Origin of the sequence: Actinoplanes octamycinicus, assembly GCF_014205225.1 — a bacterium.
GTDB lineage: Bacteria > Actinomycetota > Actinomycetes > Mycobacteriales > Micromonosporaceae > Actinoplanes > Actinoplanes octamycinicus.
On record NZ_JACHNB010000001.1, the window covers coordinates 3,717,305 to 3,774,975 of the forward strand.

Here is a 57,671-nt window from a genome sequence, read left to right on the forward strand (position 1 = left end):
GATCTCGGCATAGCTCTTGCCGGCCAGCGGACCGCCGGCGGCCCACGCCACGATCGCCTCCTCGTCCAGCGCGATCAGCATGGTGACGAAGTTGCGGGACTGGCCGATAACGATCGCCTGCGAGGTGTAGGGGCACACCGCCTTGAACGCGCCCTCGATCGCGCTCGGCGCGATGAACTTGCCGCCGGACGTCTTGACCAGGTCCTTCTTGCGGTCGGTGATCTTCAGGAAGCCCTCGGCGTCGAGCTCGCCGATGTCGCCGGTGCGCAGGAAGCCGTCCTCGGTGAACGCTTCCTTGGTGGCCTCCGGCAGGTTGTGGTAGCCGCGCATCACCGGGGCGCCGCGCAGCAGCACCTCGCCGTCGGTGTCGAGGCGGACCTCCAGGTCGCCGATCGCCTCGCCGACCGTGCCGATCTTGAGACGGCCGCGGCGGTTCACGAAGTTCGCCGCGGAGGCCTCGGTCATGCCGTAGCCCTCCAGGATCGGCAGGTTGGCCGCGGCGAAGAACTCGGCGATGTCCCGGCTGAGCGCGGCCGAACCGCTGACCAGCACCCGCAGGTTGCCGCCCAGCTTGGCCTGCAGCTTGCTGAAGACCAGTTTCTCGGCGATCGCGTACTGCGCCTTGAGGCCGGCCGGGACCGGCTGGCCGGCCTGCTCCAGCGCGACCTTCTTCTTGCCGGTGGCGACTGCCCAGGAGAAGATCTTCGGCTTCAGGCCGGAGCCGGCCAGGCCGCTGGTGACGGTCTTGTTGTAGACCTTCTCGAAGATCCGGGGCGGAGCGCACATCAGCGTCGGCCGGATCACCGCGAGCTTGTCGATCAGCTTGTCCACCCGGCCGTCGACGTAGGTCGGGACGCCGACGTGCAGGATGCCGCAGAGCAGCGTCTTGCCGAACGCGTGCGACATCGGCAGCCAGAGGTAGTGCAGGTCCTGCGGGGAGAACAGGCCCAGGTCGTTCTGCGCGACGCCCTCCCAGGTCCAGCCGCGGTGCAGCAGCTCGACGCCCTTGGGCCGGCCGGTGGTGCCGGAGGTGTAGATCAGGGTGGCGATGTGCTCCGGCGTCAGCTGGGCGATCACCTCGTCGATCATGCCGGGCTCGCGGCGCAGCGCGGCCGCGCCGAGCTCCTCCAGCTCGGTCAGGGTGATCTGCGGCGGGGTGGCGCCGGCGTCGGCCGGGCCCTCGATCAGCACCACCTTGGTCAGGCTGGTCTCCGCGCCGGCGAGCTTCATCGCCTGCTTCGGGTTCTCCGCGATCAGCACCTTCGACCCGGAGTCGGAGACGATGAACGCGGTGTCCTCCGGCTCGGTGGTCGGGTAGACCGTGGTGGCCGCCGCGCCGGCCACGTTGATGCCGAGGTCGGCGAGGATCCACTCGAGCCGGGTGCTGGACAGGATCGCGACCCGGTCCTCCAGCCCGACGCCGAGCTCGCGCAGACCGGCCGCGATGGCCTTGGTGCGCTCGCCGACCTGTCGCCAGGTCAGCCAGTCCATCCCGGTGTCGTCCGCGGTCGGACCGGCGAACGCCTGTGCGTCCGGGGTCTTCGCCACGCGCTGGAAGAGCATGTCCGGGATCGACCGGTAGGGAACCTCGAGAGCCATCAGGCGCCGCCTTAAACCTGAACAGGGGGACGTAACGTCGTTGTTACCGCACAGTAATGCGGTGGAGGTGACACGGCTAGAGTGCCCTGGCAACTAGCGCAATGCTAGTCGTTACCGTGACGCCATGACGTTTCTGGTGATCGGCGGGACCGGGATCGACACGGTGGTACCGGTGGCGGACCTTCCGGTGCTCGGCGCCGACTCGGCGCGGCCGCGCGGGCCGATCGAGGACCACGTCTCGCACACCGGCACGTGCGTCGCCCTCGGGCTGCGCGCGCTCGGTGAGCGGGTGCGGGTGATCGACACGGTGGGTGACGACGATCCGGGGCGGCGGGTGACCGCGGCCTTCCGGGACTGGGACATCCCGCTGGTGGCGGCGCCGGCGCCGGCCGGGACCCGGCGGGCGGTCAACCTGATGAGCCCGGACGGGCGGCGGCTCTCCCTTTACGACGGGCGGGACGTCCCGGACTACCGGCTGCCGGAGCGGTACTACCAGCCGCTGCCGGCCGGGGTCCGGCACGTGCACGTGACGATCATGGACTGGGCCCGGCACCTGCTGCCCGGGTTGCGGGCGGCCGGGGTGACGATCTCCACCGACCTGCACGACTGGGACGGGGCGAACCCGTACCACCTGGACTTCGCGAAGCAGGCCGACCTGGTCTTCGTCAGCGGGGTGCAGCTGGCCGGCCGGGTGCCGGCCGACCGGGTGGTGGTCACCCACGGCGCCGGCGGGGCGGACCTGATCACCCCGGCCGGGGTGACCCACGTGGACGCGGCCGACCCGGGCGCGCCGATCGTGGACACCAACGGGGCCGGGGACGCGTTCGCCGCCGCCTTCCTGGCCGCCTGGACGGCGGGGAAGAGCGACGGCGACTGCCTGGCGGACGGGGCGATCGCCGGAGCGTTCGCCTGCACCCGGCCGGTCGGGGCGGACTCCTTCATCACCCGGGACGAGCTCGTCAGGCGGCGCCACCGCTGAGCAGCGACACGCCTGGGCCGGTCAGCACCGCGACCGCGGCCAGCGCCATCAGCACGGCCGCGAACACGCCACGTCGGATCCTCATGCCAATTCCTCCGGTTCGAAGTGGACGAAGCTGAACTGAGGGTAAGCGGCCGGATACGCGTGCCGGGTATATCGGATTGTCTATACCGTCTAGCCCGTGGATCTGGTCATCGACGGGCACACCACCGCGGCGGTGTACAAGGCGCTGCGCGCGGCCATCGCGGAGGGGCGGCTGCCGGCCGGGCACCGCTTGCCGGCCAGCCGGGCGCTCGCCGCCGACCTGGGCGTCTCCCGGGGCAGCGTGGCCGGCGCGTACGAGCGGCTGGTCGCCGAGGGGCACCTGACCGCACGGGTCGGCGCCGGCACCTTCGTGGCCGCGGCGCGGACGCCGCGCCAGCCGCCGCGGTCGGTCCCGGACCCGCTCCGGCCGCGCGCCGGGTGGTCCTTCGAGCCGCTGCCGACCAGCGGCACCGAGGACCCGCCGCGGTACGACTTCCGGGTCGGCATCCCGGACGCGTCGCTGTTCCCGTTCGACACCTGGCGCCGGATGGTCGGCGCGGAGCTGCGGCTGCGCGCCAACGGGCCGGGGACCTACCCCGATCCGTACGGCCACCCGGCCCTGCGCGCCGCGATCGCCCGCTACCTCGGCTACGCCCGGGCGGTCCGGGCCACCGCCGACGACGTGCTCGTCACCAACGGCGCCCAGCACGCGTTCGACCTGATCGGCCGGGTGCTGCTGCGGCCCGGCGACGTGGTGGCGATGGAGGATCCGGGCTATCCGCCGGCCCGGGACCTGTTCACCTCGCTGGGCGCCCGGGTGGTCGGCGTGCCGGTGGACGCGGACGGGCTGGTGGTGGACGCGCTGCCGGCGCAGGCCCGGCTCGTCTACGTGACGCCGTCGCACCAGTTCCCGCTGGGCGCGGTGCTCAGCCTGGACCGCCGGCAGCAGCTGCTGGACTGGGCGCGGCGGCGGCAGAGCGCGATCGTCGAGGACGACTACGACAGCGAGTTCCGGTTCGGCAGCCGCCCGCTGGAGCCGTTGCGGGCGATGGACCGGTACGGGCGGGTGCTCTACGTCGGGACGTTCGCCAAGAGCATGCTGCCGACCATCCGGACCGGGTTCGTGCTGACCCCGCCGGGGCTGCGGCCGGCGCTGGCCGCGGCCCGGCAGCTGGGGGACGGGCACGGGCAGGTGGCGATGCAGGCGGCGCTGGCCCGGTTCATCGACGAGGGGCAGCTGGCCCGGCACGTGCGGCGGGCTCGGCGGGAGTACGCGGCCCGGCACGCCCGTATCGTCGCGACATTAAGCAAATTTCGGCAATTGACGGTCCTGCCGTCGGCGGCCGGCCTGCACGTCACCGCCCTGTTCTCTTCTGATGTGCCGGAGAACTCGGAGACGGAGAACCTACTCCAGTACGGCGGCGACCGCCCCGGCCTGGTCCTCGGTTTCGGCGCCGTCGACCCGCTGCTGATCGACGAGGGCCTGGCCGACCTCGCGGCGCGGCTGTAGCACCTGGTAGATCAGCGCCCCGCCGGCGAACACCAGGCTGAGCAGCGCCGGCCACCCGTTCAGCCAGAGCAGCCCGCACACCGCCACGAACGCCACCCCGGCCACCACCCGCGACCACCCACGCGGCAGCAACCGCAGCGCCGCCGCCGTGCCCAGCACGTAGACCAGCGTGAAGCACCCGGTCACCAGCAGCGCCGAGGTGCGCAGCGCGATCGGCAGCAGCGCGCACCCGACGCTGGTGACGAAGAGGAAGCTGAGGGAGCGGCGCCGGCCCCCGAACACCCGGGCCGGCAGCGCGCCGTCCCGGGCCAGCGCCACCCCGAGCCGGCTCGCCCCGGCGTAGTACGCGTTCACCGCGCCCAGCGTCAGCACCACCGCGATCACCGCGGTCAGCGCCCGGACCGGCCCGCCGAGCCCGATCGCGAGCAGGTCGGCGAGCGGCGCCCGGCTGCCGGCCAGCGCCGGGCCGAGGGCGAGCACGCTGACCGCGGCCACCGCCAGGTAGAGCACGCCGACCACGGCGACCGCGACGAGCGTGGCCCGGGGCACGTCCCGGCGCGGGTTCCGGTACTCCGCGGAGAGCGAGGAGAGTGCCTCCCAGCCGGCGAACCCCCAGACCAGGATGGCCGCGGCGGCGCCGATCCCGGACCAGCCGTGCGGCGCGAACGGGGTCAGGTTGCCGAGGTCCAGGTGCGGCAGCGCGGCCAGCACGGTGATCACCAGCAGGGTGGCCAGGGTGCCGGTGAGCACCAGCTGGACCCGGCCGGAGATGCGCAGGCCGTACCAGTTCATCGCGTACCCGGTGCCGACCACGCCGAGGAAGGTGAGGAACTCGGTCACCTTGCCGCCGCCGGTGGCGTCGGCCACATAGCCGCCGGTGAACGCCGCGGCGACCGGCGCGCCGAGCGGGACCGCGAAGTAGAAGCACCAGCCGACCGCGGCCGCGGCCCGCCGGCCGAAGGCCATCCCGGCGTACGTCGCCACCCCGCCGCCGTCCGGGAACCGCGCGCCGAGCGCGGCGAACGTCCAGGCCAGCGGCGCGGAGAGGAGGATCAGGGCGAGCCAGGCGACGAGCGCGGCCGGGCCGGCGGCCTCGGCGGCCAGCGCCGGCATGGAGATCAGTCCGGTGCCCAGGACGGCGCCGATGGAGAGCGCGGCGCCCTGGGCGACCGAGAGTCGTGCGGTCATGCTCTCAACCTAGATCGGGATTGGCCCCTCCCTCTGGGCCAATCCGCCCCCGATTGACCGAGCCAATCCCTAGAAGCCGAGCTTCGCCCCGCGGAGCCGGTCGGCCACCGCCGGGTCACCGTCGATCCGCACCCGGGCGACCCGCTGCCGGCCGGAGAAGAAGAGCGCCAGCTCACCGGCGTCGCCGGCGATCCGGACCTGCGGATGGTCCCCGGTGCGCAGCGGCGGGAAGCCGTCCGCGGCCACCTCGGCCGGCACACCCAGCCGGCGCAGCGCGACCCGGCAGGTGAGCTTGACGCTGCGCCAGAGTGCGGCCTGCTGCCCGGCCTCCAGCGGGCGCGGCTCCCACTGCGGCCCGGCCCGGCGCACGTCCTCGTGGTGGATGAAGAACTCCATGGTGTTGGCCAGCCCGTCGGTCAGCGGGTTGCTGACCGGGCTCCAGACCGGCGGCTGGCGCACCTCGCCGATCAGCTCCGGGTAGGCCTGCGCGGCCTTGGCCAGCCGGATCCGCTCGCCGTAGGCGGCCAGGGCGGGGATCAGGATGCCGGCCGAGGCGTCCGGCCGGCGGTCCCGGACCACCAGGTGGGCGGCCAGGTCCCGGGTGGTCCATCCGGTGCAGAGGGTCGGCGCGTCCGGTCCTTCGCGCAGCAGCAGGTCGGCGAGCAGCTGGCGCTCCCGGCGGGCGTACTCGTTCATCGGCCGATGGTATGTGTAATCGTGGCCACAACGTAAACAGTGTGGTTGGCGCCGCCGGGTTCGGCAGGATGGGATCGGTAAGGCCGGATCCGCCGGTCAATACTTACCAGTCAGGTAGGGATTTTGAGCAGCAGAACCAGCCGTGACGTGCTGGGACGGGGTCTGCGGGTGCTCGGCCACGCGATCCGCACGGAGCCACGACTCTTCACCATCGGCACCATCGGCAGCAGCCTGTTCGGGCTGCTGATCATCGCGAACTCCTACGTCGTCGGCTGGGTGATCGGCCACATCGTGGTGCCGGCCTTCGCCACCCACGAGGTCGGCACCGGCGAGCTGGCCCTGGTCGCGGCGATCTTCCTGGGCATCAGCGGGCTCCGGGTGGCCAGCATCTTCGGCCGCCGCCTCGGCGCCGGCTACATGCAGTTCCGGCTGCAGGCGCGCTACCGCAGCGCGGTCACCCGGCGCTACCTGGCGCTGCCGCCGGCCTGGCACCAGCGGCACGCCACCGGCACCCTGCTCTCCAACGCCAACTCGGACGTCGAGGCCACCTGGGTGCCGATCGCCCCGCTGCCGTTCGCGGTCGGCACCATCGTGATGCTGATCGCCGCGCTGATCTCGCTGTTCGCCACCGACTGGGTGCTCGGGCTGGTCGGCGCCACCCTGTTCCCCTCGCTGTTCCTGCTCAACCTGGTCTATTCGCGGCGGATGTCGCCGCGGCAGATCCGCGCCCAGCGGACCCGGGCCAAGGTGAGCGCGGTCGCGCACGAGAGCTTCGACGGCGCCCTGGTGGTCAAGACGATGGGCCGAGAGGCCGACGAGTCGCGCCGGTTCGCGGTCTTCGTCGACGAGCTGCGCGACTCGCTGATCGCGGTGGGCCGGCTGCGCGGCCTGTTCGACCCGCTGATGGACATGCTGCCCAGCCTCGGCACCCTGGCCGTGCTGCTGCTCGGCGCCTGGCGCCTGGAGACCGGCGCGATCGGGGTGGCCGACCTGGTCAGCGTCGCGTTCCTGTTCACCGTGCTGGCCTTCCCGGTGCGCGCGATCGGCTGGGTGGTCGCCGAGCTGCCGCGCAGCGTGGCCGGCTGGGACCGGGTGCAGGCGGTGCTCGGCGCCGAGGGCGATCTCGCCTACGGCGAGGGTGCGCTGCCCGGTTCCGGCCCGGCCGAGTTGCGGTTCGATCGAGTGACCTTCCGGTACGCGGACGGCCCCGCCGTGCTGCACGACGTCAGCTTCACCGTCCCGGCCGGCCGCACGGTCGCGCTGGTCGGCGCGACCGGCTCGGGCAAGTCGACGATCGCCTCGCTCGCCGTCCGGCTGGTCGACCCGGAGTCCGGCACGGTCGGCGTGGACGGGGTGAAACTGCCCGACCTGGCGCTCGCCGCGCTGGCCGGGTCGGCCGCGCTGGTCCCGCAGATCCCGTTCGTCTTCGACGACACGGTCCGCGGCAACATCGCCCTGGACCGGCCGGGCATCGACGACGACGCGGTCCGGGCGGCGCTCGCGCTGGCCCAGGCCGACCGGTTCGTCGACGGGCTGCCGGCCGGGCTGGACACCGCGGTCGGCGAGCGCGGCACCTCGCTCTCCGGCGGGCAGCGGCAGCGGCTCACCCTGGCCCGGGCGCTGGCCGGCCGGCCTCGGCTGCTGGTGCTCGACGACGCCACCAGCGCGGTCGACCCGCGGGTGGAGGCGGCCATACTGGGCGCCCTGCGCGGCTCCGACGCCGGCGCGTCGATCCTGGTGGTGGCCTACCGTCGGGCCACCATCGCGCTCGCCGACGAGGTGGTCTACCTGGAGCGCGGGCGGGTGGCGGCGACCGGCACGCACGCCGAGCTGATGGCCACCCAGGACGGTTACCGGGAGCTGGTCACGGCGTACGAGAAGGCGGAGCACCAGTGAGCGAGCTCGCGAGCGAACCAGCAGGCTCAGTCGTCACCTCGGGCCGACGCCGGAGCGAAGCGGAGGTGGCGGCATGAGCAGCGACGGAACTCTGGCCACGATCAGGCGCGGCCTCGCCCTGTCGCCCGAGCTGCGGATCGGCCTGGGCGGCACGATCGCGCTGGCGGTGCTGCAGATGGCCGGCCGGGTGGCGGTGCCGATCGCCGTGCAGCAGGGCATCGACCACGGGATCCGCGCGGCCGGCGGCCCGGACCTCGGGGTGATCTGGCGGATCGTGGCGTTCACCGTCTGCGCGCTGGTGATCTCCACGCTCTGCGGTTACCTGATGACCCGCCGCCTCTTCACGGTCAGCGAGACCGCGCTGGGCGGGCTCCGGTCGCGTACCTTCCGGCACATCCACGATCTGTCCATGCTGCACCAGCAGTCCGAGCGGCGCGGTTCGATGGTGTCCCGGGTGACCAGCGACGTCGATCAGATCTCCCAGTTCCTGCAGACCGGCGGGGTGCAGCTGCTGCTCGCCTCCGGCCAGCTGCTGGTCTCGGCCATCGTGATGTTCGTCTACTCGTGGCAGCTGGCCCTCGTCGTGCTGCTCGCCTTCGGCCCCGCGGTCGGGGTGATCCGGCTCTTCCAGAAACGGCTGCAGGCGGTCTACCGGGCGGTCCGGGAGCGGACCGGGGTGATGCTCGGCGCGGTCGCGGAGAGCGTGGTCGGCGCCACCGTGATCCGGTCCTACGGGGTGGCCGGCCGCACCCAGGAGCGGCTCGACTCGTCGATCCAGAGTCTCCGGGTGGCCCAGCAGCGGGCCCTGCGCACCAGCGTGACCAGCTTCTCCAGCGGCGAGATCGGGGCCGGCCTGGCGCTCGCCGGGGTGGTCGTGGTGGGTGTCCGGCTGGGCGTCGACGGCGAGCTGACGGTCGGCCAGCTGACCGCGTTCCTGTTCCTGGTGACGCTCTTCATCCAGCCGGTGCAGATCGCCACCGACATGCTGAACGAGGCGCAGAACGCGGTGGCCGGCTGGCGCCGGATCCTGGACGTCCTCGACGTCGAGCCGGACGTGGCCGACCCGGACGACCGGGGGGTGCCGCTGCCCGCCGGGCCGCTCTCGGTGCGCTTCGCCGACGTGTCGTTCCGCTACCCGGGCGGACCGGTCGTACTGTCAGATGTCGATCTTGAATTGGCCGCGCGGCGGAAGTATGCCGTGGTGGGCGAGACCGGCAGCGGCAAGACCACGTTCGCCAAGCTGCTCACCCGCCTGATGGACCCGGCCGAGGGCGAGGTGCTGCTCTCCGGGACGCCGCTGACCTCGGTGCGGTTCTCCTCGCTGCGGTCCCGGGTGGTGATGGTGCCGCAGGACGGGTTCCTGTTCGACGCCACCGTCGCGGAGAACATCCGGTTCGCCGAGCCGTCGCTCACCGACGAGCAGCTCCGGGCCGCCTTCACCGAGCTGGGGCTGGCCGACTGGCTGGCCGGGCTGCCGGACGGCCTGGCCACCGCGGTCGGCGAGCGCGGCGAGGCGCTCAGCGTGGGGGAGCGGCAGCTGGTCGCGCTGGTCCGGGCCTATGTGGCCGATCCCGACCTGCTGGTGCTCGACGAGGCGACCAGCGCGGTCGACCCGGCCACCGAGGTGCGCCTGCAGCACGCGCTGGACCTGGTCACCCGCGGCCGCACCACGGTCGCCATCGCGCACAGGCTGTCCACCGCCCAGGCCGCCGACGAGGTGATCGTGGTGGACGCCGGCCGCGTCGTCCAGCGCGGCCCGCACGCCCGGCTGGTGGCCGAGGAAGGCTCGATCTACGCGAAGCTCTACGCCAGCTGGCTGGAGCAGACCCGGAGCTGACGTCGTGGCCGGCTCCCGGGGGTGCCTCAGCGCTCTGAGGCACCCCCGAGGTCGCCGGCAATTGATGGTGCGGTGGCGGTGGCCCGTTGTCCACACTGGCGCACCGTCCACAGGCTCACCGCGTGCGATCGCGTTGACGCGCGACACTGTCTTGGGGCGGCCCCCCTGGGTGGGCGGGGACTGGGAAGTGGCCGGATCGACCCGCTCCCCGTCGCCACAGACCAGCAGGGCCAGCCCAAGGAGCCGCCCGTGAGCCTTACCGGGCGTAGTACTCGACGACAAGCTGCTCGTCGCAGAGCACCGGCACCTCGGCGCGCTGCGGCACCCGGATGACCGTGGTCCGCAGCTCCTCCAGGACGGTGGACAGGTAGGGCGCGGTCGGGCCGTCCAGGTGCGCACCGGTCGCCGCGATCTGGAACGGCGGCTTCTGCCGGCTCGACTCCCGCACCTCGATGACCTGGCCCGGCTTCAGCTTGTAGCCCGGCCGGTCCACCTTCTTGCCGTCCACCGTGAAGTGGCCGTGCACGACCAGCTGCCGGGCCTGGTAGATGGTCCGGGCCAGCCCGGCCCGGAACACGGTCGCGTCCAGCCGGCGCTCCAGCAGGGTGACCATGTTCTCGCCGGTCTTGCCCTCGGCTTGGTGCGCGGCGTCGTACGCGGCCCGCATCTGGACCTCGCTGATGTTGTACTGGTGCCGCAGCCGCTGCTTCTCCAGCAGCCGGACCTGGTAGTCCGAGCTCTTGCGCCGGCCCCGGCCGTGCACGCCGGGCGGGAAGGGGCGCCGCTCGAAGTACTTCACGCACTTGCGGGTCAGCGGGATGCCGAGCGCCCGGGAGAGCTTCGCTTTGGGGCGAGAGTTGTTCAACGCGGATCTCCTGTTACGGTTAGCCTTGCCTAACTTAGGTAAGCCTAACCGGTGCCCGGAGGTGCTCGTCATGCAACCCAGTCCCGCCGAGATCGCGCGAACCCTCGCCGCCGGTCACCTGCCCGCCGTCGCCCACATCGCGTGTCACCCGGGGCCGCTGCCGATCCGCCACGTGACCGACGCGCAGGGCCGTCCGCTGCTGCTCGTGCCCTCGGAGAGCGCGCTGTCCACGGCGCTGCGCCCGCAGCCCGGCAATGACGACGCGGCCCTGGTCCTGGACATCCGGGACGTGCCGCCGATGGCCACGTCCCCGTCGATCGGCCGGGTCTGGGTGTCCGGCTGGGCGGCCCGGCTCACCGGCGACGAGGCCCGCGCGGCCGCGCTGGACTACGCCGACACCGACGCCTGCGGCGACCTGCTGGACGTCGGCGGCAGCCAGACGCTCTACCGGATGGACGTGGCCGAGGTCCGCTTCGAGCGTGCCGAGCACCTGGTCGAGATCGACCCGGACGACTACGCCGAGGCGACCCCGGACCCGCTGCGCGCCGTCGAGTTCGACCTGATCGCCGACCTGGCCGACCACCACATGGGCGAGATGGGGGACTATGTCCGCCGCCAGCTCGGCCCGGCCGCCCTGCCCGGCGACGAGCCCAGGGTGGTCCGGATGGACCGCTACGGCTTCGTGGTCCGGATGGGCGCCCGCAGCGCCCGCCTGGCCTTCCCGCGCCCGGTGACCGACCGCCACGACCTGGCCCACCTGCTGCACCCGATCCTCTGCCGCCGCTGCGCGGTGTAGCGCCACCAGCTCGGGATCCCGTCCTGCCGCCACCGCCGGGATCCCGTTCACCCCGCCCGCCGGTGCCGCGGCGCGGCGGGGTAGCACGGAAAGGCGGGCGGCCCCGTGCCGGGGGCCGCCCGCCTTTCTCACATACTGGTCAGTTACAGGGAGAGAATCCGGTCCAGGAACTCCCGGTATCCCCGCATCGCCATCCGCATGCTCTCGGTGTCCGGCGTGCCGGTGCCGCGCAGCGGGTCGAGGTCGTCGCGCTCCGCCAGCAGCACCTCGGTCAGCTCGTTCACCGCGTCGGTGAGCAGGTCGTGCGCCCGGGTCAGCGCGTTCACCGGGTCGTCGACGAACTCCGCCTTCACCTCGTGCCAGGCGGCCCGGAAGTGCCGGGCGGCGTCCTCGTCCCAGATGGTGGCCCGGATGACCGTCTCCTCCTCGCCGGCCGGACCGGACTCGGCGGCGGCCTCGTCCTCCTCGGCCGGGGCCGAGCGGCGACCGGCGCGGCGGACCGGCTCGGCGTCCTCCAGGCTGGCCGAGCGGCGGGCGGCCGGGCGCGGCTCCTCGTCCGGCAGGTCGGCCGGGCCGCGGTGGCCGGCGCCGACCGAGACCCCGGTCAGACCGGACTCCGGGTACGGCTGGAAGTCCAGCGGCGGCGGCGTCACCGAACCGGGCTGCGGCGCGACCGGACCGGCCGGGGTGACCGAGGCGACCCCGAACGCGTCACCGGACCGGCCCAGGCTGTACCCGGTGGTGGCCGGCGAGCCGAAGGCGAACCCGGTGTCCGGCGCCGGCGGCAGGTCGGCCGGGGTGCGGGAGGCCGGGATCTGCGGCGGCAGCGCCGGGAAGGTCAGGTCGGGCATCGGCACCGAGGCGGAACCGGTGGCCGGGGCCGGCGGGGCCGGGGAGACCGGCGCGGCGGACGCGGCCGGGTCGGCCGGCGCCTCGGCGGTGTGGTCCGGCTGGCCGGAGACCGGCTCCAGGGTGCCGGCCGGGTGGTCCGGGGTGAAGTCGGTGGGCAGGTACGGCGCGGGCGCGTAGCCGGGCGACACCGGGGCGCCGGAGACCGGACCGGCCGGGCCGCCGGACGTGGGCGGCGGCACCGGGACCGAGGCCCAGCCGGCCGCGACCCGGCCCTCCGCCGGGCTCGCCTCGGCCGCCTCGCCGGACGCCGCCTCGCCGAGCGGGCTGTCCGTCGCCGGCGCCTCGTCCGGGCCCGGCGCGTCGCCGGCCTGTGCGTAGCCGGGGGCTCCTGCCCGTCCGTTCATGTCCTCACGTCCGTTCTCGTCGCGTGGTCCCGCCTCGTCGGCGGCGTCCTGCCCGGCCTCCGGCGACGCGTCGGCCACCGGCTCGTCCGCCGGCGGCGCGCCGGTGGACTCCTCGTCGGCCGATGGCTCGGCGACTTGAGCATCGCCGGGCTCGGCGACCTCGGTCCCCTCCGCGGCCGATGACTCCGCCTCGGCGGGACGCCCGTTGACGCCCGCGGGCGCGTCCGGTTGCCGGCCGCCGAAGAGGAAGCGCCCGGTGCCGCCGAGCCGGAATCCCCCGAAAGAGGTCTCCCGTCCCGGTGTTTCGGCCTCGGGCCCCTGGGACTCTACGTCCTGGCCAGGCTCGGGCTCGTGGTCCGAAGGGGCCGAGTGATCAGGATCGCCGTGCCGGGACCGGGCCGACGGGATGCCGCCGCGGTCGCCCCGGCCCGGGCCGGGGCCCCGGCCGGCCGCCCGGTTCAGCCCGAACGGATCGCTGCCCGGCAGGTCACCCGGGTTGCCGTGGAAGCCGTTGGCCTCCGCCGGGCCGTGCGGCCCGCGGGCCGACGCGACCGGGGCCGACCCGGCCGCCCCGCGCGGGCCGAACGGCAGCGAGGACCCGGTCAGCAGGTCGGTGGGAAGCGGTGGGAGCCCGGCTTCCAGCGGGTTCGCCGCGCGGCGCGAGCCGAGCGACACCATCTCCGGCTCCGGCTCCGCCACCCGCTCGGGGTCCTCGGCGGGTGGCAGGTAGGCGGAGGGCAGGTAGGTCGACTCGGCATCCGCATCCGGACGAACCTGCCAGAATCGGGCGAGCCCGGGTGTGGGCCGGTTGTTGTCGGGGCTGGAGGTCGACTCCATCGGTGAACCACTCCCGTCGCGAGGCGCGCCCACCGGGGTTACCTGGAGCTGCGCAGACGCACCGGCGGGCGGGCGCCGGGCATGTCAGGCAGGTACGGCGCCCCGCCGACGGTACCCATCCGATCGGCCGGGCGCATCCCCTGTGACCGGATCGTGGGCCCTCGACCGGTGCTCCGGCGGATGCGGGAGAATCGCTGCGTGCCCGTATCTGATGCAGAGACGTCCCTCGACGCGGCGATCGCCGCCCGGCTCAAGCGCACCCCCGACGGCCTGGTCGCCGCGATCGTCCAGGAGCACGGCACCGGGGAGGTGCTGATGCTGGCCTGGATGGACGCCGAGGCGCTGCACCGGACGCTGACCACCGGCCGGGCCACGTACTGGTCGCGCAGCCGGCAGGAGTACTGGGTGAAGGGCGCCACCTCGGGCCACCACCAGCAGGTGCGGCGGGTGGCGCTGGACTGCGACGGCGACGCGCTGCTGGTCACCGTCGAGCAGACCGGCGCGGCCTGCCACACCGGGGCGCACAACTGCTTCTTCGACGAGTTGCCTGTGGAGGGTCAGTGACCAGCGGAGCGACCTTTCCCGACGAGGCGGCGTTCGTCCGGATGCGGCGACGGGTGGTCCCGGTCACCCGCAAGCTGCTGGCCGACGGCGAGACCCCGGTCGGCGTCTACACCAAACTGGCCGGTGGCCCGGGCACCTTCCTGCTGGAGTCGGCCGAGCAGGGGCTGGCCTGGTCGCGCTACTCCTTCGTGGGGGTGCGCAGCGCCGCCACCCTGGTCGAGAGGGACGGTCAGGCGCACTGGCTCGGCGCCCCGCCGGACGGGGTGCCGCACGACGGTGACCCGGTGGTCGCGCTGCGCGAGACGGTGGCCGCGCTGACCGGTGGCGACGCGCCGGACGCCGATCTTCCCCCGCTCACCGGCGGCATGGTCGGCTACTTGGCGTACGACCTGGTCCGCCGCTTCGAACGGCTGCCCGCCACCACCGCCGACGACCTGCGCCTGCCCGAGCTGGGCATGATGCTCGCCACCGACCTGGTGGTGCTCGACCACCACGACGGCTCGGCGCTGCTGGTCGCCAACGCGGTGCTCGCCGAGGACGCCGACGAGCAGGCCCGCCGGGCCGCCTACCACCACGCGGTCGGCCGGCTCGACGCGATGACCACGGCGCTGTCCCGGCCCACCCCGCCGATGGTCTCCACGGTGGAGCGCCGGCCGGCCGGCGAGCCGGTCAGCCGGACCGCCCCGGGCGACTATCAGAAGGCGGTGGAGCAGGCCAAGGAGGCGATCCGGGCCGGCGAGTGCTTCCAAATCGTGGTCGGCCAGCGGTTCGAGCGGCCCACCGACGCGAACGCGCTGGACATCTACCGGGTGCTCCGGGCCACCAACCCGAGCCCGTACATGTACCTGCTCCGGTTCGACGACTTCGACATCGTCGGCTCCTCGCCGGAGGCACACCTCAAGGTCAGCGCCAACCGGACCGCGCTGCTGCACCCGATCGCCGGCACCCGCTGGCGGGGCGCCACCCCGGAGCAGGACGCCGCGCTCGCCGCCGAGCTGCTCGCCGACCCGAAGGAGCGCTCCGAGCACGTCATGCTGGTCGACCTGGGCCGCAACGACCTGGGCCGGGTCTGCGAGCCGGGCAGTGTGGAGGTTCCGGAGTTCGCCCGGATCGAGCGGTACAGCCACGTCATGCACATCGTGTCCACCGTGGTCGGCCGGCTGCGCGCGGACCGGACCGCGTTCGACGCGCTGGCCGCGACGTTCCCGGCCGGCACCCTGTCCGGCGCGCCCAAGGTCCGGGCCATGGAGATCATCGAGGAGCTGGAGCCAACCCGGCGCGGGCTGTACGGCGGCACGGTCGGCTACTTCGGCTTCGCCGGCGACATGGACATGGCGATCGCGATCCGGACCGCGCTGGTCAAGGACGGGGTGGCCTATGTGGGCGCGGGCGCCGGCATCGTGGCCGACTCCGACCCGGCCGCCGAGGAGCAGGAGACCCGGAACAAGGCGGCGGCGGTGCTGGCCGCGATCGCCGCGGCCGAGACCCTGCGCGCCGCGCGATGAGCCGCCGGTCGCACGTCGCCGCGATCATGGCCTGCCTGGCCGGCGCCGGGCTGACCCTCTACGCGGTCACCCGCACGTGGTCGCGGACCGTCGAGCACCGCCCCGGGCTGTCCGATCTGACCACCGTCCGGACCGGTGCCGACGCGCAGCCCTGGCTGATCGGCCTGGCCGTGGTGGCGCTGGCCGGGGCCGGCGCGCTGCTGGCCACCAAGGGGCTGGCCCGGCGGGTGCTGGGCGGCGTGCTGGCCGCGACCGGCGCCGGGATCGTGGCCGGGGCGCTGCTGGCCCGCACCGGCACCACGCTCTGGCCGGTGGCGGCGGTGCTGGGCGGCGTCGCGGTGATGGTGGGCGGCGTGTTGGCCGTCCGGCACGGGCACGAGTGGGCGGCGATGTCGGCGCGGTACGAGCGGAAGCCGCGGGTGCCCGCCGAGCGGGCTCCGGCCGACGAGCTGGCGCCGGCCGACAACCGGGCGGCCTGGGACGCGCTCGACCGCGGGGACGATCCGACCGCTTAGCGGAGTTTTCGCGGCATCAGCGGAGCGGCGCCGCGGGACCTGGATCCGTGACAGCCGGCTCGCTCAGCGCGCCGGGGCGACCGAGCCACGAGCCCGGCGGCGGGCGGCGGCAACCGTCCGCCGCGGGCTGGTGGCGACGATGGCGGCGACGGCCCGGCTGGTCTCGGCGCGGGCCTCGGCCCGGGCCCGGTCGGCCTGGATGGCGGACCAGGCGTTGTCCCGCGCGGTACGCACGTTGTCCGAGCCCACCACCGCCCGCTGGACGCCGGTCACGACGTCCGCCGCGATGGCGACGAGGGTCCGCGAGACCTCGGCGAAACCCGCTGCTTGAGGACTCTGGTCAGTGGCCATTGGTCGACTCCGCATCATCGTCCGGGTGGCGGCGCCGTCGACGCCGTGGACAAGTTTGCCCGAGTGACAGGATGCCGGAGTCGTATTTCCGCACGGTGACACGTACGTCAACGCAGGGTGGTGTCGGCCGTTCGGCGGAGGTGCCCCAGCACAACGGGGGGATGGCCGTTCGCCCGATGTGAGAGAACTGACATGCGGGCCGGGCAGCCTGGCATTATGCCCCAGCCCAACTCGTGAGGCGCGCCATACCCCGGAGGGCCGGTGACCGGCCGGACCTCCTAGCATCGGGCCGAAGACACCCGGAGAGGGGAGTCATTACGTGACATCCGATGAGCAGGCGGAAGCGGGCGCTGGCGGCCCCGCGCGGCCGCAGAACGTACTCGAGGAGATCCTCGCCGGTGTGCGCGAGGACGTAGCGGCACGTCAGGAGGCGACGCCGCTGGAAAAGGTGCGGGAGCTCGCCGCGGCGGCGCCGCCCGCGATCGACGCGTACGCCGCGCTGCGCAAGCCCGGCGTGGCGGTGATCGCCGAGGTGAAGCGGGCGTCCCCGTCGAAGGGTGCGCTCGCCGACATCCCCGACCCCGCCGAGCTGGCCGGGGAGTACGCGGCCGGCGGCGCCCGGTGCATCAGCGTGCTCACCGAGGGCCGGTGGTTCGGCGGTTCGCTGGACGACCTGGTCGCGGTGCGCGCCTCGGTCAAGGTGCCGGTGCTGCGCAAGGACTTCGTGGTCTCCAGCTACCAGGTGCACGAAGCCCGGGCGCACGGCGCCGACATGGTGCTGCTGATCGTCGCCGCGCTGGAGCAGAACGCGCTGGTCGGCCTCCTGGAGCGGATCGAGTCGCTGGGCATGACCGCCCTCGTCGAGGTGCACAACGAGGAGGAGGCGGACCGGGCGCTCGAGGCGAACGCGAAGGTGATCGGGGTGAACGCCCGCGACCTGCGCACCCTGGAGGTGGACCGGTCGGTCTTCGAGCGGATCGCCCCGGGCCTCCCGCAGAACGTCGTGAAGATCGCCGAGTCCGGTGTCCGCGGCCCGCACGACCTGATCCGGTACGCCTCGGCCGGCGCCGACGCGGTGCTGGTCGGCGAGGGCCTGGTGACCCAGAAGTCGCCGCGTGACGCGGTGGCCGAGCTGGTCAACGCCGGCAACCACCCGGCGACGCCGAGGCCGGTCCGATGACCGCGCCGGCCGTGCCGGACCTCGCTGGGCACTTCGGGAAGTACGGTGGCCGGTTCGTCCCGGAGGCGCTGATCAAGGCCCTGGACGAACTGGACGCCGCGTACCGGTCGGCCAAGACGGACCCGGAGTTCCAGGCGCAGTTCAAGGACCTGCTGCTGAACTACGCGGGCACCCCGTCGCTGCTCTACCGGGCGGCCCGGCTGTCCGAGAAGCTGGGCGCGGACATCTGGCTCAAGCGCGAGGACCTGAACCACACGGGCGCCCACAAGGTGCGCAACGTGCTCGGCCAGGCGCTGCTCGCCAAGCGGATGGGCAAGCCCCGGGTGATCGCCGAGACCGGCGCCGGCCAGCACGGTGTGGCCAGCGCCACCGCAGCCGCCCTGCTCGACCTCGAGTGCGTGGTCTACATGGGCGAGATGGACACCGAGCGGCAGGCGCTCAACGTGGCCCGGATGCGGATGCTCGGCGCCACCGTGGTGCCGGTGACCAACGGGTCGCGCACCCTCAAGGACGCGCTGAACGAGGCGCTGCGCGACTGGGTCTCCACCGTCGACACCACGCACTACCTGCTCGGCACCGCGGCCGGTCCGCACCCGTTCCCGGAGCTGGTCCGGGACTTCGTCGGCGGGATCGGCGTCGAGGCCCGGCAGCAGTGCCTGGACCAGCTCGGCCGGCTGCCGGACGCGGTCGCGGCCTGCGTCGGCGGCGGCTCCAACGCGATCGGCATCTTCCACGCCTTCGTCCCGGACGAGAGCGTCCGGCTGTTCGGCTTCGAGGCCGGCGGCGACGGCGTGGCGACCGGCCGGCACGCGGCGTCGATCACCGGCGGCTCGGTCGGCGTGCTGCACGGCAACCGGACCTACCTGCTGCAGGACGAGGACGGGCAGACCATCGAGTCGCACTCGATCTCGGCCGGCCTGGACTACCCGGGCGTCGGCCCGGAGCACGCCTGGCTGCACGACACCGGGCGGGCGACCTACGAGCCGGTCACCGACGCCGAGGCGATGGCCGCGTTCCAGCTGCTCTGCCGGACCGAGGGGATCATCCCGGCGATCGAGAGCTCGCACGCCCTGGCCGGCGCCGCGAAGATCGCCCCGCGGCTGCGCGAGGAGCTGGGCCGGACCCCGACCATCGTGATCAACCTGTCCGGGCGTGGCGACAAGGACGTGCACACCGCCGGCGCCTACTTCGGCATCCTCGACCCGGTCGAGACCGTCGTCCCCGGGGAGAACACGTGAGCATCGGGGCGACGTTCGCCAAGGCGAAGAGCGAGAACCGCGCGGTCCTGGTCGGCTGCATGCCGGCCGGTTTCCCGACGGTCGAGCACAGCATCGAGCAGATGATCGCGATGCACGAGGCCGGCTGCGACGTGATCGAGGTCGAGCTGCCCTACTCGGACCCGGTGATGGACGGCCCGGTGATCCAGAAGGCCAGCGACATCGCGCTGGCCAACGGGGTCCGCACCCGGGACACCCTGAAGATCATCGAGGCGGTGGCCTCGGCCGGCGCCACGGTCGTGCTGATGACCTACTGGAACCCGATCGAGAAGTACGGCGTCGACGCGTTCGCCCGCGACCTGGCCGCCGCCGGGGCCACCGGGCTGATCACGCCGGACCTGATCCCGGACGAGGCCGGCGAGTGGATCGCGGCCTCGGACAAGCACCAGATCGACCGGACCTTCCTGGTCGCGCCGAGCTCCACCGACGAGCGGATCGCGATGACCCTGGCGAACTGCCGGGGCTTCGTCTACGCCACCGCGCTGATGGGCGTCACCGGCGCCCGGACCGCGGTCTCGTCGCAGGCGCCCGAGCTGGTCGCCCGGATCCGGGCGGCCGACCCGGCCATGCCGGTCGGCGTCGGGCTCGGCGTCGGCAACGGCGCGCAGGCCGCCGAGGTGGCCGCCTTCGCCGACGGCGTGATCGTCGGCAGCGCGCTGATCCGCTGCGTGCTGGACGCTCCGGACCGGGCCGCCGGGCTGACCCAGCTGCGGGCGCTGAGCGCCGAGCTGGCCGAGGGCGTCCGGAACCGCTGACCGGAGGACCCGCGGGCCGCGCGAGCGACCCGCGGGCGCCGATCAGCCCCGAAATGTGAACTGCCCTGGGCATTGCCAACAAGGCCCGCAACGGTAGCGTGTGCACCCGTGAACTACGCCTTAATCCCCAGTCCCACCACGTCGGTGTGGCACCTGGGCCCGTTCCCGATCCGGGCCTATGCGCTCTGCATCATCGCCGGCATGGTCGTCGCCACCCTGCTCATGGAGCAGCGGCTGCGTCACCGGGGGGTGGCGCCCTGGACGTCACTGGACATGGTGGTCTGGGCGGTCCCGTTCGGCATCGTCGGCGCCCGGATCTACCACCTGATCACCTCGCCGCAGGACTACTTCGGCTCCGGTGGTGACCCGGTCCGCGCCCTCTACATCTGGGAGGGCGGCCTCGGCATCTGGGGCGCGGTGGCCGGCGGCGCGCTCGGCGCCTGGATCGCGTCCCGGCAGATCGGCCTGCCGCTGAGCGTCTTCGCCGACGCGCTCGCCCCGGCGCTGCCGGTGGCCCAGGCGATCGGCCGGTTCGGCAACTGGTTCAACAACGAGCTGTACGGCAAGGTCACCACCCTCCCGTGGGGCCTGCAGGTGCACGAGATGGACTCGGCCAACCCGGGCCACGCCACGATGATCGACGGCGAGCCGGTCACCCGCCCCGACCTCTACCACCCGACCTTCCTCTACGAGGTGGTCTGGGACCTGGGCGTCGGCGCGCTGGTCTGGCTGCTGGACCGGAAGTTCAAGTTCGGCCGCGGCCGGGCCTTCGCGCTCTACGTGATGGCCTACACGGCCGGCCGCTTCTGGATCGAGATGCTGCGCACCGACGAGGCGAACCACTTCTTCGGCATCCGGCTCAACGTGTTCGTCTCCATCCTGGTCTTCCTCGGCGCGGCGATCTACTTCGTGGTGATGCGCGGCCCGCGCGCCTACGTGGTGCCGATCGACGCCCCGGACAAGGCGCCCGAGCCGGCCGCCAGCAGCGACGTCTCGACGGTGGACGTGGACGCAAAGGACGCCGCCCGCAAGATGCCGACCGGCTACCAGGTGGTCAGCGAGGAGCGCTTCCTGGCGTACCAGCGGACCGGCGTGCTGCCCCCGGCGGACGGGGAGAAGTCCGCGGTGGACGAGAAGGACGCGGAGCCCGCGGAAGTGACCAGCCCGCCCGCCGGCGAGAACTGATCCGACCGGCACCGGAGAAGGCGGCAACATGCGTACGGCCGTGGTGGTGGGCGCGGGGATGGCCGGTCTGGCCGCGGCCGGCGCGCTGTCCCGGACCGGGTGGCGGGTGACGCTGCTGGAGTCCGCCGAGCGGATCGCCGCGCCACCCACCGCCGTGGTCCTCTGGCCGAACGGCCGCCGGGCCCTGGACGCGCTCGACCCGGACGGCGGCTGGTCGGCGATCGCGTCGCCACTGCCGGACGGCGGTGTCCGCCGCCCGGACGGCCAGTGGCTGGTGCCGCCCCGGGCGCGGAACGGCGCCACCGGCCCGTGCCCGGCCGTGGCGCATCTGGAGGACCTCTACGACGCGCTGGTGGCCGGCCTCGGCGACACCGAGATCCGGACCGGCTTCGAGGTGCGCACCGTGCGTACCGGCCGCCGGGAGCGCCCCGCGGTCAGCGACGGCCGGACCGTGATCGAGGCCGACCTGCTGGTCGCCGCGGACGGCATCGACAGCCGGATCCGTACCGCGCTGGCCCCGGAGTCGGCCGCGATCGGCTCCGGTTTCGCCGCCTGGCAGGCGGTCATCCCCGGCTACCGGATGCCCCGGCTCTCCGAGGGCCAGGCGCTGGGCGGCGAGACGCTCGGCGCCGGCTACCGCTTCGTGGCGATCCCGCTCGGCGCGCACGCGGCCGGCAAGGGCGGCATCTACTGGGTCGCGACCGCGGCCGGCGCCGCCCGCCCGGAGCCGCCGGCCACCCAGCTGGCCCTGTTGCAGCGCTGGTTCGCCGGCTGGCACGAGCCGGTCGGCGAGCTGCTCTCGCTGACCCGCCCGGAGGAGCTGGTCCCGCAGGGTGTCCGCGAGTTGCGGCCGCTGCCGCGCAGTTACGCGTTCCCGTCCGGTCCGGGCGGCGTGCTGCTGATCGGCGACGCCGCGCACGCCATGCCGCACCACCTCGGCCAGGGCGCCTGCCTCGCCTTCGAGGACGTCGCCACGCTGCACTCGCTGTTCGCCGGCGCGACCCCCGGCGACGCGCTCACCCGCGCCCTGGACGGCTACACCCGGCTGCGGCAGCCGCGCACCACCACCGTGGTCCGGCAGAACCGCCGGATGTCCGCCGTGGTCCAGGCCCGCGGCCGGCTCGCCCTGCGAGCCCGCGACGCCGCCCTCAACCACATGCGTCCCCGCCTCCTGGGCCGCACCCTGGACCCAGTCCCCGACTGGTCCCCACCCGACTGACCCTCCGCCCCCCTCGCAAACCCACCCTCCTCCCTCCGCGCCTCCTCGAAAAGCCAAGCCCCCTCCTCCCGCCCCTCCCTCGAGAAGCCAAGATCAAATTCCTTTCCCGGTACGACCGGAGCCCTGTGCCAGTCGGCACGCGAGACCGACCCCACCCCGGACCGCGGCGCGTGTCGTGCGGGTTCGCCGTGCCTCGCCACGGCACGCCGCGGCTCACGGCCCAGCCGCCGCTCACGGTCCCCGGCTGGTCTCCACGGGTGTTTCAACGCGGTTGAGGGACCCGTGAGTGCCAGCCGCGGAGTTGGTGGTCGCGGTTCGCTTGGCGCTTGCGGTCGTCGGCTGGTCTCCACGGGTGTTTCAACGCGGTTGAGGGACCCGTGAGTGCCAGCCGCGGAGTTGGTGGTCGCGGCTCGCTTGCCGCTCGCGGTTCCCGGCTGGTCTCCATGGGTGTCTCAACACCCTTGAGACACCCGTGAGTGCCAGCCAGGGTCGGTGAGCCGCGGCCGGGACCGTGACCAACGTCGGCGCGGGCGTCGGGCTCTGGGCGGCGCGGGCGTCAGGCGTCAGGCGGCGCGACGACGGGCGTCAGGCGGCGGGCGTCAGGCGGCGGGCGGCGGGCTCTGGGCGGCGCGGGCGTCGGGCGTCAGGCGGCGCGGGAGTCGGGCGTCAGGCGGCGCGGGAGTCGGGCGTCAGGCGGCGCGGGAGTCGGGCGTCGGGCGGCGCGGCGTCGGGCGACGGGGAGGCGGGGGCGGTGGAAGAGGTGCGTCCTGGGGGTGTGGGGGAGGGGCTGCGGTGGGTTCGGGCGTCTCTTCATGCGCTGCAAAGGGCGGGCGGGGGAGCGCTCAGGCTGTGAGATTCGCCCGGATCGCGGGGCGGGGCGGATCGTCACGGTGATTTCACCCGTCCGATACAGGTGCCTACCCCGCTCGGAGGCACTCGTCCGGGGCTGGACGGTAAGGACTTTCGGTGGGCACGGTGCTTACCGCGTACCGAAATGTGGGAAGTGTGAGCCAGTCGCGCGTTGCCCGCCGGGAGGCCGGCGGGCCTGGCGGGGGGAGCGGTCAGAGCGGCGCGGCGGCCGGTTCGGCGATGCAGGCGGTGCCGATCCGGCGGAAGCCGACGCGGGTGTAGAGGCGGGCCACGTCGTCGTCGCCGGCGGCGAGAAAGACCAGGCCGGCGCCCCGGTGCAGGACGTTGCGGGCGAGCGTCGCGGTGAGCTGCGAGGCGTAGCCACGGCCGCGCGCCGAGGGCAGCGTGGCCACCCCGGCGATCTCCGCCACGTCGCCGACCCGCTGGCTGGTCCCGGTGGCCAGGATGCCCTCGCCCGGCGCGTCCGCCACCGCGGTCTCGTACTCCCCGGAGCCGAGCAGCGCGCGGGCCTGCCGGACCGCCTCGGCGGTCAGCCCGAGACTCGCCGCGGCATCCCGCTCGGACGGCCCGGCACCCTCGATGACCAGGGTTTTCTCGGTGATCTCCAGGGGTGACCGGTAGGCCGGGGCGGCGAACGCGAGCCGCGCCACGGCCCGGGCGGCGGCCAGGTCGGCGGGGAAGCCGGCGGCGGCCGGGTCGAGCATCCGGATCGTCGCGCCGGGCACCGGCAGGTCCGGCACCAGTGCCTGCGGATCGAGCATCAGCAGCGGCGCGAGGAGCACCTCCAGGCCGGCCGAGCGGGCCACCGCGAGCAGGTCCGGGGTGGTCTCGTGGACCCACTCGAACGCCTCCGGCACGCCCAGCTCACGCTGCCGGCGACGGGCCTCGGTCAGGTCCGCGGCCGACGGGGTGGGCGCGCCCAGCCGGGGCCGGGCATAGTAGGGCCACCCCTCGCCCTCGCGGACGAAGAGCACCAGCGAGCCGATCTCCTCGATCCGGGCCCAGGGCCGGGGCAAAGCGTCGTAGAACTGTTCGAGCCGGTCGAAGAGGTCGGAATCCGCTCGTGCCATCGCGCGAGACTACCGGGCGCCGGTTCGGCTGTGCTATTCAGTTCGTCCGCGACATGCCGACCTTTCGGCGTCGCGCATACCGCGCCAAGTGTGATCAATCCGCACCTGGCGGAGATCGGTATCTCTTAACGTAGACTCAAGAGACTTTGCAGGGCCGACGTCGTCCCGACCTTGATCCGAAACACCAGAGACGACTGGAGGCCCGGTGGCATATCCGCACCCCCAGGGGTTGTACGACCCGGCGTTCGAACGTGACGCCTGTGGCGTGGCCTTTGTTGCTGACATTCACGGCCGTCGTAGTCACGACGTGGTGGCCAAGGGCTTGTCGGCGCTCATCCGCCTGGACCACCGGGGCGCGCGTGGCGCCGAGCAGAACACCGGCGACGGCGCCGGGATCATGATTCAGGTCCCGGACGAGTACTACCGCGCCATCCTCGACTTCGACCTGCCCGAGGCGGGTCAGTACGCGACCGGTCTGGTCTTCCTGCCGACCGACGCCGCCGAGGCCGCCCGCGCGATCAAGGTCTTCGAGAAGTACGCCCTGGTCGAGGGCGGCGACCTGCTCGGCTGGCGGGACGTGCCGGTGGACCCGGCCGACCTGGGCGCCACCGCCGAGGACGCCCGCCCGGCGATCCGCCAGGTCTTCCTGGCCGCGCACCGGCTGGTCGACTCGCCGGCCGGCCCGGCCGGGGAGCGGCTGTCCGGCATCGAGCTGGACCGGGTCGCGTTCTGCATCCGCAAGCAGGCCGAACGGGAGACCGCGCAGCGTGGCGTGGCCGCCTACTTCCCGTCGCTGTCCGCGCGGACCATCACCTTCAAGGGCATGCTCACCCCGGAGCAGCTGCCGGAGTTCTTCCCGGAGCTGACCGACGAGCGGGTGACCTCGGCGATCGCCCTGGTGCACTCCCGGTTCTCGACGAACACCTTCCCGTCGTGGCCGCTGGCCCACCCGTACCGGCTGATCGCGCACAACGGCGAGATCAACACGATCCGCGGCAACAAGAACTGGATGGCCGCCCGCGAGGCGCTGCTGGCCACCCCGAACCTGCCCGGCAACATCAAGCGGCTGTTCCCGATCAACTCGCCGGAGGCCTCCGACTCGGCCTCCTTCGACGAGGTCCTGGAGCTGCTGCACCTGGCCGGCCGCAGCCTGCCGCACGCGGTGCTGATGATGATCCCGGAGGCGTGGGAGAACGACCCGGGCATGGACCCGGCGCGGCGTGCCTTCTACCGCTTCCACGCCAGCCTGATGGAGCCGTGGGACGGGCCGGCCGCGGTCGCCTTCACCGACGGCACCGTGATCGGCGCCGTGCTGGACCGCAACGGGCTGCGCCCGGGCCGCTGGTGGCACACCCGGGACGGGCTGGTCGTGCTCGGCTCCGAGGCCGGCGTGCTGGACTTCGACCCGGCCGAGGTGGTGGCCAAGGGCCGCCTGCAGCCGGGCAAGATGTTCCTGGTCGACACGGCCGCCGGGCGGATCGTGCACGACGACGAGATCAAGGCCGAGCTGGCCGCCGCCGAGCCGTACTCGGACTGGCTGCACGCCGGTCTGATCGAGCTCGCCGACCTGCCGGCCCGCGAGCACGTGATCTACACGCACGACTCGGTGACCCGCCGCCAGCAGGTGTTCGGGTACTCCGAGGAGGAGTTGAAGATCCTGGTCGCGCCGATGGCGCGCGGTGGCGCCGAGCCGCTCGGCTCGATGGGCACGGACACCCCGATCTCCCCGCTGTCCACCCGCCCGCGGCTGCTCTTCGACTACTTCCACCAGCTGTTCGCGCAGGTCACCAACCCGCCGCTGGACGCCATCCGGGAAGAGCTGGTGACCAGCCTGGCCACCACGATCGGCCCGGAGGCGAACCTGCTCAAGCCGGGCCCGGCGAGCTGCCGGCAGATCGCGTTGCCCCATCCGGTGATCGACAACGACGAGCTGGCCAAGCTGCTCTCCATCGACGAGGACGGCGACCTGCCCGGCTTCAAGGCGGTCCGGGTCTCCGGTCTCTACCCGCTGCGGGACGGCGCGGCCGGCATCAAGGCCCGGCTCACCCAGATCTGCCGGCACGTCTCCGAGGCGATCGAGGACGGCGTCCGGATCCTGGTGCTCTCCGACCGGGACTCCAACGCCGACCTGGCGCCGATCCCGTCGCTGCTGCTCACCGCCGCGGTGCACCAGCACCTGGTGCGCGAGCAGACCCGCACCCAGGTGGCCCTGGTGGTGGAGTCCGGCGACTGCCGCGAGGTGCACCACGCGGCCACGCTGATCGGCTTCGGCGCGGCGGCGGTCAACCCGTACCTCGCCTTCGAGAGCGTGGACGACCTGATCGCCACCGGCGCGCTGAGCGGCATCGACCCGCGCAAGGCGGTCCGCAACTACGTCAAGGCGCTCGGCAAGGGCGTCCAGAAGATCATGTCGAAGATGGGCATCTCGACGGTGTCCTCGTACTGCGGTGCGCAGGTGTTCGAGGCCGTCGGCCTGGACAACAAGCTGCTCCAGCGGTACTTCGCGGGCACCTCCGGCCGGATCGGCGGGGTCGGCCTGGCCGAGATCCACGCCGAGGTGAAGGCGCGGCACGAGAAGGCGTACCCGGCGAACCCGGCCGAGCGGGCGCACCGCCGGCTCGAGGTCGGTGGCGAGTACCAGTGGCGCCGCGAGGGTGAGCTGCACCTGTTCAACCCGGAGACGGTCTTCCTGCTCCAGCACGCCACCCGCAGCAAGCAGTACGACGTCTTCCGCAAGTACACCGGCAAGGTCGACGAGCTGGCGGCGCAGGCCGGCCACCTCCGCGGCCTGTTCCGGTTCCAGGCGGACCGCCCGTCGATCGACATCAGCGAGGTGGAGCCGGCCAGCGAGATCGTCAAGCGGTTCTCCACCGGCGCGATGAGCTACGGCTCGATCTCCGCCGAGTCGCACGAGACGCTGGCGATCGCGATGAACCGGCTCGGCGCCAAGTCGAACACCGGTGAGGGCGGCGAGGACGTCGAGCGCCTCTACGACCCGGAGCGTCGCTCCGCGATCAAGCAGATCGCTTCCGGCCGGTTCGGCGTGACCAGCGAATACCTGGTCAACGCGGACGACCTGCAGATCAAGATGGCGCAGGGCGCGAAGCCCGGCGAGGGCGGCCAGCTGCCCGGCAACAAGGTGTGGCCGTGGGTCGCCAAGACCCGGCACGCCACCCCGGGCGTCGGCCTGATCTCGCCGCCGCCGCACCACGACATCTACTCGATCGAGGACCTGGCGCAGCTGGTCCACGACCTGAAGATGGTCAACCCGGCTGCCCGGGTGCACGTCAAGCTGGTCTCCGAGATCGGCGTGGGCACGGTCGCGGCCGGGGTGGCCAAGCTGAAGGCCGACGTCATCCTGATCTCCGGGCACGACGGCGGCACCGGCGCGTCCCCGCTGAACTCGCTCAAGCACGCCGGCACCCCGTGGGAGCTGGGCCTGGCCGAGGCGCAGCAGACGCTGCTGCTGAACAAGCTGCGGGACCGGGTCACCGTGCAGGTCGACGGCCAGCTCAAGACCGGCCGGGACGTGGTGATCGCGGCGCTGCTCGGCGCCGAGGAGTTCGGCTTCGCCACCGCGCCGCTGATCGTCTCCGGCTGCGTCATGATGCGGGTCTGCCACCTGGACACCTGTCCGGTCGGCATCGCCACGCAGAACCCGGTGCTGCGCGAGCGGTTCACCGGCAAGCCGGAGTTCGTCGAGAACTTCTTCATGTTCCTCGCCGAGGAGGTCCGCGAGATCCTCGCCGAGCTCGGCTTCCGGAGCATCGAGGAGGCGATCGGCCACGCCGAGGTGCTCAACGTGGTCGAGGCGGTGGACCACTGGAAGGCCAAGGGCCTCGACCTGGCGCCGATCCTCTACGTGCCGGAGCTGCCCGAGGGCGCGGCCCGCCGCGGCGTGGTGGCCCAGGACCACGGCCTGGAGAAGGCGCTGGACAACGAGCTGATCGCGCTGGCCCAGCCGGCCCTGATCAAGGGTCACCCGGTCCGGCACGAGCTGCGCACCCGTAACGACCAGCGCAGCGTCGGCGCGATGCTGGGCGGCGAGGTCTCCCGGCGGTACGGCGGCAACGGCCTGCCCGACGACACCATCGAGTTCACCCTGCGGGGCACCGGCGGCCAGTCGTTCGGCGCGTTCCTGCCGCGCGGCGTCACGCTGCGGCTGATCGGCGACACCAACGACTACGTCGCCAAGGGTCTGTCCGGCGGCCGGGTGATCATCCGGCCGGCCGAGGACGCGCCGTTCACCGCCGAGGACAACACCATCGCCGGCAACACCATCCTGTACGGCGCCACGGCCGGTGAGCTGTTCCTGCGCGGCCGGGTCGGCGAGCGGTTCGCGGTCCGCAACTCGGGCGGCGCGGCGGTCGTCGAGGGTGTCGGCGACCACGGCTGCGAGTACATGACCGGCGGCACCGTGGTGGTGCTCGGCCCGACCGGGCGCAACTTCGCGGCCGGCATGAGCGGCGGCAAGGCGTTCGTCCTGGACCTGAACCAGGACCTGGTCAACCCGGAGCTGGTCGACCTGGCGCCGCTCACCGACGAGGAGCGCGACCTGCTGCGCTCGCTGGTCGAGAAGCACCACGCGGAGACCGACTCGGCGGTCGCCGAGCGGCTGCTCAAGGACTGGCCGGCCGCGGTCGAGCGGTTCACCGCGGTGGTGCCGCGCGACTACAAGCGCGTGATGGAGCTGATCAAGACCGCCGAAGCCGCCGGTCGCAATGTGGACGAGGCGGTCATGGGGGTAACCAGTGCCTGATCCGAACGGTTTCCTTCGCTACGAGCGGCAGCTGCCTGCGCGGCGTCCCGTTCCGGTGCGGATCATGGATTGGAAAGAGGTCTACCCGCCCGCGGGTGAGGAGCTGATCCGCGACCAGGCCACCCGGTGCATGGACTGCGGCATCCCGTTCTGCCACGACGGGTGCCCGCTGGGCAACCGGATCCCGGACTGGAACGACCTGGTCCGTACCGGGAACTGGGAGTCGGCGGCGGAGTCGCTGCACGCCACCAACAACTTCCCGGAGTTCACCGGGCGGCTCTGCCCGGCGCCGTGCGAGGCGGCCTGCGTGCTGGGCATCGGGGACGACCCGGTGACCATCAAGCAGGTCGAGGTGGAGATCGCGAACCACGCGTTCGACCTGGGCTTCGTCCGCCCGCAGCCGGCTCCGGCGGCGTCCGGCAAGTCGGTCGCGGTGGTCGGTTCCGGCCCGGCCGGCCTGGCCGCCGCGCAGCAGCTGGCCCGGGCCGGGCACGCGGTCACCGTCTACGAGCGCGACGACCGGATCGGCGGCCTGCTCCGCTACGGCATCCCGGACTTCAAGATCGAGAAGCACGTGATCGACGCGCGGCTCGAGCAGATGGCCGCCGAGGGCGTGGTCTTCCAGACCGGCGTCAACGTGGGTGTCGACATCACCGCGGACGACCTGCGCGAGCGGTTCGACGCGGTGCTGCTGGCGGCCGGCGCGCTGGCCGGCCGGGACACCCCGGAGACCCCGGGCCGGCACCTGAACGGCGTGCACCTGGCGATGGAGCACCTGGTCCCGGCCAACCGGATGGTGGCCGGCCTGCAGGACAGCACGCCGATCGACGCCAAGGGCAAGCACGTGGTCATCATCGGCGGCGGCGACACCGGGGCGGACTGCCTCGGCGTCGCGCACCGCCAGGGCGCCGCCTCGGTGACCCAGCTGGACCAGTACCCGCTGCCGCCGGACGTCCGGACCGGGATCAAGGACCCGTGGCCGACCTGGCCGATGATCCTGCGCAACTACGCGGCACACGAGGAGGGTGGCGACCGGGTTTTCGGCGTCGCCGTCCAGGAGTTCGTCGGCGACGAGCGGGGCAACCTGGTCGCGATCCGGCTGGCCGAGGTCTCGGTGCAGCGGATCGACGGGGTCCGCACGGTCAGCGTGGTGCCCGGCTCGGAGCGCGAGCTGCGCGCCGACCTGGTCCTGCTGGCGATCGGCTTCGAGGGCACCGAGGACCAGCCGCTGCTGGCCCAGTTCGGCCTGACCCGCAACCGGCGCAACGTGCTGGACGCCAACGCCGGCTGGCAGACCGGGGCGGAGGGCGTCTTCGTCGCGGGCGACATGCACAAGGGCGCGTCGCTGATCGTCTGGGCGATCGCCGAGGGCCGGTCGGCCGCCGCGGCGATCCACGACTACCTCGGTGCGGCCGGTGATCTGCCGGCACCCGTCCGCTCGGACCAGCAGCCGTTGTCGGTCTGAGTAAGCGTTCACTGCGGCCCGTCACCCGAAAGTGCGGTGGCGGGCCGCTGCTGTGCTGGTCGGCGCCTTGATCGACGTACCCCGACGGGGGTTGTGGCATGTGGCGTCGGTCGCCATCGGGCGACCGATAAGCTGGTCCGGCGGTCGCCGAAGCCCGCGGACGACGTAGCGTTCCCGTGACTTCCCGGGTTGACCTCGCCGTCGACACCCGCAGTTCATGCCGAGGACGGGGGTCGGCCGCCGAGCCGCCCCAGGAGAAGGATTAGCCTGATGGCCGTGACACGCCGCGTAAAGATCGTCTGCACGATGGGCCCCGCCACCAAGTCGCCGGAGCGGATGCTCGGCCTGGTTGAGGCGGGCATGAACGTGGCCCGGATGAACTTCAGCCACGACACCCGGGAGAACCACCGGGAGATGTACGAGCTGGTCCGCTCCGCCGCGGAGCAGGCCGACCGTCCGGTCGCCATCCTCGCCGACCTGCAGGGTCCGAAGATCCGGCTCGGCAAGTTCGCCGACGGCCCGCACCGCTGGGAGACCGGTGACCGCGTCGTCATCACCAGCGATGACATCCTCGGCACCAAGGACCGGGTCTCCTGCACCTACACGAAGCTGCCGCTGGAGGTCAAGAAGGGCGACCGGCTGCTGATCGACGACGGCAAGGTGGCCGTCGAGGTCACCGGTGTGGTCGACGACAAGGACATCCAGTGCCTGGTCACCGAGGGTGGCCCGGTCAGCAACAACAAGGGCGTCTCGCTGCCGAACGTGGCGGTCAGCGTCCCGGCCATGAGCGACAAGGACGAGCAGGACCTGCGATTCGCGCTGAACCTCGGCGTCGACCTGGTCGCGCTCTCGTTCGTCCGCTCGCCGGAGGACATCAAGCTCGTCCACCAGGTGATGGACGAGGAGGGCCGCCGGGTTCCGGTGATCGCCAAGGTGGAGAAGCCGGAGGCGGTCGAGCACCTCGAGGCGATCGTGCTGGCCTTCGACGGCGTCATGGTGGCCCGCGGCGACCTCGGCGTCGAGCTGCCGCTGGACCAGGTCCCGCTGGTGCAGAAGCGTGCCGTGCAGCTCTGCCGGGAGAACGCGAAGCCGGTCATCGTGGCCACCCAGATGCTCGACTCCATGATCGAGAACTCGCGCCCGACCCGCGCCGAGGCCTCCGACGTGGCGAACGCGGTGCTGGACGGCGCCGACGCGGTGATGCTCTCCGGCGAGACCAGCGTCGGCAAGTACCCGGTGCTGACCGTGAGCACGATGGCGAAGATCGTCGCCACCACCGAGGCCGGCGGTCTCGGCGTGGCCCGGCTGCAGCACGACCCGCGCACCCACGGTGGGGCGCTGACCATCGCCGCCTCGCAGATCGCGCGGAACATCGGCGCCAAGGCGCTGGTCGCGTTCTCGCAGACCGGCGACACCGTGCGCCGCCTCGCCCGGCTGCACTGCGACCTGCCGCTCTACGCGTTCACCCCGGTCTCCGAGGTGCGCAACACGCTGGCCCTGAGCTGGGGTGTGGAGACCTTCCTGACCGACTTCGTCGAGCACACCGACGACATGTTCCGGCAGGTGGACGCGAAGATGCTGGGTCTCGGCCTGGCCAAGCCCGGCGACTACGTGGTCGTCGTGGCCGGCTCCCCGCCGAACGCGCCGGGCTCGACCAACACCCTGCGCGTGCACCAGCTCGGCTCCCTCGTGGACCCGTCCGCGGTATGACGCCACCCCTGCAGGGCCAGGCCGCCGTCGACCAGCTTCTGGAGATCCTCGATCTGAGGCAGGTCGACGCGGCCACCTTCACCGGTGACAGCCCGCAGACCGGTGCCCAGCGCGTGTTCGGCGGCCAGGTCGCCGGGCAGGCGCTGGTCGCCGCCGGCCGCACCGTCGACCCGGCGCGGATCGTCCATTCACTGCACGGCTATTTCGTACGACCCGGCGACCCGACCGAGCCGATCACCTTCCATGTGGAGACGATCCGCGACGGCCGGTCCTTCTCGGTCCGGCGGTCCACCGCCAAGCAGCACGGCAAGACGATCTTCTTCATGTCGGCCTCGTTCCAGGTGCTCGAGGAGGGGCTGGACCACCACGAGCCGGCCCCGGCCGGGGTGCCCGGCCCGGAGGAGGTCCCGACCATGCGCGACTGGGTGGAGAAATATCCCAGCCGGCGCAGCGTCTTCAACGCCAGCCCGCAGGCGGTCGACGTGCGGTACCTGGGCCAGCCCGGCTGGGTGCCGCCGGGGGACCGGGACGCCCAGGCGCAGCAGCGGGTGTGGATGCGGATCGACGGCAAACTGCCGGACGACCCGCTGATCCACGCGTGCGCGCTGACCTACGCGTCCGACCTGTCGCTGCTCGACGCGGTGCTGTCGTACCACGGCGAGGTGTGGGGGCCGGGCGGCGTGGTCGGCGCGAGCCTGGACCACGCGCTCTGGTTCCACCGGACGTTCCGGGCCGACGAGTGGTTCCTCTACGACAGCGCCAGCCCGTCGGCCGGCCGGGCCCGCGGCCTGGCCAGCGGGCGGATGTTCACCCGGGACGGCCGGCACATCGCCTCCGCCGTCCAGGAGGGTCTGCTCCGCCGGGTCGGCGCCTGATCTGGTGGCCCCGCCGGGCGTGGATCCCGGCCTGGCGACCGGCCGTGTTGCTGGATCCACCACCGGCGGGGCCGGGGACAGGACTTTCTCAGTGCCCGCCCGCCGGATGATCCGGCTGGGCGGCGTTCGCGGCCCGGGCGCTCTCGATGCCCCGGGGTGAGTCCGGCGCGGGCGGCAGGTCGTCGGCCTCCGGGGTGACCGGCGCGCCCGGCCGGGGCCCGGTGATCCCGGCCTGGGCCAGCATCGCGTCCAGGTCGGCGGTGGTCCGCACCACCCGGTCGTGGAACGACTCGGGGTGCGGCCCGGGGTGCGGCCCGGCCGGCGCGATCGCCGCGCCGTCCCGGGCCCGGTGCTTGGCCCGCGCCCGGCCGGACCCCTCGAAGTCGGTGTGCCCGGCCGAGTAGCCGGCCAGCCCGGCGGCCCGTTCCGGCGGCAGTTCGAGGACGTCCCGGCCCTTCGCCGCGACCTCCCGCAGGCGCAGCGCGGTGACCAGGTCGGCGACCGCGCGCAGCACGCCCAGCCCGCCCAGGATGATCAGCACCGACTGCGCGCCGCGGGCCAGCGGGCTGGCGGCCAGGAAACCCAGCCCGGTCTCCAGTACGCCGACCGTCACCACCAGGCTCCACACCCGGTCGGCGCCCCGGGTCATGATCCCGACCGCCACGTCGACCGCGCCGCGGACCAGCAGGTACCAGCCGATCAGCGCGGCCGTCGTGGTGTATCCGGAGTCGTCGCTGACCAGCATGATCGTGCCGGTGGCGGCGAACAGCGCGGCCAGCGCGGCGTTCAGCCACCAGGTGCGGGTGCCGGCCAGCGCGCGCACCGCCTCGCAGACCGCCCCGAACAGCACGATCGGCCCGGCCACCGCGGTGATGTCGGTCGGTTCCAGCCGCAGCACGCTCCAGCCGACGACCAGCCAGGCGGCGGCGGCGAACATCAGGAATCCCCACATACCTCCGCGCGTGACGGTCAGCGGTGACGAACCGGACGACAACATGAGGCCTCCCGATGACGCTGTCCCTGCCATGACAGCACCACGGGCAGGCGGCGGCGCGCGGTTCGCGGAGATTGGCCGGGGGAGGCGGGCGGTTATGAGACCCTTTTTCGTACGCCGTAAACGTCGTACCGGAAAATCGCCGGAGGCGGCGGCGGACCTGGGGCCGGAATGCTTTCCGGCGGCGCCGGGGCCCGCGTGTTTCGCGCGTGTGTGGCCCGTGTCACGGCATGGTCAACGATGAATGCGGCGCTCGCCAGGGTAGACCCGGCGGTGGTATTTCTGGTGTCCCCGGTGGGATTCGAACCCACACTGAATGGATTTTGAGTCCATCGACTCTGCCGGTTGGTCTACGGGGACAGACCGGTTGACCGCACCGTTGGAAGCGGTGATGCCAAGCTCAGCGAGAGACAGCCTACCTACTACGCTGAGGAGGGTGACACCCAGATACCGGGGTGTCGCGACGTAGAGGGATGAGGGAAGAGGTTCCGTGGCCGACACGCAGGCTGGTGCCGAGCGCAAACGGGTGCTCATCGCCGAGGACGAGGCCCTGATCCGGTTGGACCTGGCCGAGATGCTCGTCGAAGAAGGTTACGACGTGGTCGGCGAGGCGGGGGACGGCGAGACCGCGGTCCGGCTGGCCGAGGAGCTGAAGCCGGACCTGGTGATCCTGGACATCAAGATGCCGATCATGGACGGCCTGGCGGCTGCCGAGCGGATCGCCGGTGGGCGGATCGCGCCGGTGGTCATCCTGACCGCGTTCAGCCAGCGGGACCTGGTGGAGCGGGCCCGTGCCGCCGGCGCCATGGCCTACCTCGTGAAGCCGTTCCAGAAATCGGATCTGGTGCCGGCCATCGAGATCGCGCTTTCCCGTTACTCGGAGATCTCCGCGCTGGAGTCCGAGGTGGCCGGGCTGACCGAGCGGCTGGAGACGCGCAAGTCGGTGGAGCGCGCCAAGGGCGAGCTGATGACGAAGTACGCGATGACCGAGCCGCAGGCCTTCAAGTGGATCCAGCGGACCGCGATGGACCACCGGATGACGATGCGCGAGGTGGCCGACCGAATTCTGGCCGAGGGTCAGGAGTCCGGCGGGGCACAGCAACCGAGTTGACCTTGACAGATCGTGGGTTGTAACACTCTCCCTGTGCGTTCGATCACCGGACGTAACGGTTCGGTGAAAGCCGCTTCGAACGCTATCCACCCGTGACTCACCTGGGATAGCGTCCGGCCCCATGACGGGCTGACTGCGCGCACCCGGTTGGCAAGGGCCAATCGGGGTGCGGTGGCCCGGTGGGTTCGGTTATGAGGAGGGTTCCAACCTTGAAGCAGGTCTTCGCGCGTGCGATCGGCGGTGTCGCTCTGATCGGGCTGCTCGCCGGTACTGCAGCTTGTAACAAGGATACGAGCAGCGACACGGCGTCAGGTTCGAACTGTGGCTACAAGCTGGCGTTCTTCGGCGCGCTCACCGGTTCGGCCGCCAACCTGGGCGTCAACATCGAGCAGGGCTTCGAGCTCGCGGTGAACCAGTACAACGAGAAGAAGGGGTCGACCTGCATCGAGGTCGCCAAGTTCGACTCGCAGGGCGCGGCGGAGGTGGCTCCCGGTGTGGCCCGGCAGCTCGTCGCCGACAAGAAGATCCTCGGCATCGTCGGCCCGCCGTTCTCCGGTGAGTCCGAGGCCGCCGACCCGATCTTCGCCGAGGCCGGCATCCCGACGATCACCCCGTCGGCGACCCGCACCTCGCTGTCGTCGAAGGGCTGGAAGATCTTCCACCGCGCGGTCGCCAACGACGACGCGCAGGGTCCGGCCGCCGCGGCGTACATCAAGGACACCCTGAAGGCGCAGAAGGTCTTCGTGGCCGACGACCAGTCCGCGTACGGCGCGGGTCTGGCCGAGGTGGTCAAGAGCAAGCTGGGCCCGCTGGTGGTCAACACCGACAAGACCGAGGGTGACGGCAAGCAGGCCGACTTCTCCGCGCTGGTGCAGAAGGTGACCTCCAGCGGCGCGACGGCCTTCTTCTACGGCGGTTACTACACCAACGCCGGCCTCATCCGGAAGCAGCTCACCGCGGCCGGGTGGAAGGGCACCCTGCTCGGCGGCGACGGCATGAAGGACCCGGGCCTGTCCAAGGCGTCCGGCAACGCCGCCGCGGTCGGCACCGTGGTGACCTGCCCGTGCTCCCCGCCGGAGCAGGCGGGCGAGGAGTTCAACAACGCGTACAAGACGAAGTGGAACACCACCGCCGGTACGTACTCCGACGTCGCGTACGACGCCGCGAACATCTTCCTGCAGGGCATCGAGGCCGGTAACACGACCCCGGACAAGCTGAACACCTACCTGTCGACGGTGAACTACAAGGGCATCGCGAACACGTACAAGTGGACCGCCGAGGGCGAGCTGGACCCGACCCTGATCAAGGTTTGGGCCTTCAAGTTCGACGAGTCGGGCGACACCAAGGCGGACGCGGAGATCAAGGTTTCCTGATCCGCTGGCGGTAACTCTCTGTAGGGCCGGTGTGGCCGGATGATCTCCGGCCGCACCGACCTCGTCGTTTTGGAGCCCACTTGTGAATTTCTCCGGTCTGATTCAAGACTTCGGGCCGCTGACGATCACCGGCCTCGCGCAGGGCGCCATCATCGCCCTGTTCGCCCTCGGCTACACCCTCGTCTACGGCGTGCTTCGGCTGATCAACTTCGCCCACTCCGAGGTGTTCCTCCTCGGTACCTACGCTTGCCTGATCGCCTGGGGCTGGTTCGGCCTGGACCAGAACTCGGCGACCCCCTCCCTCGGCTCGACCCTCGGCTACCTGGCCATCGGCCTGGTCGCCGCGATCGTCATCTCCGGCCTCACCGCCCTGGCGGTCGAGGTGGTCGCCTACCGCCCGCTGCGCAAGCGCAACGCGCCGCCGCTGGCCTTCCTGATCACCGCGATCGGCGCCTCGCTGGTCATCTCCGAGATCGTCGGCGTGGTGACACACCGTAATCCGCGTGGTGTGCCGCCGCTGATCCAGTCGAAGACGGTGTTCAGCATCGGCGACACGAACATCACCAACCTCCAGCTCCTGATCATCGGGCTGGCGCTGGTGATGATGTTCCTGCTGGACCGCTTCATCAACTCCTCCCGGCTGGGTCGTGGCATCCGGGCGGTCGCGCAGAACCCGGACAGCGCCGCCCTGATGGGTGTCAACAAGTCCCGGGTGATCGCGCTGGTGTTCCTGATCGGCGGTCTGATGGCGGGCATCGCCGCGGTGATGTACGACCTCAAGATCGGCGTCACCAAGTACGACGCCGGCTTCCTGCTCGGTATCGAAGCGTTCACCGCGGCCGTCCTCGGCGGCATCGGCAACCTGCGTGGCGCGCTGCTCGGCGGCCTCCTGCTGGGTCTGCTGCAGAACTACGCGGCTGGGCTGTTCGGCACCCAGTGGCTGCACCTCGCGTCGTTCGTGGCGCTGGTGCTGATCCTGCTGTTCCGCCCGACCGGCCTGTTGGGTGAGTCTCTGGGGAGGGCGCGCGCATGAGTGCCGTCGCTGACAAGCCGGTCGTGCAGAACGGCAAGAAGAGCAACCGCCAGCTGCGTGGCTGGCTGGGCCGTCAGTCCACCCCGGTGCGCTGGCTGGTGATCATCGGGTTCGTGGTGCTGGCGTACCTGCTGCCGTACATCGGTGAGGTGCCGGTGATCGGACCGCAGATCATCACCACCGGCGTGGACTGGTCCACCGTCCTGTTCGAGATGTCGTACTACGTGCTGCTGGCCCTCGGCCTGAACGTGGTGGTCGGCTTCGCCGGCCTGCTGGACCTGGGCTACGTCGGCTTCTTCGCCGTCGGCGCCTACGTCACCGCGCTGCTCACGTCGCCGGACAGCGTGCTGCACACCGAGTACGGCTGGCTGGTCGCGATCCCGGTCGCGCTGGCTGTGACGATGCTGGCGGGTGTCCTGCTGGGCTGGCCGACGCTGCGGTTGCGGGGCGACTACCTGGCGATCGTGACGCTCGGTTTCGCGGAGATCATCCGGATCGTGGCCACCAGCGCCACCTGGGCGCGCGGTGACCGCGGCTTCTCCAGCATCCCGCACCCGCCGGGCAAGCTGTCCGACGGCAGCCCGATCTTCGGGGTCACCGACGCCATCCCGTACTTCTGGCTCGGCCTGACCGTGGTGATCCTGGTCGTCCTGGGTGTCCGCAACCTCGACCGCAGCCGGGTCGGCCGCTCGTGGCTCGCCATCCGCGAGGACGAGGAGGCCGCCGAGATCATGGGCGTGCGGACGATCAAGTTCAAGCTGTGGGCGTTCGCCATCGGCGCGTTCATCGGCGGCCTGGGCGGTGTGCTGTTCGCCGGCGAGACCGGCTTCATCAACTCGCAGACGTTCATCCTGCAGTTCTCGATCCTGATCCTGGCCGGCGTGGTCATGGGTGGCTCCGGCAACATCGCCGGCGCGATCCTCGGTGGCGCGCTGATCTCGTACATCCCGAACCGCCTGCGCGGCATCGAGGACCCGTTCTTCGACACGGACCTGTACGAATACCGGTTCGCCCTGTTCGGCGCGATGATCATCTTGATCATGGTGGTCCGGCCGCAGGGTCTGATCCCGAGCCGCCGGCGCGCGATGGAGCTGAAAGACCGCGAGAAGGAGGCTGCGCCGCAATGAGCGAGCCACATGTCGAGAGCCCCGAGGAACTCGACCGTCTGAACGCGGGCCCGGTGGACGAGGCCATTGCGGCCGGACCGTCCTCGTCGGCCGCCGACTCCTCGCCCAGCAAGTACGGCGACGACGTGCTGCTGGAGATGGACAACGTCACGCTCCGCTTCGGCGGCGTGGTGGCGCTGAACGGGATCAGCTTCGCGCTGCGCAAGGGCGAGATCTTCGGCCTGATCGGCCCGAACGGCGCCGGCAAGACCACCTGCTTCAACGCGATGACCGGGGTCTACCGGCCGACCAGCGGGCAGATCCGGTTCCAGGGCGAGTCGCTGATCGGCAAGAAGAAGCACGAGATCACCCGCGGCGGGATCGCCCGGACGTTCCAGAACGTCCGGCTGTTCCCGGAGATGACCGCGCTGGAGAACGTGATGGTGGGCGCGGACGCCCACTTCAAGACCAGCGTGCTCAGCGCACTGTTCCGCCTGCCGCGGTTCTGGCGGGAGGAGCGCGAGGGCCGGGCCCGGTCGATGGAGCTGCTCCGCTTCGTCGGCATCGAGCACCGGGCCGGCGAGGTCAGCCGCAACCTGTCGTACGGGGAGCAGCGCCGCCTCGAGATCGCCCGGGCGCTCGCCACCAACCCGACCCTGCTCTGCCTGGACGAGCCGGCCGCCGGCTTCAACCCGGCGGAGAAGGAGGAACTGCTCGGCCTGATCCGGAAGATCCGGGACACCGGCGTCACCGTGCTGCTGATCGAGCACGACATGCGCCTGGTGATGGGCGTGACCGACCGGATCGTGGTGCTCGAGTTCGGCAAGAAGATCGCCGAGGGCACGCCGGCCGAGGTGCGCGACAACCCGGCGGTCATCGCCGCTTACCTGGGGGTGCCCACCGATGCTGCTTGAGCTGAAGGACGTCACGCTGCTGTACGGGCGGATCCAGGCCCTGCACGGCATCAGCCTGACCGTCGGCGAGGGTGAGATCGTCGCGCTGATCGGCGCGAACGGCGCCGGCAAGACCACCACCATGAAGGCCATCTCCGGGCTGCGCCCGGTGGCCCAGGGCTCGGTGCTCTTCGACGGCGACGACATCACCAAGATGCGTGCCGACCTGCGGGTCGTGCGCGGGGTGTCGCAGTCGCCCGAGGGCCGGGGCATCTTCCCGGGCATGACCGTCCGGGAGAACCTCGAGATGGGCGCGTACACCCGGCGGAACCGTGCCGAGATCAACGAGGACATGGACCGGGTCTTCACCCTGTTCCCCCGGCTCAAGGAGCGGGAGAAACAGGTCGGCGGCACGATGTCCGGCGGCGAGCAGCAGATGCTCGCGGTCGGCCGGGCCCTGATGAGCCGCCCCAAGCTGCTGCTTCTCGACGAGCCCTCGATGGGTCTCGCGCCGATGCTGATCCAGCAGATCTTCGACATCATCGTGGAGATCAACCAGCAGGGCACCACGGTGCTGCTGGTGGAACAGAACGCGCAGCAGGCACTCTCCCGGGCGCACCGCGCGTACGTTCTGGAGACGGGCCGGATCGTCAAGGAGGGCACCGGGCAGGACCTCCTGACCGACCCCGCGGTCAAGGACGCCTACCTCGGCGTCGCCTGATTTCCTCGCAAACCCCTTAGGAGTACCCATGTTCCGCATCACCCCCGGCCGGCGGGCGATCCTCGGCATGGCCGTGGCGGCGGCGCTGACCGTGTCGCTGTCCGCCTGCGGCGAGGAGTCCGACACCGGCAGCACCGGCACCGGCACCGCGCCGAGCGCGGCCGCCGACACCTCGCTCGCCGACAAGGTCCCGGCCGGTATCAAGTCGGCCGGTAAGCTGGTCATCGGCACCGACTCGACCTACGCGCCGAGCGAGTTCATCGACACCGACGGCAAGACCATCGTCGGCTTCGACGTGGACCTGTTCAACGCGGTCGGCCAGAAGCTGGGCCTGAAGACCGAGTGGCAGACCGCCAAGTTCGACAGCATCATCCCGGGTGTCGGCAGCGGCAAGTACAACGTCGGCGTCTCGTCCTTCACGATCAACGCGGACCGGCTCAAGGAGGTCAACATGATCTCCTACTTCTCCGCGGGCACCCAGTGGGCGGCCAAGACCGGCGCCACGATCAACCCGGACGACGCCTGCGGCAAGAAGATCGCCGTGCAGACCTCGACGGTGCAGGCCGACGACATCGCGGCCCGCTCGAAGAAGTGCACCGAGGCCGGCAAGCCGAAGATCACCATCGACCAGTACCAGGCCCAGTCGGACGCCACCAACGCCATGCTGGCCGACTCCCCGGTGACCGCGTACGCCGTCAAGCAGACCGGCGGCCAGCTCGCCCTGCTCGGTGACATCTACGACTCCGCGCCGTACGGCTACGCCGTCGGCAAGGACCAGACCGAGTTCGCGAACGTCATCGCGGAGGCGGTGAAGGCGCTCATCGCCGACGGCACCTACAAGACGATCCTCGACAAGTGGGGCGTCGCGGCCGGTGCCATCGCCGCGCCCGCGGTGAACCCGGCCTCCTGATCGTCGCGCGGTAATGACGCAAGAGACAGAAACCGGACGGGCACGGCCTGAGGCGATCAAGGCTGTGCCCGTGCGGCACCCCGGCAGGTGGGTGATGATCGGCGTGCTGGCGGTGCTGGTCGCCATGTTCGCCCACCTGCTGCTGACCAACTCCGGCTTCCGCTGGTCGTTCATCTTCCTGGAGTACGCCCCGGGCAAGCGCGGTGTGATGTTCACCGAGCCGATCCTCCGGGGGCTGCGCGGGACGCTGCTGCTCACGCTCTTCTCGATGCTGCTCGGCATCGTGCTCGGCGTGGTGATCGCCATCATGCGGCTCTCCTCGAACCGGGTGCTCTCCTCGGTGGCCTGGGTCTACACCTGGTTCTTCCGGGCCGCGCCCCGGCTGGTGCTGGCGATCCTGTTCGGCAACCTGAACATCCTGTGGACCCGGATCGGCTTCGGCCTGCCGTTCGACAAGCAGATCGGCGCGCTGTTCGGCATCGACGACTTCAACGGCCAGTTCTTCAGTGTCAAGTCGACCGACCTGCTCGCCGGGTTCGTGGCCGGCGTGCTGGCGCTCGGCCTGTCCGAGGCGGCCTACATGGCCGAGATCGTCCGGGCCGGCATCCAGTCGATCGACTCCGGGCAGACCGAGGCGGCGGTGGCCCTGGGCATGTCCCGCGGCCAGGTGCTGCGCCGGGTGGTGCTGCCGCAGGCGATGCGGGTGATCGTGCCGCCGACCGGCAACGAGGTGATCGCGATGGTCAAGGACACCTCGCTTGTCGCGTTCGTCCCGGTGACCACCGAGTTGTTCTTCCAGATCCAGCAGGTCGAGGCCCGGACCTTCGTGGTCCTGCCCTGCCTGGTGGCGGCCCTGATCTGGTATTTGATCATCTGCAGCGTGCTGATGATCGGCCAGTACTTCGTGGAACGGCACTTCGGCAAGGGGTACGGCGCGGCCGGCAAGGCCAAGCAACGGCTCCGCGACATCCAGGTCGAGCAGGGCGGGCGGATCGTCACGGAGCGCAGCACCGGGGGAGGGGCGCTATGACCGAGATGGTCAAGGCGGAGAACGTCCACAAGTACTTCGGCTCGCTCGAGGTGCTCAAGGGCGTCGACCTGACCGTCCCGGCCGGCGGGGTGAGCTGCGTGCTCGGCCCGTCCGGATCGGGCAAGTCGACCTTCCTGCGCTGCATCAACCACCTGGAGAAACTCAACGCCGGCCGGATCATGGTCGACGGCGAGCTGGTCGGTTACCGGGAACGCGGCGGCAAGCTGCACGAGATGAGCGAACGGGACATCGCCAAGCAGCGGCAGTCGATCGGCATGGTGTTCCAGCGGTTCAACCTGTTCCCGCACATGACCGTCCTGGACAACGTCATGGAGGCGCCCTGCCGGGTCAAGCGGGAGAGCCGGGCCGAGGTCCGGGAGCGGTCCCTGGCCCTGCTCGACCGGGTCGGCCTGGCCGCCAAGGTGGACAACTACCCTGGTCAGCTCTCCGGCGGCCAGCAGCAGCGGGTGGCGATCGCCCGGGCGCTGGCCATGCGGCCCAAGCTGATGCTCTTCGACGAGCCGACCAGCGCCCTCGACCCGGAGCTGGTCGGTGAGGTGCTCGAGGTGATGAAGGGCCTGGCCCGGGACGGGATGACGATGATCGTGGTGACCCACGAGATCGGTTTCGCCCGGGAGGTGGCCGACGAGGTGGTCTTCATGGACGGCGGAGTCGTCGTCGAGAAGGGCCGGCCGGACGAGGTCATCACCAATCCGCAGCAGGAACGAACCAAGGCATTCCTCAGCAAGGTGCTCTGAAGCGGGCGGGGCGGTCGGCGTTTCTGTCGTACCTCAGGTCTAGAGTTCTCGGACGTGAGCGACGACGCGACGACCCCCCGCCTGCTGCTGCTAGACGGCCACTCGCTGGCCTACCGGGCCTATTTCGCCCTGCCCGCGGAGAACTTCTCCACGGTCACCGGCCAGCACACCAACGCGGTGTTCGGCTTCACGTCGATGCTCATCAACATGCTCCGCGACGAGAAGCCGACCCACATCGTGGTCTCCTTCGACCTGTCCCGGAAATCCTTCCGCACCGAGAAGTACGCGGAGTACAAAGCCGGCCGCTCGGAGACCCCGGCGCCGTTCCAGGGCCAGGTCAGCCTGATCCAGGAGGTCCTGCAGGCGCTGCGGATCCCGGTCGTGACGAAGGAGAACTACGAGGCGGACGACGTCATCGCCACCCTCGCGACGCAGGCTCGCGCGGCCGGCATGGAGGTGATCATCTCCACCGGTGACCGGGACGCGTTCCAGCTCGCCGGGGAGCACGTCACCATCCTCTACCCGGTCCGCGGCGTCTCCGAGGTCTGGCGGATGACGCCGGAGGCGATCGAGGCGAAGTACTTCGTCCCCCCGTCGCGGTACCGTGACAAGGCCGCCCTGGTCGGTGAGACCAGCGACAACCTGCCCGGGGTGCCCGGCGTCGGCGACAAGACCGCCGCCAAGTGGATCAATGAGTACGGCGGCCTGGACGGCGTCATCGCGAACGTCGACAAGATCAAGGGCAAGGCCGGGGAGAACCTGCGTGCCCACCTGGCCGGCGTCATCCGGAACTACGACCTGAACGCGCTGGTCTGCGACCTGGAGCTGCCGCTGCGCCCGGAGGACGCCCGCTGGCACGGCTGGGACCGCGAGGCGGTGCACCAGCTGTTCGACGCCCTGGAGTTCCGGGTGCTCCGCGAGCGGCTGTATTCGTACCTGGAGGCGGTCGAGCCCGAGGCCGAGTCCGGCTTCGACCTGGCCGGGCAGGTGCTGCGCTCCGGCGAGGTGGCCGGCTGGCTCACCGAGCACGCCGCGGCCGCCCCGGTCGGCGTCGCGGTCACCGGCACCTTCGGCCGCGGCACCGGCCAGGTGACCGGGATCGCGGTGGCCACCGGCGGCGGGCCCGCCGCCTGGTTCGACCCGACCGGCCTGGACCAGGACGACGAGCGCGCGGTCGCCGCCTGGCTCGCCGACCCGGACCGGCCCAAGGTGATCCACGACGCCAAGCCGGCCCGGCTCGCGTTCCGGGCGCACGGCTGGCAGCTGGAGGGCGTGGTCACCGACACCGCCCTCGCCGCCTACCTGGCCAAACCCGACCAGCGCGGCTACGACCTGACCGACCTGGCGCTGCGCTACCTCAAGCGCGAGCTGAAGGTGGACGCGCCGGACAACGGCCAGCTGGCCCTCTCCTTCGACGGCGACGACCAGGACACCGCGGCCGAGGAGGGCGTGATGCTGCGCGCCCGGGCCACCCTCGACCTGGCCGACGTGCTCACCGCCGAGCTGTCCGGGGACGGCGGCGAGTCGCAGCGCCTGCTCGCCGAGGTGGAGCAGCCGCTCTCGGTGGTGCTCGCCGAGATGGAGAGCCGGGGCATCGCGGCCGACACCGGTTACCTGTCGGAGCTGGAGGCCACCTTCGCCGCCGAGGTGAAAGCGGCCCAGCAGGCGGCCCACGAGGTGCACGGCCGGGAGTTCAACCTGGGCTCGCCCAAACAGCTCCAGGAGATCCTCTTCGTCGAGCGCAACCTGCCGAAGACCAAGAAGATCAAGTCCGGCTACACCACCGATGCGGACGCGCTGCAGGACCTGTTCGTCAAGACCGAGGACCCGCTGCTCGCCCACCTGCTGCGGTACCGCGACATGGCGAAGCTGAAGTCGACCGTGGACGGGCTGCTCAAGTCGGTCTCCGACGACGGGCGGATCCACACCACGTTCAACCAGACGGTGGCCGCCACCGGCCGGCTCTCGTCCACCGACCCGAACCTGCAGAACATCCCGATCCGCACCGAGGAGGGCCGGCGGATCCGCCGGGCGTTCGTCGTCGGCAGCGGGTTCGACGAGCTGATGACCGCCGACTACAGCCAGATCGAGATGCGGATCATGGCGCACCTGTCGAAGGACGAGGCGCTGATCGCCGCGTTCAACTCGGGCGCCGACTTCCACGCCGCGACCGCCTCGTCGGTGTTCCACGTCGAGCTCGGCGAGGTCACCGCCGACCAGCGTCGCAAGATCAAGGCGATGAACTACGGCTTGGCGTACGGACTCAGTTCCTACGGCCTCTCCAACCAGCTCACCATCTCCAACGACGAGGCCAAGGGCCTGATGGAGGAGTACTTCGAGCGGTTCGGCGGGGTGCGCGACTACCTGCAGGCCGTGGTGCTGCAGGCCGGCAAGGACGGGTACACCGCGACCATCCTCGGTCGCCGTCGCTACCTGCCCGACCTGAGCAGCGACAACCGGCAGCGGCGGGAGATGGCGCAGCGGATGGCGCTGAACGCGCCGATCCAGGGCTCGGCCGCGGACATCATCAAGATCGCGATGCTGAAGGTGGACGAGGCGCTGCGGTCCTCCGGGCTGTCCTCGCGGATGCTGCTGCAGGTGCACGACGAGCTGGTGTTCGAGGTGGCGCCGGGGGAGCGGGAGGCGCTGGAGGAGCTGGTCCGGCGGGAGATGGGCGGGGCCTACCCGCTGTCCGTGCCGCTGGAGGTGTCGGTCGGCCACGGCCGCGACTGGAACGGCGCCGACCACTGATGTCCGGGCCGGCTCGGGTCTCGCCCGGGCCGGCCGTGCCCCGTCGACTGCATCCCGTGCGGTCGGGGCGGCCGTGCCTCGCCAGCCGGGTCCCGTGCGGTCGGAGGCGGCCGGGTCCCGTGCGGTCGGGGCGGCCTGCGCGGGTGGCCTGCGCGGGCGGGTCGTCGCACATGTGGGTGTTTTTGGGCTCGTTCGGGCGTCTCGGCGCAGTTTTGGGTACCCCGGGGGCTTCGCGGCTTGCTCCGATCTGCCACGCTGGACCGATGTCGAGCCGATCGATGTCGATGGAGCAGACCGTGCATCCGGCCGTGCCGCGCATGACCGGCCCGGTGGCCGGGATGACGACTCCGGCCGCTCCACCCGACGTCGTCTCGGTGTCCGCCGGCCGGGTCGGGCTGTCGGTCACCACCGACGGCGTGGGGCTGACCGTCGCCCCGCTGGAGGCGTCCATCGCGACCGAGTTCGCGGCGATGTTCAAGGCGCTCGGCGACCCGGTCCGGCTGCGGCTGCTCTCGATGATCGCCTCGGCCTCCGACGGCGAGATCTGCGTCTGTGACCTGAGCAGCGCGTTCCACCTGACCGGCCCGACCATCTCGCACCACCTGCGGATCCTGCGCGAGGCCGGCCTGGTCGACTGCGACCGCCGCGGCACCTGGGTCTACTACCGCGCCGTCCCGGCCACCCTGATCCTGCTCGCCGGCCTCCTGCACACCTCGGCCTGACCGGGGCCGGGCCGGCGGGTCAGTCCTTGAGCGGGTCGTGGCCCCAGTTCATCAGGGAGTACCGCCACTTCGTCTCGGTGACGTCGCCCTGCGGGCGCTGGGCGAGGTGGCGGTGCACGTAGCCGACGACCTTGTGCATGTGCTGCTCGTCCGCCTCGGTCAGGGCGGACTTCTTCTTGTCCAGCAAGTGGACGATCTTCCGGCCGGAGTCGTGGCCGACCGACTCGGCGCCGGCCGAGGACTTCTGCCCGACGCCCTGGGACTCCTCGGTGCCGAGCCACTTCTTCAGATCCGCGGCGGACATGTTGACCACCTCGCGGAACTCCGCGTAGACGTCAGCCACGCTTCAGCGCTCCCGGCTTGTGCACCGCGTCCTTGCCGGTCTTGTCGCTGCGGACCCGGTACTGCGGGTCGTCCGGCGACGCGGCGACGGTGCGCCCGGCGGCCTCGGTCCGCTTGGTGAGCTTCTGCTCGACGGTGCCGTGGACGTTCTCGCCGTGGCTGCGCCAGGTCACGTGGTCGCCCTTTTTCAGGTCCTTGTCTGCCATGACCAGCAAATACCCCGCCCGGCCGTGATCAACCGGGGGCGTCAGCGGGCCGGCAGGTCGCAGACGAAGATGGCGGTGCCGGGGAAGAGCCGGCCGCGCAGCGGGCTCCACTGGCCCCAGGTCTCCTCGTGACCCTCCGGCCACTCCGGCTCGATCAGGTCGCGCAGCACGAAGCCGGCCGCCACCAGCTCCCGGATCCGGTCGCCCAGCGTGCGGTGCTGCTCCAGGTACGTCACCCGGCCCTGGTCGTCGCGCTCCACGTAGGGCGAGCGGTCGAAGTAGGAGTTGCGGGCGAGCAGGCCGCTCACGTCGGGCTCGTCCCAGAAGATCCACCGCATCGGGTGTGTGACCGAGAACACCCAACTGCCGCCCGGGCGGAGGACCCGGGCCACCTCACGCATCGCGGCCGCCGAGTCGGCGACGAACGGGATGGCGCCGAACGCCGTGCACACGATGTCGAACGACGCCGCCCGGAAGGGGAGCGCCAGGGCGTCCGACTGGACGAGCGGAACGCGTACCCCAGACCTGGCGGCCGCGGCCCGGGCGTGCCGCAACATGCCCGCGGACAGGTCCATCGCGATCGCGTTGGCGCCCTGGTGGCGCAGCCAGCGGGCGCCCGCGGCGGCCCCGGCGCCGAGCTCCAGGACGTCCTTGCCGGCGACCTCGCCGAGCAGCCGGGCGTCCGCCTCGCGCAGCCGCTCCGGGCACCAGACGAAGTCCACGTCGCCGAGGAAGGCGCCGTGCTCGTCCTGATAGTCGTCGGCGTCGAGATCCCACCAGCTCCGATTGGCCTGGCGGGTCTCGTCCTCGGTCACCCGGGCGTTCCCGATCGTGGGGATCTCTGTCACTCGACAACGGTACGACAGGCGTGTCACGTGTCCTGATTCGGCTCAAAACGGGCATGCTGACGGGTTCTGTCCGAACAATGTGCCGCGGTCCTCAGGAGGGCTTGCAACCTGTGGTAATGCGCACGGTAAGCTAGTCGATGCGCTCGCGGAACGTGTGCCTCGGCAGGGAGCAGGTTCCACGGTCGCCGGTCTCGGCATGATCGACTGGTAATGATCTGACTGCTCCTCGGTTGGTCGTCTCGTTCGTTCGTGCCGCTTCCAGCGGCAGTTCCGTCGAGCGCGGGAGACACCACGAATCCATCCGTTCGGAGCAACTGTCCACATGACGAGCAGCATCGAGGCCACCTCGAGCGCCAACAAGGTCACCGTCGACGACCTCGGCTCTGAGGAAGCTTTCCTCGCGGCCATCGACGAGACCATCAAGTACTTCAACGACGGCGACATTGTCGAAGGCACCGTCGTCAAGGTCGATCGGGACGAGGTCCTGCTCGACATCGGCTACAAGACCGAGGGCGTCATCCCCTCGCGCGAGTTGTCGATCAAGCATGACGTGGACCCCGCGGAAGTGGTGTCGGTCGGTGACCACATCGAAGCCCTCGTCCTCACCAAGGAGGACAAGGAAGGTCGCCTGATCCTCTCGAAGAAGCGCGCTCAGTACGAGCGGGCTTGGGGCACCATCGAGAAGATCAAGGAAGACGACGGCGTCGTCCGTGGCTCGGTCATCGAGGTCGTCAAGGGTGGTCTCATCCTGGACATCGGCCTCCGCGGCTTCCTCCCGGCCTCCCTGGTCGAGATGCGCCGCGTCCGCGACCTGCAGCCGTACGTCGGGCGCGAGCTCGAGGCGAAGATCATCGAGCTGGACAAGAACCGCAACAACGTGGTTCTGTCCCGCCGCGCCTGGCTCGAGCAGACGCAGTCCGAGGTTCGCACCGAGTTCCTCAACAAGCTGCAGAAGGGCCAGGTCCGCAAGGGCGTCGTGTCCTCGATCGTCAACTTCGGCGCCTTCGTCGACCTGGGCGGCGTGGACGGCCTGGTGCACGTCTCCGAGCTCTCCTGGAAGCACATCGACCACCCCTCCGAGGTCGTCGAGGTCGGCCAGGAGGTCGAGGTCGAGGTGCTGGACGTCGACCTGGACCGCGAGCGCGTCTCGCTGTCGCTGAAGGCGACCCAGGAGGACCCGTGGCGTCAGTTCGCCCGGACCCACGCGATCAACCAGATCGTCCCGGGTAAGGTCACCAAGCTGGTTCCGTTCGGCGCCTTCGTCCGCGTGGACGACGGCATCGAGGGTCTGGTGCACATCTCCGAGCTGGCCGAGCGGCACGTCGAGCTGCCCGAGCAGGTCGTCCAGGTGGGCTCCGACGTCCTGGTCAAGGTCATCGACATCGACCTGGAGCGTCGCCGGATCTCGCTGTCGCTCAAGCAGGCCAACGAGGGCTTCGTCGAGGGCGAGGAGCACTTCGACCCGACCCTCTACGGCATGGCCGCGACGTACGACGCCGAGGGCAACTACATCTACCCGGAGGGCTTCGACCCGGAGACGGGCGAGTGGCTCGAGGGCTTCGAGAAGCAGCGCGAGACGTGGGAGAAGCAGTACGCCGACGCCCGCGAGCGCTGGGAGGCCCACACCAAGCAGGTGCAGGCGTCCCGCGACGCCGACGCCGAGGCCGCGCTCAACCCGGCTCCGGCCGGCGGCGTGACCACCTCGTCGTCGACCTCGTCGAGCTCGTCCGCCCCGGCGCGGTCGGCCGAGGAGCCCGCGGGCACCCTGGCCACCGACGAGGCTCTCGCCGCCCTGCGCGAGAAGCTGGCCGGCGGCAAGAGCTGACCTGCCCGGTTGCTCCGGTAAGAAACTGAGAAAGACCGTCCCGGCTCCGGCCGGGGCGGTCTTTCCGCATATCCGGCCGATGCCGGTCGCCAAGTTCGTGGCTCGGCCGGGATACTGCTCGCATGCTGAAGGTGGGTCTCACGGGTGGCATCGGCGCCGGCAAGAGTGCGGTCGCCACACGGCTCGCGCTGCTCGGCGCGGTGATCGTCGACGCCGACAAGCTGGCCCGCGAGGTGGTCGAGCCGGGCACCGAGGGGCTCGCCGAGATCGTCGCCACGTTCGGCGCCGGCGTGCTCGGCCCGGACGGCGCGCTGGACCGCCCGGCGCTGGGCGCCGAGGTCTTCGGTGACGAGGCCGCCCGCCGCCGGCTGGAGCAGATCATCCATCCCCGGGTGCGGGCCCGCACCGCCGAGCTGATCCGCGCGGCACCGGCCGACGCGATCGTGGTGAACGACGTTCCGTTGCTGGTCGAGACCGGGCTCGCTCCGACGTACCACCTGGTGATCGTCGTCGCGGCGGACCGTGAGCTGCGGATCGAGCGGCTGACCCGCGATCGTGGCATGTCGGCGGCGGAGGCCGCGGCCCGGATCGGCGCGCAGGCCGACGACGCGACCCGGCGGGCCGCGGCCGACGTGGTGCTGCGCAACGAGGCGGATCTGGCCTCGCTGCACGCCCGGGTGGACGAGCTGTGGCGTGACCGGTTGGTGGACTTCGAGCGGAATGTGCGGCTGGGCCGCGCCGCCCGCAAACCGCCCGAGCTGAGCGTGCTGCCGCCCGATCCGGCCTGGCCGCAGGCGGCCGACCGGCTGATCGCCCGGATCCGGCAGCACGCCGGCCCGGTGGAGGTGCATCACATCGGGTCGACCGCGGTGCCCGGCCTGCCGGCCAAGGACATCATCGATCTCATGCTGTCGGTACGCACGCTGGACCAGGCCGACGCGCTCGCCGACGGTCTCGCCGCGGCCGGGTTCCCGCGCCGGTCGGGCGAGTGGGCGGACAACGCCCGCGGGCTGCCCGGCGAGACGTGGCCGAAGCGGGTGCACGGCTCGGCCGACCCGGGCCGGCCGGTGATCCTGCACGTCCGGGTGGCCGGGTCGCCGGGCTGGCGGTTCGCCCTGCTGATGCGCGATCACTTGCGCGCGGTGCCGGCCGCGCGGGACGCCTACGCGGCGGCCAAGGCCGAGCTGGCGCTGCGGTTCGCCGACCGGGCCGGGTATGCCGAGGCCAAGGAGCCGTGGTTCGACGAGGAGGCGCGGGCCGCGGACGACTGGGCCGAGGCCACCGGGTGGCAGCCGCCGGCGTCCTGAGCACGGCGCCGGTCGTGGAGCGGCGCTCGCGGCGACCGGCCCGCTTCCCGCGCGACCCCCGCGGGTGCGCTCGCCGGGTGCCGGGGCGCATCGACCGCGGTGCGGCACGGCTGGATCGTTGGATGATCCCGACCGCCCACGTCGGCCGCCGCGAGCGGCCTACCCCGCCAGGGTAGGCGGGGCTGGAAAGACCCGACAATGCCGCACGGCGGGGCCGATTGTGCACCATCGGCACGGCTGTCCCGGAACTTGTCATACCCCCGACGTACGGTGGTGGGCATGGCGCTCGACATCCCACGACTCGACGGCCGGTTCGAGGTCGTCAGCGACTACCAGCCGGCCGGTGACCAGCCCGCGGCGATCGACGAGCTGGAGCGGCGGGTCCGCGCCGGCGACCGGCACACCGTGCTGCTCGGCGCCACCGGCACCGGCAAGAGCGCGACCACCGCCTGGCTGATCGAGCGGTTGCAGCGGCCGGCCCTGGTGATGGCGCCGAACAAGACGCTCTGCGCCCAGCTCGCCAAGGAGTTCCGCGAGCTGCTGCCGAACAACGCCGTCGAGTACTTCGTCAGTTACTACGACTACTACCAGCCCGAGGCGTACATCGCCCAGACCGACACCTACATCGAGAAGGACTCGTCGGTCAACGAGGAGGTCGAGCGGCTGCGCCACTCGGCCACCATGTCGCTGCTCACCCGGCGGGACACCATCGTGGTCGCCACGGTCAGCGCGATCTACGGCCTGGGCACCCCGCAGGAGTACATCGAGCGCGCCGTCCAGGTGAAGGTCGGCGGCGAGATCGACCGGGACAAGCTGCTGCGCCGCCTGGTCGACATCCAGTACACGCGGAACGACGTGGCGTTCCAGCGCGGCACGTTCCGGGTCCGCGGCGACACCCTGGAGATCATCCCGGCCTACGAGGAGCTCGCCGTCCGGGTCGAGCTGTTCGGCGACGAGGTGGAGAAGCTCTACTATCTGCACCCGCTCACCGGCGAGGTGGTCCGCGAGGTCGACGAGCTGATCATCTTCCCGGCCACGCACTATGTGGCCGGTCCGGAGCGGATGGAGCGGGCGATCCGCGACATCGAGGCCGAGCTGGCCGAGCGGCTGGCCGAGCTGGAGCGCCAGGGCAAGCTGCTGGAGGCGCAGCGGCTGCGGATGCGGACCACCTACGACATCGAGATGATGCGCCAGGTCGGCTTCTGCAACGGCATCGAGAACTACTCGATGCACATGGACGGCCGGCAGCCCGGCGACCCGGCGTACACGTTGCTCGATTACTTCCCGGACGACTTCATCACGGTGATCGACGAGTCGCACGTCTCGATCCCGCAGATCGGCGGGATGTATGAGGGCGACGCCTCCCGCAAGCGGATCCTGATCGAACACGGTTTCCGGCTGCCGAGCGCCGCCGACAACCGGCCGCTGCGGTTCGACGAGTTCCTGGACCGGGTCGGCCAGATGGTCTTCCTCTCCGCGACCCCGGGCAACTGGGAGATGGAGCAGGCCCAGGGCGAGTTCGTCGAGCAGGTGATCCGGCCGACCGGCCTGGTCGACCCGCAGGTCGTGGTGAAACCGACCAAGGGCCAGATCGACGACCTGATGCACGAGATCCAGCTGCGCACCGAGAAGGACGAGCGGGTCCTGGTCACCACGCTGACCAAGAAGATGGCCGAGGACCTCACCGACTACCTGCTGGAGAACGGCATCCGGGTCCGCTACCTGCACTCCGAGGTGGACACGCTGCGCCGCGTCGAGCTGCTCAAGGAGCTGCGGAAAGGCGACTACGACGTCCTGGTCGGCATCAACCTGCTGCGCGAGGGCCTCGACCTGCCCGAGGTGTCGCTGGTGGCGATCCTGGACGCGGACAAGGAAGGGTTCCTGCGCAGCGGCCGGTCGCTGATCCAGACCATCGGCCGGGCCGCGCGAAACGTGTCCGGCGAGGTCCACATGTACGCCGACAAGATCACTCCGTCGATGCGGGACGCGATCGAGGAGACCGACCGGCGGCGGGCCAAGCAGATCGCCCACAACGAGGCGAACGGGATCCAGCCGCAGGCGCTGCGGAAGAAGATCCACGACATCCTCGACGACATCTACCGCGAGGCCGAGGACACCGACTCGGCGATCGTCGGCGGCGCCGGCCGGCAGATGTCGCGGGGCAAGGCGCCGGTGCCGGAGACCCGGTCCAAGGGCCGGGCGGCGGGGCCGGCCCGCGAGGGGATGGCCCGGGCCGAGCTGGCACAGCTCATCCAGGACCTCAACGACCAGATGCTGGGCGCGGCGCGGGAGCTGCAGTTCGAGCTGGCGGCCCGGATCCGCGACGAGATCTCCGAGCTGAAGAAGGAGTTGCGGGGGATGGACATGGCGGGGGTGAAGTAAGCCGGTCGGCTCGGCCCGCGGGTGGGGATCGCTCTCGCCCGCGGGCCGGTCTGTCTGCCGGCGTCGGGTTGCCTACCGCCGAGGGTCGGTCTGCCCGCTCTTGTCGGTCTGCCGGCGCGGGTGTGCCTGCCCCGCTCGGGTCGGCCTGGCCGCTCGGGTCGGTCTGTCGGCGCGGGTGTGCCTGCCTCGCTCGGGTCTGCCTGCCTCGCTCGGGTCTGCCTGCCTCGCTCGGGTCTGCCTGCCCCGCTCGGGTCGATCTGCCCACTCCGGTCTGCCTGCCCCGCTCGGGTCCGCCTGCCCGCTCGGATCTCAGCGGGGCTCCTCGCCGAAGGGTGTGCCGTGGAAATGGCCGCCGGCCAGGATGGTCCGGCCGTCGCGGTAGTGGGCGAGCACGTCGGCGCGTTGATGGCGGGCCCGGTCCGGGTCGACGTCCGAGCGGAAACGCCAGTGCGGCTCGGTGAACTGGGCGCGGGTGTGCAGCAGGTCCCCGAGGATCAGGACCCGTTCCTCGGTGGCCGGGTCGGTGATCAGCAGGCAGGTGTGCCCGGGGGTGTGTCCCGGCGTCGGCACCGCCCGGACCCCGGCGGGCAGCTCGTCCAGGTGACCGAGCCGCTGGGCGAGCGCGGGCAGCACCCGGTCCGGGTCCGGGCCGACGCCGCCCGGGTGCGCGGACCAGTACTCCCACTCGGTGCGGTCGACCAGGTAGCGGGCACGGGGAAAGGCGCCGGCCCAGCCGACGTGGTCACGGTGCAGGTGGGTGAGGATGACCAGGTCGACGTCCGCGGGCGTGACGCCCTCGGCCGCCAGGTTGTCGAGGAGCGCGCCGCCGGGGCCCAGGCCGAGATCGACGAGGATCACCCCGGCCGATGAGTGGATCAGGAACGAGCCGACGTTGGCGACCGCTTCGCCGGCGTCGTTCAGCAGGTGGGTGTGCGCTGTCCAGTCGGAGTCCGGGAAGAAGTCGCCGGGCTGGCCGCTGATCGTCCTGTCCGGAACGAAAGAGATGGTCGTCTGTCCGAGCCGCATGTCACCACCGTTGTCGGTCCGTGGTGTGAGCGGCAAGAACGCACTTGCAAGTGCGGGCCGGCGGCGGCGGGTGTGCGGGGGAGTGCGGGCGCTGGTGTGCCCGGCACGAGCCGCGCGCGGTGGTGGCGTGTCCGCTGGTCAGTGCCGGGCTGAGGCGAGCGCGCGGTTGTGGGCGTGTGGGCTTGGCGAGAGCGCACTTGCAAGTGCGTGGGGGCGGTCGCGCTAGCGTGGCGGGATGGCGAGGAGACCGCGTCCTGGCACGCTGCTTCCGGTCGGGGCCGGCCGGAACTGCCCGACCACCTGCCCGACCCGGCAGACGCTGGCGCGGCTGGCGGACCGGTGGACGATCGTGCTGGTGGAGGCGCTGGCGGGCGGGCCGCGGCGGTTCGGTCAGCTACGGGCGGTGGCTGACGGGATCAGCGAGAAGATGCTCACCCAGACGCTGCGCAGCCTGGAGCGGGACGGGTTGGTGGCTCGGGATGAGCTGCCCGGTTCGCCGCCCGGGGTCGCCTATCGGCTCACCGATCTCGGGAACTCCCTGATGGAGCCGCTGGCCGCGATCCGCGACTGGGGTCAGCGGCACATGCCCGAGGTGGAAGCGGCCCGCACCGTCTTCGACGGCCGCTGACCGGCCCGGACCCGTCGTCGTCGGCGCTGACCCCCTCCCGGCTGTCATCAGTGGCTGCTGGGCGGTCCGGATCATTCTTCGTCGGGCGCTGGCCGGTCCGGGCTGTCATCAGTGGCTGCTGGGCGGTCCGGATCATCTTCGTCGGGCGCGGGCCGGTCCGGGCTGTGGTCGGCGGGCGCTGGCCGGTCCGGGCTGTCGTCGGCGGACGCTGCCGAGGCGGACTGTCTTCGTCGGGCGCTGGCCGCTCGCCCGGGACCTCGACCTATCTCCGGCTTGGGTCGACCGGGAGGAGATCGGGGCTGGGAGGGCGGCCGGGAGGAAGCCGGATGGCGGGGGCCGGCAGGAGGGCGGGGCCGGCAGGACGTCGAGGAGTTTGGGCAGCCGGGGACTTGGGCGGCCGGGAGGACGTCTAGGGGCTTGGGGCGGCCGGGGAAGAGGGCGGGCTATGGCTCAGCCGGCGAAGAAGTCGTGGTCGGGATCCGGCTGGCCGGCCAAGGAGGGCAGGCCGGTGAAGAACTCGGAGACCGGGGGCTGGGCCAGGGTGGCGGAGATCAGGGCGCGCCACTGGGCGAAGCGTTCGGTGCGGCGGAAATGCTGCTCCTGGGCCTCCATCGAGTCCCATTCGACCAGGAGCAGGAAGCGCGTGGACGACTCGACGCGATGCTTCAGTCCCAGCCCGTGGCAGCCGTCGGCGCCCGCGATCAGCGAGCGCCCGAGTCGGTAGGCGGCGACGAAGTCCGCCTCCCGGCCGGGGAGGACGTCGATAAGCATAACTTCGAGGATCATGCCCGCAAGCGTCCCATACGCACCAGATGGCGACCTTACTAGGCGGCCCGGAATGATCATGACCGCTCCTGAACTGCGCGAAAGCGGTGGTGAGAGATCGGCGCCGGTGAGGATCGGCCCGCAGGTGGCAAGCGGCGACACGGGCGTGGCAGCAGCCGAGGCAGGTGGCGGGCCGGCGAGTGAGCGCGGCGGCGGCCGTGGCAGGTGGCGGGCGGCGAGTGAGCGCGGCAGCGGCCGTGGCAGGCGGGCCGGCGGGCCGGCGGATAAGGGTGGCGGCGGATAAGGGTGGCGGCGGCAGCGGCCGTGGCGGGGGCCGAGGCGAGCGGCGGGCCCGCGGTGAGCGCGGCGGCGACGGGGAAGTGGCGGACGGCAGGGCCGCGACGGCCGTGAACAACGGCTGAAACGGGTGAAAGGGCCGGTCGGTCGTTGCAACTCAGGAGTGGATCCGCGGCGTGGAGATCGTTGACCGGGTGGCGGAGAGGTCTCGGCCAGGCGGTGCCGGAGAGGGAGAAGTGCCTGGTGGGAGCGTTGTGACCGGGACGCGGCCGGGCTCCGGCGAGGCTGCGGCCGGGCAGCGCGCGGGTTACGTACGGGAAATTGCCTTGCTGGGTGGTTTGGACAGCGAGTCCAGCCACTCTTCGGCTCCCGGTGTGTCGATCGGGGTGGGGATGCGCAACAATGGTTGTGTGGGAGGGGAGTATTCCCCCGCCCCGGTCTCGTCAACACGGAACGTTCGCCTGGGTGACCAGCGGGCGACCCGGGGCCGGGGGTCGCGACGAAGCTTCGCGGCGGAAGAGACCTCCGACAGTCGCACGTCGCTGGGCCCTTCGTGATTGTTCCGGAAAAGGATTTCTCGACGAGGGCACAGCGGCGACTCGTGTCTGCCGGAGGTTCGCATTGAACGTTTCAGCCTGGGTGTGGATCGCCACGTTGGTGGCGTTGGTGGCCGTGCTCGCCGTGGATCTGTTGATCATCGGGCGCCGGCCGCACGAGCCCACGATGAAAGAGGCCAGCGGCTGGGTGGCCTTCTATGTCGCGCTCGCGCTGCTCTTCGGCGCCGGGGTGTGGGTGGTCGCCGGTGGCCGGGCGGCCGGTGAGTTCTACACCGGCTGGCTCACCGAGTACTCGCTGAGCGTCGACAACCTGTTCGTCTTCGTGATCATCATGGGCCGGTTCGCGGTGCCCCGCCGATTCCAGCAGAAGGTGTTGCTGATCGGCATCGTGCTCGCGCTGGTCATGCGGGGCGCGTTCATCGCCGCCGGCGCGGCGCTGATCTCGCAGTTCTCCTGGGTGTTCTACATCTTCGGCGCGTTCCTGGTCTACACGGCCGTGACGCTGGTGAAGGGCGGCGAGAACGACGAGGAGGACTTCAAGGAGAACGTGCTGATCCGCTGGGCGAAACGAGCGCTGCCGCTCTCCTCGTCGTTCGGCGACGGGCAGTTCCGGGTGGTCACCTCGGCCGGCAAGCGCCTCTTCACCCCGATGCTGATCGTGATGATCGCGATCGGCACCACCGACCTGATCTTCGCGCTCGACTCGATCCCGGCGATCTTCGGGATCACCAAGGAGCCCTACCTGGTCTTCACCGCGAACGTTTTCGCGCTGATGGGCCTGCGTCAGCTCTTCTTCCTGCTCGGCGGCCTGCTGGAGCGCCTGGTCTACCTGAACGTCGGCCTCGCCGTGGTGCTCGCCTTCATCGGCGTCAAACTCTTCCTCGAGGCCCTGCACACCAACAGCCTGCCGTTCATCAACGGCGGCCACGGCCTGCACTGGGCCCCGGAGATCCCGATCTGGCTCTCCCTGCTGGTGATCCTCGGCACGCTCGCCGTCGCCACCGCCGCCAGCCTGGCCAAATCGGCCCGGGACCGGAAAAGGGAGCTAGTCACCACCGGTCACTGAGCTTTTCGGTACGAGGTGAGCACCGAGCCCGGGCAACCGTTGTTGCCCGGGCTCTTCGCTGTCACCGGTCCCGCCGAGCGGTGGAGCGGCCCCGAGCGGGTGGACAGCGAAACGCCCCCGCCGGCAGGGCGGGGGCGTCTCGGGAAGCGGGGTGGCCGGGTGCGCCGGCCCCGGGTCACTGCTGGTGCTTGCGGCGGGCGGCGGCGCGGCCGCGGGCGGTCTGGTCGAGGACGACCT

47 protein-coding genes and 1 tRNA gene (2 of these 48 running past the window's edge) are annotated in these 57,671 nt (G+C 71.6%); 33 read left to right on the forward strand and 15 right to left on the reverse strand.

Features of this window, described 5'->3' with window-relative positions; translation table 11 throughout:
• On the reverse strand, positions 1-1,599 hold the 5' portion of the coding sequence (locus BJY16_RS16675; protein ID WP_185040336.1) for an AMP-dependent synthetase/ligase. Its footprint begins 225 nt before the window's first position; only the first 1,599 of its 1,824 coding nucleotides appear in the window; it begins with the start codon at positions 1,597-1,599; the stop codon falls past the left edge of the window.
• A 124-nt stretch (positions 1,600-1,723) separates the two neighbouring features.
• Here BJY16_RS16675 and BJY16_RS16680 point away from each other — a divergent pair, with 124 nt between their 5' ends.
• Together BJY16_RS16680 and pdxR are read left to right on the forward strand one after the other, a co-directional pair.
• Positions 1,724-2,578 (forward strand): carbohydrate kinase family protein, encoded by an 855-nt coding sequence (locus BJY16_RS16680; protein WP_185040337.1) that lies wholly within the window; start codon positions 1,724-1,726, stop codon positions 2,576-2,578.
• A gap of 181 nt (positions 2,579-2,759) precedes the next feature.
• A complete protein-coding gene (pdxR, locus tag BJY16_RS16685; protein ID WP_185040338.1) occupies positions 2,760-4,112 on the forward strand; it encodes a MocR-like pyridoxine biosynthesis transcription factor PdxR in 1,353 nt (450 codons plus the stop codon).
• Here the strand turns inward: pdxR and BJY16_RS16690 are convergent.
• Both BJY16_RS16690 and BJY16_RS16695 read right to left on the reverse strand, forming a co-directional pair.
• Entirely contained in the window at positions 4,008-5,300 is a 1,293-nt protein-coding gene (locus BJY16_RS16690; RefSeq protein ID WP_185040339.1) for an APC family permease, read from the reverse strand. The two genes, pdxR and BJY16_RS16690, sit on opposite strands and share 105 nt — an antisense overlap.
• Positions 5,301-5,369: 69 nt before the next feature.
• On the reverse strand, positions 5,370-5,996 hold the full coding sequence (locus tag BJY16_RS16695; RefSeq protein ID WP_185040340.1) for a TIGR03085 family metal-binding protein: 627 nt from the start codon (positions 5,994-5,996) through the stop codon (positions 5,370-5,372).
• A gap of 123 nt (positions 5,997-6,119) precedes the next feature.
• Here BJY16_RS16695 and BJY16_RS16700 point away from each other — a divergent pair, with 123 nt between their 5' ends.
• Positions 6,120-7,892, forward strand: coding sequence for an ABC transporter ATP-binding protein (locus BJY16_RS16700; protein WP_185040341.1), 1,773 nt, complete (start codon positions 6,120-6,122; stop codon positions 7,890-7,892).
• A 73-nt stretch (positions 7,893-7,965) separates the two neighbouring features.
• Positions 7,966-9,729, forward strand: coding sequence for an ABC transporter ATP-binding protein (locus tag BJY16_RS16705; RefSeq protein ID WP_185040342.1), 1,764 nt, complete (start codon positions 7,966-7,968; stop codon positions 9,727-9,729).
• Positions 9,730-9,985: 256 nt separating this feature from the next.
• Here the strand turns inward: BJY16_RS16705 and rpsD are convergent, their stop codons facing one another.
• Positions 9,986-10,594 carry a 30S ribosomal protein S4 gene (rpsD, locus tag BJY16_RS16710; protein ID WP_185040343.1) on the reverse strand — a complete coding sequence of 203 codons (609 nt, stop codon included), beginning with the start codon at positions 10,592-10,594 and terminating at the stop codon, positions 9,986-9,988.
• Positions 10,595-10,664: 70 nt separating this feature from the next.
• Here rpsD and BJY16_RS16715 point away from each other — a divergent pair, with 70 nt between their 5' ends.
• Positions 10,665-11,390, forward strand: coding sequence for a DUF2470 domain-containing protein (locus BJY16_RS16715; RefSeq protein WP_185040344.1), 726 nt, complete (start codon positions 10,665-10,667; stop codon positions 11,388-11,390).
• Positions 11,391-11,533: 143 nt separating this feature from the next.
• Here BJY16_RS16715 and BJY16_RS16720 read toward each other — a convergent pair whose 3' ends face one another.
• Entirely contained in the window at positions 11,534-13,483 is a 1,950-nt protein-coding gene (locus BJY16_RS16720) for a hypothetical protein (protein WP_185040345.1), read from the reverse strand.
• A gap of 180 nt (positions 13,484-13,663) precedes the next feature.
• Between BJY16_RS16720 and hisI the strand changes: the two genes are divergently transcribed.
• Genes hisI through BJY16_RS16735 form a run of 3 tightly spaced genes read left to right on the forward strand, consistent with a single transcriptional unit; the run spans position 13,664 to position 16,067 of the window.
• A complete protein-coding gene (hisI, locus tag BJY16_RS16725; RefSeq protein WP_185040346.1) occupies positions 13,664-14,047 on the forward strand; it encodes a phosphoribosyl-AMP cyclohydrolase in 384 nt (127 codons plus the stop codon).
• Between the two features lie 41 nt (positions 14,048-14,088).
• A complete protein-coding gene (locus tag BJY16_RS16730; protein WP_185046489.1) occupies positions 14,089-15,552 on the forward strand; it encodes an anthranilate synthase component I in 1,464 nt (487 codons plus the stop codon).
• Complete coding sequence (locus BJY16_RS16735) at positions 15,549-16,067, forward strand: Trp biosynthesis-associated membrane protein (RefSeq protein WP_185040347.1); 519 nt, start codon at positions 15,549-15,551, stop codon at positions 16,065-16,067. Before BJY16_RS16730 ends, BJY16_RS16735 begins: the two co-directional genes overlap by 4 nt.
• 63 nt (positions 16,068-16,130) lie before the next feature.
• On the opposite strand, the gene BJY16_RS16740 is transcribed toward BJY16_RS16735, so the two are convergent.
• Positions 16,131-16,418 carry a hypothetical protein gene (locus BJY16_RS16740; RefSeq protein ID WP_185040348.1) on the reverse strand — a complete coding sequence of 96 codons (288 nt, stop codon included), beginning with the start codon at positions 16,416-16,418 and terminating at the stop codon, positions 16,131-16,133.
• A gap of 319 nt (positions 16,419-16,737) precedes the next feature.
• On the opposite strand from BJY16_RS16740, the gene trpC reads away from it, so the two are divergent.
• From trpC to BJY16_RS16765, 5 genes are all read left to right on the forward strand, one after another.
• Positions 16,738-17,598 carry an indole-3-glycerol phosphate synthase TrpC gene (trpC, locus tag BJY16_RS16745; protein WP_185040349.1) on the forward strand — a complete coding sequence of 287 codons (861 nt, stop codon included), beginning with the start codon at positions 16,738-16,740 and terminating at the stop codon, positions 17,596-17,598.
• Positions 17,595-18,836: a tryptophan synthase subunit beta gene (trpB, locus tag BJY16_RS16750; protein ID WP_185040350.1), complete on the forward strand. Its 1,242-nt coding sequence runs from the start codon at positions 17,595-17,597 to the stop codon at positions 18,834-18,836. Before trpC ends, trpB begins: the two co-directional genes overlap by 4 nt.
• Positions 18,833-19,630 carry a tryptophan synthase subunit alpha gene (gene trpA, locus BJY16_RS16755; RefSeq protein WP_185040351.1) on the forward strand — a complete coding sequence of 266 codons (798 nt, stop codon included), beginning with the start codon at positions 18,833-18,835 and terminating at the stop codon, positions 19,628-19,630. The genes trpB and trpA overlap by 4 nt, the downstream gene beginning before the upstream one ends.
• 108 nt (positions 19,631-19,738) lie before the next feature.
• Positions 19,739-20,815: a prolipoprotein diacylglyceryl transferase gene (gene lgt / locus BJY16_RS16760; RefSeq protein ID WP_185040352.1), complete on the forward strand. Its 1,077-nt coding sequence runs from the start codon at positions 19,739-19,741 to the stop codon at positions 20,813-20,815.
• 28 nt (positions 20,816-20,843) lie between these two features.
• Positions 20,844-22,034 (forward strand): FAD-dependent oxidoreductase, encoded by a 1,191-nt coding sequence (locus BJY16_RS16765; RefSeq protein WP_185040353.1) that lies wholly within the window; start codon positions 20,844-20,846, stop codon positions 22,032-22,034.
• A gap of 1,061 nt (positions 22,035-23,095) precedes the next feature.
• Here BJY16_RS16765 and BJY16_RS16770 read toward each other — a convergent pair.
• A complete protein-coding gene (locus BJY16_RS16770) occupies positions 23,096-23,974 on the reverse strand; it encodes a GNAT family N-acetyltransferase (RefSeq protein ID WP_185040354.1) in 879 nt (292 codons plus the stop codon).
• 205 nt (positions 23,975-24,179) lie between these two features.
• Here BJY16_RS16770 and gltB point away from each other — a divergent pair, with 205 nt between their 5' ends.
• The 4 genes from gltB to BJY16_RS16790 all read left to right on the forward strand — a co-directional run bounded on the left by gltB (position 24,180) and on the right by BJY16_RS16790 (position 32,783).
• The gene (gene gltB, locus BJY16_RS16775) at positions 24,180-28,733 is read left to right on the forward strand and encodes a glutamate synthase large subunit (protein WP_185040355.1); all 4,554 of its coding nucleotides are present in this window, start codon (positions 24,180-24,182) and stop codon (positions 28,731-28,733) included.
• Positions 28,726-30,198 (forward strand): glutamate synthase subunit beta, encoded by a 1,473-nt coding sequence (locus BJY16_RS16780; protein WP_185040356.1) that lies wholly within the window; start codon positions 28,726-28,728, stop codon positions 30,196-30,198. The genes gltB and BJY16_RS16780 overlap by 8 nt, the downstream gene beginning before the upstream one ends.
• 270 nt (positions 30,199-30,468) lie before the next feature.
• Entirely contained in the window at positions 30,469-31,908 is a 1,440-nt protein-coding gene (gene pyk, locus BJY16_RS16785; protein ID WP_185040357.1) for a pyruvate kinase, read from the forward strand.
• Complete coding sequence (locus BJY16_RS16790; RefSeq protein ID WP_185040358.1) at positions 31,905-32,783, forward strand: acyl-CoA thioesterase; 879 nt, start codon at positions 31,905-31,907, stop codon at positions 32,781-32,783. The genes pyk and BJY16_RS16790 overlap by 4 nt, the downstream gene beginning before the upstream one ends.
• Positions 32,784-32,871: 88 nt before the next feature.
• Here the strand turns inward: BJY16_RS16790 and BJY16_RS16795 are convergent, their stop codons facing one another.
• Positions 32,872-33,735 carry a hypothetical protein gene (locus BJY16_RS16795; RefSeq protein WP_260418287.1) on the reverse strand — a complete coding sequence of 288 codons (864 nt, stop codon included), beginning with the start codon at positions 33,733-33,735 and terminating at the stop codon, positions 32,872-32,874.
• Between the two features lie 325 nt (positions 33,736-34,060).
• Positions 34,061-34,137 (reverse strand) — tRNA-Leu (locus BJY16_RS16800).
• A gap of 130 nt (positions 34,138-34,267) precedes the next feature.
• On the opposite strand from BJY16_RS16800, the gene BJY16_RS16805 reads away from it, so the two are divergent.
• The 11 genes from BJY16_RS16805 (at position 34,268) to BJY16_RS16855 (ending at position 46,185) form a co-directional block, all read left to right on the forward strand.
• A complete protein-coding gene (locus tag BJY16_RS16805; protein ID WP_185040360.1) occupies positions 34,268-34,888 on the forward strand; it encodes an ANTAR domain-containing response regulator in 621 nt (206 codons plus the stop codon).
• A 209-nt stretch (positions 34,889-35,097) separates the two neighbouring features.
• Entirely contained in the window at positions 35,098-36,261 is a 1,164-nt protein-coding gene (locus BJY16_RS16810; RefSeq protein ID WP_185040361.1) for a branched-chain amino acid ABC transporter substrate-binding protein, read from the forward strand.
• 82 nt (positions 36,262-36,343) lie between these two features.
• Complete coding sequence (locus BJY16_RS16815; RefSeq protein ID WP_185040362.1) at positions 36,344-37,294, forward strand: branched-chain amino acid ABC transporter permease; 951 nt, start codon at positions 36,344-36,346, stop codon at positions 37,292-37,294.
• Entirely contained in the window at positions 37,291-38,421 is a 1,131-nt protein-coding gene (locus BJY16_RS16820) for a branched-chain amino acid ABC transporter permease (RefSeq protein ID WP_185040363.1), read from the forward strand. The genes BJY16_RS16815 and BJY16_RS16820 overlap by 4 nt, the downstream gene beginning before the upstream one ends.
• Positions 38,422-38,558: 137 nt before the next feature.
• On the forward strand, positions 38,559-39,314 hold the full coding sequence (locus tag BJY16_RS16825; RefSeq protein ID WP_185046490.1) for an ABC transporter ATP-binding protein: 756 nt from the start codon (positions 38,559-38,561) through the stop codon (positions 39,312-39,314).
• Positions 39,304-40,014 carry an ABC transporter ATP-binding protein gene (locus tag BJY16_RS16830; protein WP_185040364.1) on the forward strand — a complete coding sequence of 237 codons (711 nt, stop codon included), beginning with the start codon at positions 39,304-39,306 and terminating at the stop codon, positions 40,012-40,014. The genes BJY16_RS16825 and BJY16_RS16830 overlap by 11 nt, the downstream gene beginning before the upstream one ends.
• Positions 40,015-40,042: 28 nt before the next feature.
• Positions 40,043-40,924 carry an ABC transporter substrate-binding protein gene (locus tag BJY16_RS16835; RefSeq protein WP_185040365.1) on the forward strand — a complete coding sequence of 294 codons (882 nt, stop codon included), beginning with the start codon at positions 40,043-40,045 and terminating at the stop codon, positions 40,922-40,924.
• Positions 40,925-40,937: 13 nt separating this feature from the next.
• On the forward strand, positions 40,938-41,954 hold the full coding sequence (locus tag BJY16_RS16840; protein WP_185040366.1) for an amino acid ABC transporter permease: 1,017 nt from the start codon (positions 40,938-40,940) through the stop codon (positions 41,952-41,954).
• Positions 41,951-42,712 carry an amino acid ABC transporter ATP-binding protein gene (locus tag BJY16_RS16845; protein WP_275408035.1) on the forward strand — a complete coding sequence of 254 codons (762 nt, stop codon included), beginning with the start codon at positions 41,951-41,953 and terminating at the stop codon, positions 42,710-42,712. Before BJY16_RS16840 ends, BJY16_RS16845 begins: the two co-directional genes overlap by 4 nt.
• 54 nt (positions 42,713-42,766) lie before the next feature.
• Positions 42,767-45,463, forward strand: a complete 2,697-nt coding sequence (gene polA, locus BJY16_RS16850; RefSeq protein ID WP_185040367.1) for a DNA polymerase I — start codon at positions 42,767-42,769, stop codon at positions 45,461-45,463.
• 308 nt (positions 45,464-45,771) lie between these two features.
• Positions 45,772-46,185, forward strand: coding sequence for an ArsR/SmtB family transcription factor (locus BJY16_RS16855; RefSeq protein ID WP_373873410.1), 414 nt, complete (start codon positions 45,772-45,774; stop codon positions 46,183-46,185).
• 19 nt (positions 46,186-46,204) lie between these two features.
• Here the strand turns inward: BJY16_RS16855 and BJY16_RS16860 are convergent, their stop codons facing one another.
• The 3 genes from BJY16_RS16860 to BJY16_RS16870 are packed head-to-tail and all read right to left on the reverse strand — an operon-like array spanning position 46,205 to position 47,581.
• On the reverse strand, positions 46,205-46,528 hold the full coding sequence (locus BJY16_RS16860; RefSeq protein WP_185040368.1) for a DUF3140 domain-containing protein: 324 nt from the start codon (positions 46,526-46,528) through the stop codon (positions 46,205-46,207).
• On the reverse strand, positions 46,521-46,733 hold the full coding sequence (locus BJY16_RS16865) for a hypervirulence associated TUDOR domain-containing protein (RefSeq protein WP_185040369.1): 213 nt from the start codon (positions 46,731-46,733) through the stop codon (positions 46,521-46,523). Before BJY16_RS16865 ends, BJY16_RS16860 begins: the two co-directional genes overlap by 8 nt.
• A gap of 41 nt (positions 46,734-46,774) precedes the next feature.
• Positions 46,775-47,581 (reverse strand): class I SAM-dependent methyltransferase, encoded by an 807-nt coding sequence (locus BJY16_RS16870; RefSeq protein ID WP_239176559.1) that lies wholly within the window; start codon positions 47,579-47,581, stop codon positions 46,775-46,777.
• Between the two features lie 322 nt (positions 47,582-47,903).
• Here BJY16_RS16870 and rpsA point away from each other — a divergent pair, with 322 nt between their 5' ends.
• From rpsA to uvrB, 3 genes are all read left to right on the forward strand, one after another.
• Positions 47,904-49,406 carry a 30S ribosomal protein S1 gene (gene rpsA / locus BJY16_RS16875; protein WP_185040370.1) on the forward strand — a complete coding sequence of 501 codons (1,503 nt, stop codon included), beginning with the start codon at positions 47,904-47,906 and terminating at the stop codon, positions 49,404-49,406.
• 122 nt (positions 49,407-49,528) lie between these two features.
• Positions 49,529-50,713: a dephospho-CoA kinase gene (gene coaE / locus BJY16_RS16880; protein ID WP_185040371.1), complete on the forward strand. Its 1,185-nt coding sequence runs from the start codon at positions 49,529-49,531 to the stop codon at positions 50,711-50,713.
• Positions 50,714-50,992: 279 nt separating this feature from the next.
• Positions 50,993-53,095: an excinuclease ABC subunit UvrB gene (gene uvrB, locus BJY16_RS16885; RefSeq protein WP_185040372.1), complete on the forward strand. Its 2,103-nt coding sequence runs from the start codon at positions 50,993-50,995 to the stop codon at positions 53,093-53,095.
• 309 nt (positions 53,096-53,404) lie between these two features.
• Here uvrB and BJY16_RS16890 read toward each other — a convergent pair whose 3' ends face one another.
• Complete coding sequence (locus BJY16_RS16890) at positions 53,405-54,121, reverse strand: MBL fold metallo-hydrolase (protein WP_185040373.1); 717 nt, start codon at positions 54,119-54,121, stop codon at positions 53,405-53,407.
• 235 nt (positions 54,122-54,356) lie between these two features.
• Here BJY16_RS16890 and BJY16_RS16895 point away from each other — a divergent pair, with 235 nt between their 5' ends.
• Positions 54,357-54,749 (forward strand): winged helix-turn-helix transcriptional regulator, encoded by a 393-nt coding sequence (locus tag BJY16_RS16895; protein ID WP_185040374.1) that lies wholly within the window; start codon positions 54,357-54,359, stop codon positions 54,747-54,749.
• A 450-nt stretch (positions 54,750-55,199) separates the two neighbouring features.
• Here the strand turns inward: BJY16_RS16895 and BJY16_RS16900 are convergent, their stop codons facing one another.
• Complete coding sequence (locus tag BJY16_RS16900) at positions 55,200-55,535, reverse strand: antibiotic biosynthesis monooxygenase family protein (RefSeq protein WP_185040375.1); 336 nt, start codon at positions 55,533-55,535, stop codon at positions 55,200-55,202.
• Between the two features lie 897 nt (positions 55,536-56,432).
• On the opposite strand from BJY16_RS16900, the gene BJY16_RS16905 reads away from it, so the two are divergent.
• Entirely contained in the window at positions 56,433-57,434 is a 1,002-nt protein-coding gene (locus BJY16_RS16905) for a TerC family protein (protein ID WP_185040376.1), read from the forward strand.
• Positions 57,435-57,609: 175 nt separating this feature from the next.
• On the opposite strand, the gene typA is transcribed toward BJY16_RS16905, so the two are convergent.
• Positions 57,610-57,671, reverse strand: the 3' end of a protein-coding gene (gene typA, locus BJY16_RS16910; RefSeq protein WP_185040377.1) for a translational GTPase TypA. The gene runs 1,804 nt beyond the window's last position; the window shows 62 of its 1,866 coding nt (coding positions 1,805-1,866); its start codon lies off the right edge, out of view; its stop codon occupies positions 57,610-57,612.

What these genes read in the sequence shown, in the direction of transcription:
- BJY16_RS16740 (WP_185040348.1), bottom strand. Translation starts at nt 16,418, where the DNA reads ATGGCCACTGACCAGAGTCCTCAAGCAGCGGGTTTCGCCGAGGTCTCG.
- hisI (WP_185040346.1), top strand. Translation starts at nt 13,664, where the DNA reads ATGCGGGAGAATCGCTGCGTGCCCGTATCTGATGCAGAGACGTCCCTC.
- BJY16_RS16680 (WP_185040337.1), top strand. Translation starts at nt 1,724, where the DNA reads ATGACGTTTCTGGTGATCGGCGGGACCGGGATCGACACGGTGGTACCG.
- rpsA (WP_185040370.1), top strand. Translation starts at nt 47,904, where the DNA reads ATGACGAGCAGCATCGAGGCCACCTCGAGCGCCAACAAGGTCACCGTC.
- BJY16_RS16865 (WP_185040369.1), bottom strand. Translation starts at nt 46,733, where the DNA reads ATGGCAGACAAGGACCTGAAAAAGGGCGACCACGTGACCTGGCGCAGC.
- BJY16_RS16835 (WP_185040365.1), top strand. Translation starts at nt 40,043, where the DNA reads ATGTTCCGCATCACCCCCGGCCGGCGGGCGATCCTCGGCATGGCCGTG.
- BJY16_RS16695 (WP_185040340.1), bottom strand. Translation starts at nt 5,996, where the DNA reads ATGAACGAGTACGCCCGCCGGGAGCGCCAGCTGCTCGCCGACCTGCTG.
- uvrB (WP_185040372.1), top strand. Translation starts at nt 50,993, where the DNA reads ATGGCGCTCGACATCCCACGACTCGACGGCCGGTTCGAGGTCGTCAGC.
- BJY16_RS16890 (WP_185040373.1), bottom strand. Translation starts at nt 54,121, where the DNA reads ATGCGGCTCGGACAGACGACCATCTCTTTCGTTCCGGACAGGACGATC.
- BJY16_RS16830 (WP_185040364.1), top strand. Translation starts at nt 39,304, where the DNA reads ATGCTGCTTGAGCTGAAGGACGTCACGCTGCTGTACGGGCGGATCCAG.
- pyk (WP_185040357.1), top strand. Translation starts at nt 30,469, where the DNA reads ATGGCCGTGACACGCCGCGTAAAGATCGTCTGCACGATGGGCCCCGCC.
- BJY16_RS16840 (WP_185040366.1), top strand. Translation starts at nt 40,938, where the DNA reads ATGACGCAAGAGACAGAAACCGGACGGGCACGGCCTGAGGCGATCAAG.
- BJY16_RS16720 (WP_185040345.1), bottom strand. Translation starts at nt 13,483, where the DNA reads ATGGAGTCGACCTCCAGCCCCGACAACAACCGGCCCACACCCGGGCTC.
- BJY16_RS16795 (WP_260418287.1), bottom strand. Translation starts at nt 33,735, where the DNA reads ATGTGGGGATTCCTGATGTTCGCCGCCGCCGCCTGGCTGGTCGTCGGC.
- BJY16_RS16730 (WP_185046489.1), top strand. Translation starts at nt 14,089, where the DNA reads ATGCGGCGACGGGTGGTCCCGGTCACCCGCAAGCTGCTGGCCGACGGC.
- BJY16_RS16705 (WP_185040342.1), top strand. Translation starts at nt 7,966, where the DNA reads ATGAGCAGCGACGGAACTCTGGCCACGATCAGGCGCGGCCTCGCCCTG.
- BJY16_RS16900 (WP_185040375.1), bottom strand. Translation starts at nt 55,535, where the DNA reads ATGATCCTCGAAGTTATGCTTATCGACGTCCTCCCCGGCCGGGAGGCG.
- BJY16_RS16690 (WP_185040339.1), bottom strand. Translation starts at nt 5,300, where the DNA reads ATGACCGCACGACTCTCGGTCGCCCAGGGCGCCGCGCTCTCCATCGGC.
- BJY16_RS16770 (WP_185040354.1), bottom strand. Translation starts at nt 23,974, where the DNA reads ATGGCACGAGCGGATTCCGACCTCTTCGACCGGCTCGAACAGTTCTAC.
- BJY16_RS16820 (WP_185040363.1), top strand. Translation starts at nt 37,291, where the DNA reads ATGAGTGCCGTCGCTGACAAGCCGGTCGTGCAGAACGGCAAGAAGAGC.
- BJY16_RS16825 (WP_185046490.1), top strand. Translation starts at nt 38,559, where the DNA reads ATGGACAACGTCACGCTCCGCTTCGGCGGCGTGGTGGCGCTGAACGGG.
- BJY16_RS16735 (WP_185040347.1), top strand. Translation starts at nt 15,549, where the DNA reads ATGAGCCGCCGGTCGCACGTCGCCGCGATCATGGCCTGCCTGGCCGGC.
- BJY16_RS16715 (WP_185040344.1), top strand. Translation starts at nt 10,665, where the DNA reads ATGCAACCCAGTCCCGCCGAGATCGCGCGAACCCTCGCCGCCGGTCAC.
- BJY16_RS16790 (WP_185040358.1), top strand. Translation starts at nt 31,905, where the DNA reads ATGACGCCACCCCTGCAGGGCCAGGCCGCCGTCGACCAGCTTCTGGAG.
- BJY16_RS16895 (WP_185040374.1), top strand. Translation starts at nt 54,357, where the DNA reads ATGGCGAGGAGACCGCGTCCTGGCACGCTGCTTCCGGTCGGGGCCGGC.
- trpB (WP_185040350.1), top strand. Translation starts at nt 17,595, where the DNA reads ATGACCGCGCCGGCCGTGCCGGACCTCGCTGGGCACTTCGGGAAGTAC.
- BJY16_RS16845 (WP_275408035.1), top strand. Translation starts at nt 41,951, where the DNA reads ATGACCGAGATGGTCAAGGCGGAGAACGTCCACAAGTACTTCGGCTCG.
- BJY16_RS16765 (WP_185040353.1), top strand. Translation starts at nt 20,844, where the DNA reads ATGCGTACGGCCGTGGTGGTGGGCGCGGGGATGGCCGGTCTGGCCGCG.
- coaE (WP_185040371.1), top strand. Translation starts at nt 49,529, where the DNA reads ATGCTGAAGGTGGGTCTCACGGGTGGCATCGGCGCCGGCAAGAGTGCG.